The following is a 41,380-nucleotide window of genomic DNA, read 5'->3' on the forward strand; positions in this document are numbered from 1 at the left end:
CGATGCTCCCAGCGCCCCCGCCCCGTCCGCCTCGGCGCCGGCAGCTCCCAGCACACCTGCAGCACCCGCGGCACCAAGCGCACCCGCCGCCCCTGCGGCACCGGCTACGCCTGCGCCAAGTGCACCGTCTGCTCCATCAACGCCAACGCCTCCAGCTGCACCACAAGCTCCCCAAGCGCCGGCAACTCCCGCCGCACCAAGCGCACCTACCCCACCGAGTGCCCCAGCAGCACCTACACCAAAGGCACCTGCAGCGCCCGCGGCACCAAGCGCTCCAACGCCGCCTAGCGCACCCACCGCCCCTGCGGCACCGGCTGCGCCTGCGCCAAGTGCACCTTCTGCTCCGTCGGCACCGACGCCGCCTGCGGCCCCGAAGCCCCCACAGGCTGCGCCGCCAGCACCGCCGGCGGCTCCGGCACCGCCGGCGGCTCCGGCACCGCCGGCGTCGGAAAGCGCGCCACAGCCGCCTGAATCTGAGTAGGCGCGCAGGGGCATGGGTGCGTACGCTGTAGTCCATGCATTTTAATGCGGGACTCCCCACCGATGCCCTGCTGCTGGCGGCAGGCGCGACCGAAAATACACACTCCCTAGTCTCTTTCGCTTGGATCATGGCCGCGGCGCTGCTGGCGCCGCTGGTCTCTTATATGTTGGGCTACCGTCTCCCATCGGTAGCCCTCTTGCTGATTTTCGGCATGATTATTGGTCCTTCGGTGCTCGACCTAGCCGCCGAGGACGAAGGCATCGAAATGCTCAAGGAGCTCGGCGTGGGAGCGTTATTTCTCCTCGCGGGCTTTGAAATTCAAATCTCCACCCTTAAAACCAAGGAAGCCGGAACGGCCTTATCCACTTGGGCAATCTGTGCCCTCGCCTGTGGAGTGGGCGCCTACTTCCTGGTAGATAATGTGCCAGGTGCCATCGTGGTCGCCTTGGCACTGACTTCAACGGCGCTGGGCACGCTCACGCCGATGCTGAAACAGGACCGCATTCTGGGCACCAAAGTGGGCAACTCTGTGATGATTCACGGTGCCATTGGTGAGGTCGCCCCTATTACCGCAATGGCACTATTGCTGGGTACTCGTTCCACGCTGACGACGATGATCATTTTGTTGTTCTTCATCATCATCGCCGTTGCTGTCGCCATCATGCCAGCGGCTATCGCATCAACGATCCCTTGGGTGAAGACCGCCTTTATCTCTGGTGCGGGTTCAACCAACCAAACGATTCTGCGTCTTATCATCCTTATTCTGGCCATTCTTATGGCCGTTACCGCAGTCTTTGAACTCGATATTGTGCTCGGTGCCTTTGCTGCCGGCATCATCTTGAACCGCATTATCCCGGGTGAATTCCACCGCCGCCTAGAGCACCGCCTCGATGTGGTGTTTTATTCGATGCTTATTCCAGTCTTCTTTGTGGTCTCCGGCATGAGCATTAGCTGGGATACCATCGCTCATAATCCGTGGAAGGTACTGGGCATTCCAGCTCTCATCTTGGTGACCCGTGGCCTGCCCGTCTTCTTGCGCGAAAATGTTGGGCATACCGGATCTGATATTGAAACCTTCCGCGAGCGCCTCCAAGTAGGTTTGTATTCCGCTACCGGTCTGCCAATCATCGTGGCGGTAACGTCCCTGGCGGTCAATTCCGGAATCATGGAGGCCGAGAATGCCTCGATCTTCGTCTCCGGTGGAGCGCTTACCGTCGCCATCTTCCCATTCTTGGCCAGCCTGGTGGGCGGAAACCAGCAAGAAAAGAAGGACGAGAAGACCCCTGACGCTGAATCCAAGGAACTATAGGCTGCGTTCGCTGAGAGCACGTCCCTGGAAGGGCAGAATTTTCCTAGACTGGAAAACGTGAGTAATAACTTTGGTTCTTCCCCTGTCAATCGGACTCTGCGCCTGTCCGATTCCGAGCGCAACGATGCCATCAATGACCTCGCCCGCGCCGTGGGTGAAGGCCGGTTAACCATGGAGGAGTTCGAGGACCGCTCGGATGACGTCATGCGCGCCAGCACCCACCAAGACCTCGTGCCCGTCTTCCAAGACATTCCGGCGCGTGGTTCCCACGAGGTCAAGATTTATTCTCGGGGAGACGTCACCCGTGCCCATAATGCAGGCAAGAAACCGAAGTTTGCGACTGCTCTCTCCGGCTCAGTGGTGCTTGCAGTAGCAAGCCCCACGCTGATCTTCTTGAGCGCTACCATGAGCAACCCATGGCTACTGTTAGGTGGCGTCACTGCAGCCGCCCTCATTCCAATTTTATGGATCATGCTCTACGTCGCCAAGGTCGGCCCCTCCTCGTGGCATGCACCATCCGTACGCCAGATTGAGCGGCAGCAGCTGCGCGAGATTCGCGCTCTCACGGCGCATGAGCGCGCGCAGCAAAAAATGATCGAAGAAAAGATGTGGGCCGATCGCCGTATGCAAGCTGGCGAAATTACCGGCCAAGCCATGGATCTGGCCAAGCGGAAGTTCAGCGAGTGGAATAAAAAATAGTCATCGCCGGTATTCAAGCATTTTGTGTGGCTGTGAATCGTGGCACAATATTCCCATGACTTCTCCCAAACACCGCATCTTTGACCAATCCGACAAACTCAAGGGCGTCGCGTATGACATCCGCGGCGAGGTCTCTGCGGAAGCGGAACGTATGGAGCTCGATGGCCACACCATCTTGAAACTCAACACCGGTAACCCGGCCGTCTTCGGCTTCGAAGCACCCGATGTCATCATGCGTGATATGATCGCCGCCCTGCCTACTTCCCAGGGATATTCCACCTCCAAGGGAATCATTCCTGCCCGTCGATCCATCGTTACCCGCTACGAGCTGGAGGATTTCCCACCCTTCGACATCAACGATGTCTTCTTGGGCAATGGCGTCTCCGAGCTCATCAGCATGACCACCCAAGCGCTGCTTAATAACGGCGATGAGGTTCTCATCCCGGCACCGGATTATCCATTGTGGACTGCGGCTACGTCCCTGGCAGGTGGCACCCCAGTGCACTACCTGTGTGATGAGGAGGATGATTGGAATCCATCCATCGAGGACATCGAATCCAAGATTACGGATAAGACCAAAGCCATCGTTGTCATTAACCCGAATAACCCTACGGGTGCGGTCTACTCGCGCGAAGTGCTGCAGAAGATCGTCAACATCGCCCGCGAGCATAACCTGCTCATCTTGGCCGATGAGATCTATGACCGCATTCTTTATGACGGCGCACAGCACATCTCCATCGCTTCGCTAGCCCCTGACCTTCTCACCATCACGTTTAACGGCCTCTCTAAGGCCTACCGCGTGTGTGGCTACCGTGCCGGCTGGATGGTACTTACCGGCCCTAAGCACCACGCCCGTGGCTTCATCGAAGGCCTTGAGCTTCTGGCCGGAACTCGCCTGTGCCCGAACGTACCGGCGCAGCACGCTATCCAGGTGGCGCTGGGTGGCCGGCAGTCCATCTTTGAGCTCACCGGTACCGGCGGGCGTCTTTTACGCCAGCGCAATATCGCCTACGAGAAGCTCAATGAGATTCCCGGCGTTTCCGCGGTAAAACCCATGGGCTCGCTCTACCTCTTCCCGCGCCTGGATCCGAATGTGTATGAAATCCATGATGATGCCAAACTCATGCTGGATATTTTGAAGGCGGAAAAGATCCTCATGGTGCAGGGAACCGGCTTCAACTGGCCGAACCCAGATCACTTCCGCGTAGTCACGCTGCCGTGGGCATCCCAGATCGAAAACGCCATTGAGCGCCTTGGCAACTTCCTGGTGAGCTATAAGCAGTAGCTTTCTTCCCCGCCAGTTGCTAATGATAGTAATAATCCATAACAATATGGTGCATGGGAAGACATTCTGCGGCACCTAAGCCTCAGCCGACCCGAAGTTCATGGGGTCGGCTATCTACTTCGTTAGCTCACCATCCATGGCGGTTAGCCTTGCTCGGCGTGCTCGTCACAGCGCTTATAGCCACCATTGCGGGCATGGCATTGCTGTGGCCTCAGAGTCCAGCTTCCGAGCACACCTCCACCGATTTTCAGCAAACCTATGCCCTCAACCACCCACAGGTCGAGGGCACGGTCGACACGACAGATCACTCTGCTTGCCAATCGGAACTTACTGGACAGGCCTTTGATAAACCGCCGCTCATTCCTGGGTCTGAGGAAGTGCAGTGCGACCGCGCCTTAGTCGATATCACCTCCGGCGAGGACGAAGGACGCATGACCCAATTGGTCACCTACGGCAATGCCGGCGATCCGCAGCTTAAACCGGGCGACAAAATTGTTCTTTCTAAGGCAGATGACCCTTCCGGCGCTGTGTCCTATGCTTTTGCTGATTATCAGCGCACCGGAAGCCTAGCTCTGTGGGCGGTTATCGTCGCCGTCGTCATTATCGCTTTTGCGGCGTGGCATGGCGTACGCGCCCTTATCGGCTTAGCGCTCAGCCTAGGCGTGATCTTTGCATTCCTCGTCCCCGCTCTTATCGACGCCCATAATCCCCTGTGGTCCGCCCTTGTAGCCTGCTCTGCCATCATTCTGCTGGCCGTTCCTCTCGTCCATGGCATAAATTGGAAATCGGCATCGGCGGTTGGTGGTTCCCTCACCGCTCTCATTCTCGCAGCGGTGCTGGCATGGGCCACTATCGATGGTTCGCAGCTACAAGGCTACAGTTCTGAGGACAACCTGAAGCTACTTCTTTATATGCCCAACGTATCCATCGTGGGCGTGCTCTTGTGCGGCTTTGTAGTTGGCGCCTTGGGCAGCCTTGCCGACGCCGCCGTGGCCCAAGCATCTACCATCACGGAACTCCACGAGGCGACCCCTGATGCCCGCCCTACACAGCTTTTCCTCTCCGCAATGAAGGTGGGCCGCGACCATATTGCCTCCATGGTCTATACGTTGATTCTCACTTATACCGGCGCGACCTTGCCGCTGCTCATGCTGATTACCGCAGCAGAACGCCCTGCCGGCCAGATTCTGAGCAGCGATCTCGTCGCAACGGAACTGCTGCGTTCCGGAGTGGGCGCGATGGCATTGACCCTCGCGGTTCCCATCACCACAGCCATTGCGGCTTTCACGGTGCCAAAGCGTACAAAAGCTTAAGCCTAAGCAGAAGGCTGAGCCAGCATCGACGCTGCTCAGCCTTTCGTATCTAGGCAGTTGAGAACCTAGAGGGTGCGGCCCAAGGCTTCAACCTTCCAGCCTGCCTGCTGCCAATCTGCGACAGGCAGCACATTGCGGCCATCGATAATGTGCTTATTGTCCACGAGCTGGCCCGCCTGCTGCGGATCCAATTCCTTGAATTGCTTCCACTCGGTAGCCAAAATCACCAGCTCGGCCTCGCGCAGGGCGTCATCGGTGTTTGCGGCGTAATCTAGAGTGGGGAATACCTTCTTGGCGTTGTCCATACCTTCTGGGTCATAGACGGTCACTGCCGCACCAGCCAAGGACAAGGAACCAGCCACGGCAAGGGCGGGCGAATCGCGCACGTCATCGGAATTGGGCTTAAACGCACAGCCCAGCACAGTCACGCGGTGGCCAAGCAGAGAGCCATTAAAGGCTTCCTTGGCAAGGTCTACCACGCGGTCGCGGCGGCGCATGTTGATAGCGTCCACCTCGCGTAGGAAGGTCAGCGCCTGGTCGGCGCCCAGCTCGCCGGCGCGGGCCATGAACGCGCGGATGTCCTTAGGCAAGCAACCACCACCAAAGCCGAGACCGGCGCCTAGGAACTTGCGGCCGATGCGCTCGTCGAGCCCGATGGCGTCGGCAAGAGCGGTCACGTCTGCACCCGCAATCTCGCAGATTTCGGAGACGGCGTTGATAAAGGAAATCTTGGTGGCTAGGAATGCGTTAGCGGAGACTTTGACCAGCTCTGCGGTCTGCCAGTCCGTAACGATAAATGGGGTGTCTTGCGAGAGCGGCTGGGCATAGACCTCACGCGCGACCTCTTCAGCTCGACTTTCATTGTTGGTTTCACCAACGCCGAGCACGATGCGGTCTGGGGTGATGGTGTCCTTGACGGCATAGCCCTCGCGCAGGAACTCCGGGTTCCAGGCAATTTCCACGGTGGTGCCTTCTGGGGCAAGCTCATTGGCTAGCTCTTGGAGCTCCGCGGCGGTGCCGACCGGGACGGTAGATTTACCGAAGATGATGTGATCGCCCTTGAGCTTGGGCACCAGGTCCGTAATAACGGCCTTAACGTAGGTCATATCCGCTGCATAGGAACCACGGCGCTGCGGAGTACCGACGCCCAAAAAGTGCAGGTTGCCGAACGCGGCTGCTTCTTCATAGTCCGTGCTGAAATCAAGGCGGCCGGCCTCGATATTGCGCTCGAGAACCTCTGGCAACCCCGGTTCATAGAATGGAACCTGGCCCGATTTGAGAGCGGAAATCTTATTTTCATCTACGTCCACGCCTAGTACTTCATGGCCGAGCTCGGCCATGCAGGCAGCATGGGTTGCACCCAGGTATCCGGTGCCGATTACAGTCATACGCATAAGGCCCCATCTTAGAGACCTCATGTGAATGCCGGTTTAAGCCTATCGAAAATTCAGGTAAGACTTCGATGGCGTCGGGCCGCGCTGTCCCTGGTACTTCGACCCCAGCGAACCCGTGCCATAAGGGCTTTCAGCTGCTGAAGTCATCTTGAAAATCGCCAGCTGACCCACCTTCATGCCCGGCCACAGGGCAATGGGCAGGTTGGCGGTATTAGAAAGCTCGAGCGTAATGTGACCGGAAAAGCCCGGGTCAATGAAGCCCGCGGTGGAGTGGGTCAACAATCCTAGGCGGCCAAGAGAAGACTTACCCTCCAAGCGGCCAGCCAAGTTCGCAGGCAGGGTGAACTTTTCCAACGTAGCACCGAGCACGAACTCGCCTGGGTGCAGGATGAAGGACTGATCTTCTTCTACCTCCACCAAGGTGGTGAGATCCGGCATTTCCTCTTTGGGGTCAATATGCGTATACCGCGAGTTATTGAATACGCGGAAATATTTATCCAAGCGCACGTCTACCGAGGAGGGCTGGATAAGCTCGCTGTCGAAGGGCTCGATGCCCAATTCTTCGGCGTCGATGGCGGAACGGATATCACGATCTGAAAGAAGCACGGCCCCAATTCTACTCATGTCGAAGGCCAAGGTGTATAGTAGGCCGGAGCGCATCAACGCGCAGTGCCGACGTAGTTTAATGGTAGAACTGCAGCTTCCCAAGCTGCTAGCGCGGGTTCGATTCCCGTCGTCGGCTCCAATTTTCGGGGGGAATTTTCTTGCTAGTCTGTGGCGCTTAACCACTGGGCAAGTTCTTTTTGTGCCCGCTCTACCCCGCCTGGATAGTGCGCCTCTAGTTCTGCGGCGGCCGGCTTCAAGAATCTCTCCACAAGCTCGGCCATATCACGCTGAGGCACGGTGCCACGGATATTATCCAGCGGGGCACGGAACGTCACTCCAAGGTCAGTCCGGAGCTGATATCCGCGCCAATCTTCGCTGTAAACGCGCAGCTCCGCCCCGCGCAGGTTCGATTCGATAACCACATTGCCAAAGATGAGCGTTGTCAGAGTTCTCTCTTCCATGGCTCCGAGCCTACTAGCCGCAGCGGACGATGGGCTGCGGGTCGTAGACCGTGGTGGTGGTCTCGCGGGAGAGCTCTTTGCCGCCGAGGTCCTTGATGATGCGGGTATCAGACGTCGTAAAGCCTGGCGCACCAGAGGAAGGCGAGCAGTCGCTGCCTGGCACAGACATCGGCTGTGGGTCGGTATTGGCCCAGCGGCCATTGTTCACAGACTCAACGTCAACGGTCTTGGTGCCCTTCAAACGCACGGTAATCTTGCCGCCCCCGAAGTCGGTCTCAATGCGGACCGGGGTGTTGAAGGTATTGGTGAACTGCAGGTCGATGGCGCCTTCGTAAACGGTGGCCTCGCGGCCGGCGGGGTAGCGCGAAATATAGTACGAGTGCGGGGTGTGGGCGGTATCTTCCATGCCCGCAAAGTAGGCAGCGTTGTACAAGGTAGTGGCGAATTGGGAGATGCCACCGCCGACGGCGGAACCGGAGTGGCCATCAATAATGATGCCGGATTCCACATAGCCCTGAGCAGTGCCGCGCGGGCCGGTGTAGCCGTTGAGCGAGAAGGTCTCGCCCGGGTTGACCACGGCACCGTTGACCTGCTGGGCTACCAGCTCGATGTTCTTGCCCGAGGCAGCCGAGTAGCCCTCGGTGGTGAACTCACCGACGGTATCGTTGAAGGTCGCCTTCTTGGCATCTTCGGTGGTGAACTTGGCTGGGTCCGGCTTATAGGTTGCGTCCCACTCGCGGTCATCGCCGGTCACGCGCTTGTCAAAATCCTTCATGGTCGGTTCCCAGTCGATGATTTCGCCATCTTCGGACGGGGTGACCTGCTTGTCATTGCCGTTGAAGGAAATCTTGGCATTCACCCCGGGCACATCGGCGCCCTCAGAGCGCTCCGCCAACAGCTCCTGCGCGCGGTTGGTATCCACGGCGAGCTTGAGCTTGCCGTCCTTCTTTTCAATGCTGGTGAATTGGGAGATTTCCGGCTTATTCAGGGTAGCCGTGACATTATTTTTAGCCTTTAAGGTAATCGGATTATCCAGCGCCTTAGCGGCGTCGCCGGTGCGCATGGCCTCGATGGCCGCATCATTGATGGCCGGTTCTACCTCTTCTGGGTCCACGTCCACGCCCTCGGAATCGAGCCAGTTTTCTGTGACCGCGTTGTGCAAGGAGCCGGCATCCACGGTTTGGCCAAGCTTCGGGTCGGTGACCTTGAGCTCGCCGTTGTTAAGCTCCAACATGCCATCGACAGGGTCGGTGGAAAGGTTTTTCTTCACCCGCTCCAAGGCAGGCTGCAGCTGGGCTTCATCTACGTTGGTCTCTACCGGAATATCCCGGGTGGAACGGAAGAAGCTATAAAGGCGGGTGAAAGGGTTGAGGGAAGGCTCCTCAATATTGTCCACGGCCCGCTGATTGTCCAAGGCAAGGCCCGATTCGGAGGGGACGAGTTCCGTGTGGAGGTCACCGGAGGTAACGGTCACGGGCTCGGTTTCTACGCCCGCGAGCTCATCTTCGAGCTTCTCCACGGCGGCGGTGCGATCCATGGCGGAGATGTCCACGCCGTTGACGGAAACGGCGCGCGGAATCTTGTCCTGGTTTGCCGCGACATCCCAGGCATAAGCAATACCCGCGATCAGGACAAGGACGACAAATACACCGAGCGCGATGAGCCAGCCTTTAGCACCGTTTTTTCCTTCTGCCTTTTTCACGCCTTAAAGGTTAACGGTTTTAGTGGTATTTTTCCTAGTCCTGTGCGGCCTCGGGTGCAACGTCGGCCGGTGGAACGCTGACATGGCGGGCCGCGTCCTCGAGACGCTCGCGCGGCAGGCGCCCCTCGTCCACGGCACCGACAACGGCATCGATTACCGCATTGATATCGCCCTCGGTGGACCACAGGGGCATATCGGCACCGGCATTGAGGGAGGTCACGACGGCGTCGGCAAGCGGGAGCGAATCCGCAATCGCCTTCATGCCACCGATGTCATCGGTATAAATAGGGCCGTCGTACTGCAGGGTCTCGCGAGCCAAGCCATAAGCCTCCGGCAGCATAGAAGCAGGAGTCTGGCCATCGCCCAAACCGGGCACGGCGAGGTGGCCCATCATGAGCGCGGCATGCGGCGCTTGGGGAAGGGCGGTTTTAAAAGGAATGAACTCGTGTCCCTCCAGCTCTTCCAGCGGCGGGGTAACGGCCTCGGCCAGGTGGGTATCGCCAGAAGCACGGCCGTGTCCCGGGAAATGCTTGAATACGGCCTTGACCCCAGCGGAATCCAACCCGCGGGCAAAGGCGGCGCCGTATTCACCCGCCTGTGCTGGATCGGTGGAAAAGGACCGATCGCCCACCACCTCTAGGCCATTGCCATCGACGTCGAGCACCGGCGCAAAGTCCACGTTGATGCCATGAGCCTTGAGGCTCGTGCCAATCTCGTGGGCCAGCTGTTCCACCTCTTGCGGGGAACGCTCGGCTGCCATTTGTTGCGGTGCGGGATAATCGCCCAAGATCTCTGAGAAACGCTGCACCCGCCCGCCTTCAAAATCGATGGAGACTTCAAAGTCGCGGCCTACCTCTTGGCGCAGGGCATTAATATCGCGGCCCTCTTCCTGCAGCAGGTTGGGATCCGCCCAGCTGGGAATAAAGATTCCGCCCACGCCAGCATCCAGTTTGGCCTTAGCATCGTCGTAATTGGTGACCGGGGGCATCAACACAGAGGCGGCCATGGCGCGGATGTCCTGCTGCGGGGCTGCTTCCTGCGAAGTCTCTTCTTGCGTCTCTTGCGTCGCGGCCGGTGAGCTCGATGCCGCTGGGGTGGTGGAGTCCTGACTCTCGGTGTCCTCCTGAGGGGAGGTGGAGCAGGCGCCCAAGGCCGTCACGAGGGCAAGGCTGGCGAGAATGCGCGGAGTTTTCATGCCTTCCAGTGTGCAATATTCCTCGCCTTCTGTCTGAAACGGTGGGTAGACTAGCCACATGAGTAACGGCGAGACAATGCTAATTGCCTACGATGGCACCGAACGAGCCGGCCGCGCCCTCGAGCACGCGGCCCAGCTGCTGCGGCCCACCACGGTGGAAATCCTCACCGCTTGGGAACCCGTAGCCCGGCAGACCGCCCGCGCCGTCAGCCGCACTGGAATGCACCAGTCCACCGTCTCCCCGGACGGCGTCGAAGAGGATCCGGCCTACGAGGAAGCGTTGAAAATCTGCCGCCAGGGCATCGAACTAGCCGAAAGCCTGGGCTTGGCTGGCCGCGCCCACTTGGTGGAATCCGCCACCACTATTTCCTCCGCCATCATTGATGCAGCACACGAGCTGGACGTGGATGTCATCGTGACCGGCACCCGCGCCCTGACAGGTTTCCGCGCCTGGTGGACCAACTCCACCGCCGATCAGATTGTGCGCAATGCCGGCCTTCCCGTCTTTATCGTGCCGCAGGAAAACGAGGAAGACGCGGACGATGATGAGGCAGAATACTTCTAAATAGCTGCTAGTATTTTTAGCCATGGCTCTGGAAACCGATTCTTTGAACAAGCGCACCCTTGGCCCCGCCATCGGTAGCGCTGTTGTGGGCATCGCGCTCGGCGTCATCACCATCATCGGCATCGCGCAGTTCTCCGGCACTGATACCGTGCCGGAAGGCAATGCGGTTTCTGCTTCCGATGCGGTTTTGGGCGGCCCTGAGTACGGATCCCGCAACTAGGTGTGCGTACCCTCCGCGGGCGGCTTGCCCGCCCCTACCCGCTGGGGATCTTTGCCCTAGCGCTCATCCTCCTCGTGCAGCCGTGGGGGCTGACAGCTGCTGATACCAAGCATGATCTGGCCGCCAATCCGCTGCACTTTCTCCGCGGGGCACTGAGCGCCTATACGGATACCTTTACCCTGGGACAACTACAAAATCAGGCCTATGGCTATCTTTTTCCCCAAGGGCCCTTCTTCGTTTTGACCCAGCCACTGCCCGATTGGCTGGCCCAGCGCCTGTGGTGGCTGGTGGTCTTAAGCGTTGGCTTCATCGGCTTTCATAAGCTCGCCTGCAAGGTAGGCCTGCGCGGCGGGTGGGTCTGGGTGGCGGCGATGCTCTACGCGCTTTCCCCTCGCGCGCTTTCTACCCTGACCGCCATTTCTTCCGAGACCTGGCCGGTCATGCTCGCCCCCTGGGTCATCCTGCCCTTCCTCAATGCCAAGCTCACGTGGCGCGACGCCGCCGCAGCCACCATCCCCGTAGCGCTCATGGGTGCGGTCAATGCCACCGCCACCATCGCCGCCTGCACCCCGGCCGCGGTAATTGTGCTCTACCGCCGCGCATTCAAACCCGGCGCGGCCTGGCTCCTAGGGTGCCTGGCGGTATCGGCGTGGTGGATCGGCCCGCTTATCGTACTTGGCCGCTACGCCCCGCCGTTTACGGAATTCATCGAATCCGCTCGCGTGACCACGCGCTGGCTCAACCTGCCAGAAATCCTGCGCGGGACCACGAGCTGGACACCGTTTGTAGATACCGAGCGCGTGGCGGGCAATGCGCTAGCTACCGAATCCTTCTTCGTGCTGGTCACCATGGGCATCGCGGCCGTGGGCATCTACGGGCTCACCAAACTGCCGCGTGTGTGGGCAGTTGTCCTAGTGGTGGGCATCGCGGTGCTGGGCTGCCAGGCGGGGTGGTACCTCGATGCTCTCGATGGCCCGCTGGCCGCGCTGCGCAACCTGCATAAATTCGATCCGCTGGTGCGCATCCCACTGCTTTTAGGCGTCGCGCGCGCCTGCGCGCACCTGCCGCTACCGCACAGCTTGCGGCCTACCAAGAAGCAGACGGTAGGCGCGCTCACGCTACTGCTGTGCATCGCGGTCATCTCCCCGGCATGGTCGCAGCGCTTGCTGCCACTGGGGGCGTATAAGGAGGTTCCCTCCTACTGGCACGAGGCCACGGACTTTATCAATACCCATGCCGCCGATACCCGCACCCTTATCTACCCAGAGGCGTCCTTTGCCCGGCAGACCTGGGGGTGGACGCGCGATGAGCCGGCCCAGCCGCTGCTCGATGTCCCTTGGGCCGTGCGCGATGCCATTCCGCTCGTGCCACCAGAGGCCATCCGCGGGCTCGACGGCGTCATGGCCGCACTGAAGGAGGACCCAGCCACCGGCGTGCGCTCCCTTCAGCGCCTGGGCATCGGCGCGGTCATGGTGCGCCACGATCTCTTCACCGGGGAGGACGATGCCCTGGCCAGTAAATTTGGCAGCGAAGTCCACCGCTTCGGCGAGGTCGATGTCATCTTGCTCAACCACGCCGGCATGTCCTTAGGGCCCACAGACCCAGTCCGCGTGGCCGGCGGCGGGGAAGCCTTGGCGCTTCTCGACGCCCACTATGGCCCCACCACCCGCCAGCTCGTCGATCGCGACGCCGATATCGTCACCGATACCCCGACGCTCACGGACCGCAACTACGGCACCCTCGACGGCCCCATCTCCGCACCCCTGGCTGCAGACGACCCCAGCCACGTGAATAACCGCCTGCGCGATTATCCCTCCGCGGGGCCTCTTAGCCAGGTCGAGACCCACGGCGGTTCCGTGGCGGTTTCTTCCTCTGCGGCCGATGCCACGGCCTTCGGTGGCGCCCAACCGCACAAGTCCGCCACGGCCGCGGTGGATGGGGAAAATTCCACCGCGTGGTGGCCCGCGCCGGGCGATGACTCCGGGTGGATTGAGCTGCGCGGTCATTTCACCCAGCCGCGCCTAAAGCTCATGGCCACCAGCGCCACCACGGTTACGGTGCGCTCCGGCAGCGCCGCAGTAGACGTGGACTTACAGCCCTTCCGCTCACAGGAGGTACGCGTTCCCGGCGGCGATACCGAGGCCATTCGCGTGGAGCTGTCTCACCGCACCGGCATCGCGGAACTAGGGGTAGAGGGCCAGCCGGTCGAGCGCGTAGTGACCGTGCCGGATACCTCCCCCGATGTGCACCAATTCTTCTTCCAGCAGATGCTGCAAGATACCGGTGTGCTCATCCGCGACTTCACGGCGCCGCGCCCCATGCGAGTAAAGGTAGATTCCACCAAGCCCGTGCTTATCGACGCCCACCGCTACTCCCCCGGTGATTCCCTCACCCTGAGCCCCGGCACGCACCGTGTGCGCACCACTGGACCGTGGGTGAGCCTTCGCGAGGTGGGCTGGCGCCCGCCGGAGCCCTCGGAGCCCACTGGATACTCGATTAAAGCCAGCGAGGAAGACCGCCTCTTGGTCACCGGACGCGCCTTTAATAAGGGCCTGCGCGGGTATTTGGACAATGACGAGCTCACCCCGCGCGAGATCGACGCCGCCACCCAGGCTTTTGTCATTCCGGCCGGCCGTTCCGGCGACTTCCATATGTCCTTCACCGCCCAGCCGGTTTATCGCGCCACCCTCCTCTTGGGCGGCTCCTTGGGATTGCTGACGCTCGGCCTGTGCCTCCTGGCGGCCGCGCGCCGCCCGTCCCAGCCCGCCTGGCACGCACCGCGTGGGGGCGCTGCCTCAGCCGCCGTGGCACTTGGTGCACTGGCCCTTACCGGCTGGCCGGCGACAGTGGCGGCCGTGGCTGCGTGGTTGGTAGTGCGCTGGACCACCATCCCGCGCGCCTATCTCGCCCCCGGCGTAGTCGCTGCGGCCGGAGCCATCCTCGCCCGCGCGCCGTGGACGTCTGGTTCCTATGCGGGTGATTCGCTCTTGCTTAGCTGCTTGTGTGCCGCGGGCGTGGCCTGTCTTTTCGCCGCCGACCGAGGAGAAGATCCCGGCCGGGACGCTCGATGAGCGTATAGCTAGCGGCCGAAACCACCACGGTGCCCACCACAGTCACAGCCAGAATGACCCAAAAGTCCAGGGGTTTCCCGCTAAAAAGCGGCACCCCGGTAAGGGGAAAGGCCAGGCCCAAGATAGCCACATGCCACAAGAAGATGGAATAGGACCATGTACCCAGTGCCTGCATGAGTGGGCTGGTCAGCCAAGATTTCTCCCGCGGAGCTAGAGCCACCGGTACCACCACGACTGCGGCAAAGGCCGCTCCCGCCATGATCCGGCGGGAAAATTCCGCGGGTTCGGGATGGATAAGCCCCTGCGGCCCAAACCACTCGCGACTGGCAACCCACAGCACCACCGCCGCCGCAAGCCACCACGCCCAGCGCGGCCGCAGCACCCGCTGCACTCGCCGACTGATGCCGGCTTCTTCGAATTCGGCGGCCAGCATTCCCACGGCAAACCACGAGGCATACGCGGGCGGCCAGATCTGCGAGTTGACCTGGTCCTTGGCGTAATCGGCTACAAAGGGCACGAATCCCCACGCCCAGCTGAGCACTCCTGCCAAGATAATGGCGGCAATGCGCCAGCGCCGCGGCAGCGTTCCAAGCAGCCACACCAGCACAGGCAAGAAGAGATAAAAGAAGAACTCCACGCACAGCGACCACAGATGGGTAAGACCTGGGGCCAACCCGTCGACCACATAAATTTGCGTGGAAGTCAGGTTGCTCAGCAATTGGGTGAGGGTGAGTGAGTGGGCGTCGGGAAGCAGGAGCATCACCGCCACCACGCAGGCATAATAGGCCGGTAAAAGACGTGCCACGCGCGAGCGCGCATAGCCGGCTAAGCTGTGCAAGCCGCGGCGGCGCCACAAGAGGAACGCGCTGAGTGCAAAGAAAACGGCGACGAAAAAATCGAAGCGCCCGGCAAACCCCCACCCAGTTCCGGTCTGAAAAGACACGTGGGTGACAATGATTCCAAGGGAGGCGACCGCGCGTAGACCGTCTAGCTCCGGCAGATGCTGGGGTACGCTTTTCACAGATGCCTGCGGCTGCACGCTTGCTCCTAACCCCGGATCGACCTGAAACTGATTGGACATATTACTGCAATGAAACGCTACCTTTGGCCACGCTCGCCACTGGCGTGGGTTGTCATTGCCGCCGTCATTTTCTTAGTGCTGGGCACTGTGGTGCCACCGCTATATAACAATCAGACCCGGCCCCTCGCCTTCGACCAAAACATCAACACTGTCACTGCACCGTCCGCCGGCGTGTGGATGGATGCGCCCGCCTTTATCGCCGGCGCCAAGGCCACAGGCGATAGCAAGAATCCGCAGTGCCAAGAAAAGAAGGCACCCATCTGGTGCTACCTGCACCATGACCTGCTGACCATCGAGCGCAACACCACGACCGCTGAGGTGGCAGAAGACGATGCGCTCGCAAACTCTGATTCTTTATCGCGCCTGCTCGCCGGAGAGACTCCGCTCGCCCAAATCACCGAGCACTCCGTGTTGAACCGAGAATCCACCTACCCTGTGGCGGCCCCTAAGGATAAATGGGAATTCCTCCTGCCGGCAGTGGACACGGGCATGGCCCGCACAGATTTCGAACGAGATGGCATCAACTACTTTTTCCCCTCCGGAACCGAGCAGCGCTCCTATCCCTTTTTCGATCTGGCCTCGCAATCCTCCACGGCGGTGGATTTCACCACTACGAAAAAGCTAGATGGTATCCCCACCTATTCCTTCCACCACGATATTCAGCCCATTTCCCTGGCCGATATGCGCAGAAACATCACCACCGAGGCGGTCGATTCCGGTAGCGGCGAAAAGCAGCTGGCCGCTAAGGACTTCCGCATCTCTGGTCCGGCGAAGCGATTTTATGACGAAGACTCGCGCAAGCTCCTCGGCCTAGATCCCACTGACCGGGTCACGGTGGAACCTTTTTATACCGTCGGCCGCGATATCTCCGTGGAACCCACCACCGGCACCATCGTGGATCTGCGGGAAAATATCAAGATTTTCTTCGCTGCCGACGAACAGCAGGCCGGCACCATGGTGGCCAATAACGATACGGAGGATCGCTCCATCTTCGCTGCCGATATGCGCTGGTCCGATGACACTCGCGCGGAGCGCCTCGACGAGGTGCGTCCGGTCATTCGCACCATTCGTGCCTTGATGGTCGTCGGCTGGGCGGGCAAAGCCATCGGCGTCGGCTTATTGCTCTGTGCTGCCTATATGTACATGCGCCGCCACCGTGAAGGCTAAGCGTCTAGTACTCCTTGCCTGGGGCTTCATCCTCGTGGCCGCGGTGTGCTGGCCCTTCGCCCTGCCCGGCGAGTTCCTGTGGCGCGATATGGCGCTGCTTGACCATCCGGCGCTTTCCCCTTCGGCTTTCGGCGGCGGCAGTTTGCCTGCCCGCAATGCCCCGCAAGACGGCTTCTTGGCTGTAGTAGGCGGCGCGTGGGCGGCGCGGGTGCTCATTTTTGCCGCCGCCGCGTCCTCCGCGCTCACCGCGGCGCACTGGGCGCGCTCCACAGCCTCCGCGGTGAGCGCGATGGGGGTGGCGGTGGCCAATCCTTTCGTCATCGAGCGCCTCCTCCAAGGCCAGTGGTCACTTGCTGTGGCCGCGTGGCTGCTACCGGTCATCGCGTGGGCCGGAAAACAGCGCAGCTGGGTGGCGTGGCTGGCTATGTGGGGTGCTTCATTTACCCCTACGGGTGGGCTCTTTGCCGTGGTGACCGCGGCGGTGACCTGCCGCAAGCGGGTAGCACTTAGCGGCGTGGTCTTGTGCTTGCCGTGGGCCATTCCAGGCATGTTCTATCCTGCGGCGCCCGGCGATGCTGCTGCAGCGGTGGCCGCGTTTGCCCCGCGAGCGGAAGAGCACGTCGGCACTGGGGGCGCGTTGTTGCGCCTGGGCGGCATCTGGAATGCACAGGCAGCCATCGGGTTCGCGATATGCGGTGTCATCGTGGCGATCATCGCATTGCTCGGGGCGTGGCGGGTTCCCATTCGGCTGAGCATACTTGCAGCTATTGGTCTTGGCGGGGCTGTGTTTTTCTGGCTGGTTCCCGGCGCGTTGGTGTGGTTCATCGATCACGTTCCAGGGGCGGCGCTACTGCGCGATAGCGGAAAGCTGACCATGCTGGCATTGCCGCTGTATGTGGCCTCGCTGGGTGCGCTGCCGAACGTACCGGCGGCGCTAGCCACCGTGGCCGCGGCGGTGCAGCTGATTCCGGTTCCGGGGCGGCTAGCGGTGCTCGCGCCGCGGGATACGGGAGTAGATAAGCAGCTGGTGCGCGAGATTGACGGCCGGGTGGCTTTCTTTCCAGAGCGCGCCAACCTTGTAGAGGTGCCTGGCGGTGTGGCGGTAGATCCCTATTCCAAGGCGCTGGCCATGGTGGAATCGGGGGAATTAAGCGTAGACGGGACCGTGGTGGATCAGGCTTCGCCGCAGTATCGGGCGGCGCTGCGCGCGTGGGAGGCACACGATATGAAGCAGCTGGCCCGGATCGGTGTCGGCGTCGTTGTCGTAGACGGTGCTATAGCCGCGGAGACGGACGCACCACGGCCACAGGTTCCATGGGCGCTTAGCGCGTTGTGGATGGCTTGTCCGCTACTAGCCCTTGCAGCAATTCCGCGAATTGCTCGCCGGTCTTCTCCCACGAGAAGCTAGCGGCAAAATCGCGCGCGTTGGAGCCGAGGGTGCGGCGTAAGGGGGCGTCGGCAAGCAGCTGCTTGGTGGCCGCCACGAAGTCTTCCTCGCGCTCTACCAGGATGCCGGTCTTGCCATTGATGACGCTGTCACGCAGGCCAAACGTATAGCCGACGGTGGGAACCCCATGTTGGGCGGCCTCCATTACTGCCAAGCCCCACCCCTCTTTGCGGGAGGGCATAAGCAGGGCATCGGCCCGGGCGAGCAGGGCATGCTTATAGTCCTCGGTCACCTGGCCGCGGAAGCGCACGCGACTGCTGACGCCGTGTTCCTCGGCATAGGCACGCAGGTTAGCCTCCCACCAGCCAGAGCCAATGACATCCAGGACCGCGCCCGGGGTCTGCGCCACCGTATCCATGGCATGCTCAATCTGCTTATGCGGCACCAGGCGCGAGAGCGTTACCAAGTGCACGTCGGCCTCTCGTTCCAGGGAAGGCACATGGTCCGGAACCGGGTCCAGACCATTGGCAATGATGTGCGCACCCTTAATTCCCAGTGCCTCTAAATCCTCGCGGGAAGCCTCAGAAACGGTGACATAAGGAGCGCCGCGATACACACGCGGAGCCACCCGGGACTCAAGGAACCAACCGAGGCGGCCCAGGAGGGGACCTGCCACCGGCCACTGCTCGCGATGGCAATGGTGGGTAAGCAGCACCGTCGGCGCCCCAGATACCAAGCGGGCAAAGAAAGGAATGCCGTTTTGGGTATCGATTACCGCATCCACGCCGCGCAGGTCACCCAGCCCCAAACGGCCGGCCAGCATCGCGGCCCACGCGCGTGGATATACGCCAAACTTGGCGCCGCCGCGGCTGTAGCGCACGCCGTCGCGCACCTCCCGGCGCGCGGCATTCATGTGCTTGGAGGTGCGAAAAACCACCTCGTGGCCCTGCGCCCCGAGGTATTCGCCCACGCGCTCCAAGTAGCGCTCCGAGCCCCCGCCTTGCGGGTGGGTGGAATCGCGCCAGCATAGTAAAAGAATCTTCATTGTGAGGTATTAGCCTAGTGGGTTATGAGACATACCCGTGAGATGGCCACGCTGCGCCGCTCCTTGCAGCTGTTGCGTTCCTTTCGCTTTGAGCAGACGCACCCCGAGATTTTCTACGGCGGGCTAGCGGAAGATACGGCCGGACTGGTAGATAACCTCGGCCGCAACTTAGGCGTCCAGCTTCCCGGGGCGAGGGTGCTCGATGTGGGCGGCGGACCGGGCTATTTTGCGGATGCTTTTGCCCGGCGCGGCGCCCACTACGTGGGACTAGAGCCAGATGCCGGCGAAATGTCTGCGGCTGGCATCCACTTGAGCAACTCGGTGCGCGGGGACGGCACCAACCTTCCCTTTGCCGATGACTCTTTTGACGTGGTCTATTCCTCCAACGTGGCTGAGCACATCCCCAATCCTTGGGATATGGGCGAGGAGATGCTGCGCGTGACCCGCCCGGGTGGCCTGACTATCCTGAGCTATACGGTATGGCTCGGCCCCTTTGGCGGCCACGAGACCGGCCTGTGGGAGCACTATGTGGGCGGCGAGTTTGCCCGCGATCGCTACACCCGCCGCCACGGTCACCCGCCCAAGAATGTCTTTGGCACTTCGCTTTTCGACGTCCCCTGTTCCGCCGGCCTCCACTGGGCACAGCGCACCGGCGCGCTCAAACTCGCCTTCCCCCGTTACCACCCTAGCTGGGCTTGGTGGCTAACTCGCGTGCCAGGTGTGCGGGAATTCGCGGTTTCTAACCTGACGTTGGTGCTGCAAAAATAGCACCCAGCAACAGTGCTGTCGCTGGGTGCTATTGAACTTAGAGCTTAAGAGGCGTTCTCTACGCGCTCCTTTAGAGCGTGGAACTGGTCCCACACCTCAGATGGCACTCGGGAGCCTAGGAAGTTGAGGTAGCTGGCGTTATCCTGCATATCGCCTTCCCAGTCCTCCGGGTTGACGGCGAGTGCAGCGCGCACATCCTCGATATCAAAGTCGATGCCCTCGAGGTCGATATCCTCGGCGCGAGCGGTGTGACCTACGACGGTCTCCTCAGCCTCAACATTGCCCTCGATGCGGTCAATGATCCACTTGAGCACTCGAGAGTTCTCGCCGAAGCCCGGCCACAGGAAGCGACCATCGGCGCCGCGGCGGAACCAGTTAACCAGGAAGATAGACGGCATACGGTCGCCGCCCTTTTCACCCATGTCAATCCAGTGCTGCAGGTAGTCACCGGCGTTGTAGCCAATGAACGGCAGCATAGCCATCGGGTCGTGGCGCAAGGTGCCAACGCTGCCCTCTGCGGCAGCGGTCTGGCCAGAGGCCAGAAGAGCGCCGATCATGGTGCCGTGGTTCCAGTCAAAAGCCTGGGTGACCAACGGAACGGTGGTCTTGCGGCGGCCGCCGAAGAGGATGGCATCGATCTTTACGCCCTGCCAATCGTCATACTCTGGAGCGGCGCTCGGGCACTGGGAAATCGGCACGCAGTAGCGGGAGTTAGGGTGCGCAGCCTTGGTAGACGAAGACGGAATCCAGTCCTGACCGGTCCAGTCGATGAGGTGCTCTGGTGCCTCCTTGGACATCTCCTCCCACCAGACATCGCCGTCGTCGGTAAGCGCAACGTTGGTGAAAATGGTGTTACCCGGCTCCATGGTCCGCATGGCAATCGGGTTGGAGTCGTAGTTGGTGCCAGGAGCCACGCCGAAGAAGCCGTTTTCCGGATTTACGGCGTAGAGACCGTCTTCGCGCAGGTGTAGCCACGCAATGTCATCGCCGACGACCTCAGCCTTCCAGCCCGGAATGGTTGGGGTAATCATGGCCAGGTTGGTCTTGCCACATGCCGACGGGAAGGCGGCTGCAACGTGGTACTTCTTGCCTTCTGGGTTGGTCAGCTTCAAGATGAGCATGTGCTCGGCCATCCAGCCCTCTTCCTTGGCCATAACGGAAGCGATGCGCAGCGCGTAGCACTTCTTAGCCAGGATGGCGTTGCCGCCGTAGCCAGAACCGTAGGACCAGATTTCCTTAGTTTCAGGGAACTGGGTGATGTACTTGGTGTCATTGCATGGCCATGCCACGTCTTCCTCACCCGGCTCCAGCGGGGCACCCACGGAGTGCAGGGCGTGGACAAAGTTGCCGCCAGCACCAATTTTCTCCAGGGCTTCAGCACCCATACGGGTCATGATGCGCATGGAGAGCACAACATAGGCGGAGTCAGTCAGCTGCACGCCCAACTTCGGCTCCGGATCGCTAATCGGGCCCATACAGAAGGGAACCACGTACATGGTGCGACCCTTCATGGAACCACGGAAAGCTTCCGTCATCTCTTCCTTCATTGCCGCAGGGGGAGCCCAGTTATTGGTAGGGCCGGCGCCATCTTCGTGCTCGGTACAGATGAAGGTGCGGGATTCCACACGTGCGACGTCGGAAGGGTTGGAACGAGCCAAGTAGGAGTTAGGTCGCTTTTCCTCGTTCAACTTGATAAGCGTGCCTTTTTCCACCAGCTCGCCGGCCAAACGGTCAGCCTCGTCCTGGGAGCCGTCTACAAAGACCACCTGGTCCGGCTGGAAAAGCTCAACATTTTCGCTAATCCAGCCGATAAGCTTTTCATTTTTAGTCGGCAGCTCTCCGACGAGCCCTGGGATAGTGGCGGTCATTAGTAATTCTCCTGAGGGTGGGTGTGAAAAGTGGGGAAATAAATCCCCAACTGTGCCTTCCACCTCAAGATTAACGTGCTTGTCCGAATAATTTGCGTAGATTTTGTCACACCGGTTATATCCACCGCGTTTACCAGAACTTCACCAAGCGCATACGAAGGTAATGTGTTAAAAATCGCCTTTTCCACTCCCCCTTTCTGGGGGTTAATTGTCCCACTTTTCCGCCTCGAAACGATCTTCTACCACCCCCAACTGGGCCCACTGGTTATATCCGGGATGTCATCGCCACATGTATCCCTCGGCGCGGCGTATTGCTTGGCGGGGCTAAGCAGGGGAAAATAGGCCGCAATGAATAGCACAGATAATTCTCAAAACACCCGCGCTGGGGAAATGCCCCCTGGCCGCCCGCCACAAACCGACTTCAACGCCGTTTTCCACAACGAGCTTGACTACCCGCGCCTAGGCCACGTCACTTTCCGCCGCGGCACGCTGACCGAAAACCAGCATGAACTTTTTGAAAAGCGCTGGCCGGAGCTCGGACGCGTGCTGGAAGACGAGGTCATTGATCTCGCTTCCTGGTTCGGCCGCAGCGGCGCCAAGACGATCGTGGAAATCGGTTCCGGTACCGGCACCTCCACCGCTGCCATGGCACCGAAAGAAGCCGATACCAACATCATCGCCGTCGAGCTCTACAAACCAGGCCTTGCGAAGCTGCTCGGCCAGATTGAGCGTGAGGGTATCGAAAATATCCGCATGATCCGCGGCGATGGCATCGAAGTCTTGATGCGCATGTTTGAACCGGAATCCCTCGACGGACTCCGCGTCTTCTTCCCGGATCCGTGGCCAAAGGCGCGCCATCACAAGCGCCGCATTATCCAGTCGGGCACCCTCAATCTTTTTGCCTCCCGCTTAAAGAAGGGCGGCGTGCTGCACGTGGCTACTGACCACGCCGGATATGTCGAATGGATTGATGAACTAGTTGAAGTAGAACCAAGCCTGGATTACAAGGGCTGGCCATGGCCAGAGTGCCCGCAGCTGGTAGACCGTCAGGTCATCACCAAGTTTGAAGGCAAGGGCCTAGATAAAGAACACGTGATTACGGAGTATCTCTGGGAGAAGAAATAAATGAGCACCTATCTGCTTGTCTGGGATGCACCCAATATGGACATGGGCCTAGGCTCCCTGCTGGGCGGTCGGCCTACCGCCGCACACCGCCCGCGCTTCGACGCCATCGGTCGCTGGCTGGTACATCTTGCTCAAGACGTTGATGCTGAACCGCGCGCCGATGTCTTTACTAATGTGACCCCCGGCGGCGCAGATGTCATTCGCCCATGGATAGAAGCCATCCGCAACGTGGGTTTCGGTGTTTTTGCCAAGCCCAAGATCCACGAAGACGATGACGTAGATCCGGATATGCTCGACCACATCGACAATCTTCGTGCGGATCTGGCCGGTGTCATTGTCGCCTCCGCCGATGGCCAAAACTTCCAAGAGCCTTTGGAGGAGCTCATCGCCGCGGGGATTCCGGTTACGGTCCTGGGATTCCACGAGCACGCCGCTTGGGCCGTCGGCCACGCGGATATCAATTTTGTGGATCTAGAAGACATCGAGGGCGTATTCCGCGAACCGCTACCGCGCGTGAATCTGGATAACCTGCCCGAGGGTGGTGCATGGCTGCAGCCATTCCGTCCCTTGGCGGCCCTGCTTAATAACCGCTAGGAGGCTGCCCCAATGTTTGAGAAATGGGGACGTTTTTCCTATGCGTACCGCCGGCTTATCCCCGCCATCGTTGTCGCTGCCATCCTTGCGCTCTTCGTGGGCTTTGGCTTGCAGCTTGAAGACCGCATGAGCCAAGAGGGCTGGGAGGATCCCAATGCGGCGTCGACAAGCGCGGCCCAGATCGAGGAGGAAACATTCGGCCGCGATAACTCCGGCGATGTCATCTTGCTCTTCCACTCCCCCGATGAGAACTTCGACGCCGCCAAGCATCACTTGGCGCAGCTGAAAGCAGAGTATCCCGAGCAGATTGATTCGGTGACCAGCTACTTCGATACGAAGAACCCCAACCTAGTCAATGACGATCACTCCCTAGCTTTCGCCGCCATCGGTCTTAAAGGCGATGATGAGCAAACACTCAAGGATTTCCGCACCATCCAAGGCGCGCTTAAGGATACCTCCGCCCCAGTGGAAATCGCGGGCGCTACCGCAGTTGCTGATGCCCTAGATAATGGCATGTCCCACGATATCTCCCGCGCCGAAAAGGCCGCGCTTCCTTTGGTGGGCATCCTCCTGCTGGTGGTTTTTGGCTCCGTCGTTGCGGCCTGCATGCCGCTCATCGTCGGCGGCCTCTCCATCCTGGGGTCTTTGGGAATCCTGTCCATCTTGGCGGGATTTTCCCAGGTCAATGTCTTTGCTCAGGCCGTTGTCACGCTGCTGGGCCTCGGCCTAGCCATCGATTACGGTCTCTTTATGGTCTCGCGCTTCCGCGAAGAGCTGGATAAGGGTCGCTCCACCGAGGAGGCCGTTGCTACCACCACCGCGACTGCCGGCCAAACGGTGGTTTTCTCGGCAGCCATGGTCGCCGTCGCACTTTCGGGGCTCTTCCTCTTCCCGCAAGCCTTCCTGAAGTCCGTGGCTTATGGCTCCATTTCCGCCGTGGGTCTAGCAGCGCTGCTTTCGGTCACCGTCCTGCCCTCAATTTTTGGCATGCTCGGCCCCAAGATCGATACCTGGTCTGTGCGCCGCACCTCTCGGACGGCGCGCACCATCGAAGACACCTGGTGGTACAAGCTGCCGCTTTGGGCAATGCGCCATGCCCGCGGGTTGACCATCGCCGTGTGCGGCCTGCTTATCGCACTTACCCTGCCCATCATGAGTATCACCTTCGGCGGCATCAACGAGTCTTACTTACCGCCCAACCAGGAAACCCGTGTGGCGCAGGATAGGTTCAATGAGGAATTCCCTACCTTCCGCACGGAGCCGGTAAAGCTCGTCGTGGAAAATGCGTCTAACCAGCAGCTTGTCGACGTCGTCATGCAAGTCCGTGGCCTCAATGGCCTCACCGAGCCCATGGCGCCGACAACAGCCACCAAGGACGGCACGACAGTTCTTTCCGCCGGCATTAAAGACCGCGATGATTACGCGAAGATTGTCCACGAACTGGAACAAGTAAAGGCACCCGAGGGCGTGAACCTGTACGTGGGAGGCACGCCTGCCATGGAAGTGGAATCCCTTGATGCGCTCTTCCATAAGCTGCCGTGGATGGCACTCTACGTGGTGCTAGCCACGTTCCTGCTCATGGCGTTGGTCTTCGGTTCCTTCGTGCTCCCGCTCAAGGCAATCGTGATGACGCTTTTGACCTTGGGGGCAACGCTGGGCATTTTGACCCTGATGTTCGTCGCTGGCCTTGGCTCGGGCGCCCTCAACTTCACCCCTGGCCCGCTCATGAGCCCCATCTTGGTGCTTATCATCGCCATTGTTTACGGCCTGTCCACCGACTATGAGGTCTTTTTGGTCTCCCGCATGGTGGAGGCGCGACGGCACGGTTCCACCACCGATGAGGCCATTGCGGCCGGCACCGCGCATACGGGTGGGATCATCACTGCGGCGGCGCTCATCATGATTGTGGTCTGTGGCGCTTTCGGCTTCTCCGATATCGTGATGATGAAATACATCGCTTATGGCATGATTTTTGCCCTGCTTATCGATGCCACCATTGTCCGCATGCTCCTTGTCCCCGCTGTCATGCACCTGCTGCGCGAAGATAACTGGTGGGCACCTAGCTGGCTGCGCCACGCCACCACTGCTCTGACTGGTGGCGCTAGACACCGCGGCAAGACTGTTCCCTTCTCTGAGCTCAAACAACGCCTCGAAGGAGATAAATAAGTGAAGAACTGGCTGCGGCTTATCGCCTCGCTCATCGTCCTGCTTATCCTGATTTATGTCTTCCGCGATGAGTTGGACTTCCTGCGCGAAGGCTTCTCGCGGCTGTCTCATTCTGACCCGGCTGCGGTAGCACTGGTGGTCATCGCCTCAATCGTGGCAGTCCTTGCCATGGGCGAGGTTATGCGCCTGCTCATTCGCGCCGGCGGCGTACACGTACCAGCCTCAGAGACGGCCGCCCTCACGCTGGCGGCTAATGCTTGGTCTACCACGCTTCCAGCGGGCCCGGCCTTTTCCGCCATCCTCACCTTCTACGTGCAGCGCACGTGGGGTGCTTCCGTCATGCTCTGTGGGTGGTTCTTCGTGCTGTCTTCGGCCATTTCCACCATGTGGCTCGTACTCATCGGCTTGGGCGGCGTGCTCTTCCTCAATGCTGACATGGCATTGTGGTCCCTCATTGGCACCCTGGTGCTCATGCTGGCGCTTTCCGGCGGCCTTTTCTGGCTGACCAATCACCCAGACACCATCATTCGCTGGCTCAACCGCCAGAAGCTCGTTAAGGGCTCCAAGCGCGAAGCCATCGTGGACCAGGTAAAGAATCTAGAAGAGGTTCACCTCACCCGCCGCCAATTCGCTTGGGTTTCCTTTTACTCCCTAGCCAACCGCCTTATCGATATGGTCTCGCTGTGGGGCTGTGTCTGGGCCGTAACCGGCCACCTCCCTGCCCTGCATGCGGGTGAAGACACCACAACTATGGCCGGTGTGGCGCTAACGTATCTTACCGCCAAGCTGGCCGGCTCCGCCCAGGTCACGCCCGCCGGCCTGGGCACGGTAGAGGCCGGCATTATCGCCACCCTGGTTGCCACCGGTATGACCGCGGTGGATGCAACCGGCGCGGCAATCATCTATCGGCTGATTTCCTTTGCCCTTATCACCATCATTGGCTGGGTAATCTACTTCTGGCACTATGCTCGCAAGGGCATTACTTACGCCGCCTTGAATCGAAAGGAAAACGCATGAGAATCGCCCCCGTCATCGATATCATCGCCTTGATGCTCTTTGCTGTGGCCGCCCGTCTCGCCCACGGCGGACTAAATTTTTCAACCTGGGTTGATGCTTTCTGGCCATGGGCCATCGGCGCGCTCATCGGCTGGGCTATCATCCTGGCCGCCAAGGTGCAGGGCAAGTGGAAGGAAGGCGGCGTCGTCTGGCTAAGCACCATCGTGGGCGGCATGGCCCTGTGGATGCTGGTCAATGGCCGGCTACCACACTGGAGCTTCCTCATCGTGGCAACCGTTATGTCGGCACTATTCTTCTTTGGCTGGCGGCTTTTCGCCCGCAAATAAAAATAAGGAGGGTTGAACCCTCCTTATTTTTTGCTCTTTTTACTTGGAGCTTACCGGTACGCCTGCTTGATTGAGGATATCGGCTACGAAACCAATGATCTCGCTGATGAGATCCACAGCGCTAGATAGAATCATAAATAACTCCTTGACTAGGATTGGGACTTTATATTCCTATCGCTAATCCAAGCACATGACGTTACATCGGGGCAATGGTGTGCTTTTTCGGCAGATCGCTTTCCTGCTTCGTTGCCAGCTGCCGCAGCGCTTGGCGGAGCGCCAACCGGGATTGATTCGGCTGAATCATAGCGTCCAAATAGCCGCGCTCAGCCGCAACATAGGGAGCAGTCATGGTCTCATCGTAGAAGTCCATGAACATCTTCTTGGTCATCTCGCGCTGCTCAGGGGTCTCGGCGGCGTCTAGCTGCTTACCGGCGATCATCACCACGGCGGCTGCGGCACCCATAACGGCGATCTGTGCGGTTGGCCACGCCAAGTTGATATCACCGGTCAGGTTCTTCGACCCCATCACGGCATAAGCACCGCCATAGGCCTTGCGCACGATGAGCGAAACCTTGGGCACGGTGGCTTCTACCACGGCGAAAGCAAACTTGGCGCCGCGGTGGATAAGGCCGACCTTTTCTTGCTCTACGCCTGGTAGGTAGCCCGGAGTATCCACCACGAAGACCAACGGAATGTTGTAGGCATCGCAGATGCGGATAAAACGTGCGCCCTTATCGGCGGCGTCCGCATCAATGCAGCCTGCAAGGTGCATGGGATTATTGGCTACAAATCCCACCGTCTTGCCATCGATGCGCCCAAAGGCGGTGATCATATTGGGCGCAAAGTTCTCTTGAATTTCAATGATGTCCTCGTCATCGCCCAATTGGGTCAACAAATCCATCATGTCGTAGCCGGCATTGGTGTCATCCGGCATGAAGGAGTTGAGGTCTTCGTCTTCGGCCACGTCGGCGTCGGAAGGCGCGGCGAATTCCGGGGCCTCATCAAAGCACGTTAGCGGCAGGTGGTCCAAGAGATCGCGCACCATGTCGAAGGCGTCTTCCTCAGAGGGAACGACGGCCGAAACGTTGCCGTTGAGCTCCTGCTGGCGAGCTCCACCCAGCTCGGCGGAGGTAATGTCCTCGCCGGTAACCTCACGGATGACGTTCGGTCCGGTGACATACATTTCCGCTTCCTCATCCACAGCAATGACAAAGTCCGTGGTCACAGGAGCATAGACGGCGCCGCCAGCGGACTTACCCATCATGATGGAAATCTGCGGGCTGCGGCCGGACAGCGGCAGCTGGCGGCGGGCGATCTCGGAGTACATGGCCAGCGAGGTCACCGCATCCTGGATACGGGCACCACCGGAATCCTGAATGCCAATGACCGGACAGCCAATCTTGATGGCCATATCCATGACCTCGGTAACCTTCTTGCCAAAGGTCACGCCGACAGAGCCACCGTAGACGGTCTTATCGTGAGCGTAGATGCACACCGGGCGGCCGGAGATGCGGCCATAGCCGGTGACCACGCCATCAGAATAGATGGCCTCAGGGTCACCAGGGGTCTTGCCCAGAGAACCAGTCTCGACGAAGGAACCCTCATCTAGCAGTTCATTGATGCGCTGGCGAGGCGTGGTGCGTCCAGCCTCGTCGCGGCGCTTGCGCGAGCGCTCACTTCCTGGGTCCTGCGCCTTATCCAGACGCTCACGCAGATCAGCGAGTTTCTCAGCGGTTGTCTGCTTGGCCGCCACGTACCTTCTCCTCGATCCATTCGTTCATATGCTTGCCCACGATGCCGATGGCCGGCTCGTCCGGTACTGCAAGGTGATCGCCTTGCAGCTGCACAATTTCTAGATCCTTAACGATAACTCCCCAACCTCCGTCGGGGTCAATCTCAGCGTAGCGCGGCTCCAGCTCAATCGCACCGTCATGCATGCGCTCGGAGCGGAAAAGCAGAACCGGCACGGTCACATCGGCCCAGCGGTGGAAGTCAATCTTGGCCAGAATCTGGTTATCCACAAAGGAGGCACGCTGGTGCTCTAGCACGCCCGCGGCTAGGCCGTGCTCGGAGGCGTCGGTAGTAGCGAGGAACTCCGCCAACATGGTCATGAGCGCATCCCCGCCCATGGTCTCGAGCATCTCGTACGGGGGTTCAAAGTCCAGCCCGTAGGTCTTCTTGGCAAAGGCCGCGTAGCGCTCCCAGCGAGCACGGGTTTCCTCCGGGGTATCCGGGGCCGGGTGGGATGGCTGGGTGGTATCGAGCAGCGCAATAAACGCCACCTCTACCGAGTCCTGGGTGCGCTTGTGCAACTGGTAGGCCACCTCGTAGGCCAGCGCGCCGCCGAAGGACCAACCGCCGAGCACGACCTTGCGGCCACGAGCGTAATGCACGATGTCCTCGACATAGACCTTGGCTCGCTCCTCTAGCGAACCCTCGATGCGCTCGACTCCGTAGACAGCCACATCCTCGGGCAGGCGGCGGGTCAGTGGCTGGTAGACCACCGTGGTGCCACCGGCTGGGTGGAACATGAATACAGCGGGACCGTCGGCCTCGCGCAGCACGCGGATATTGCCCTCTACCTCGGTCTCTAGTCCCTCACGGACCAAGTCAGCCAGGCTCTCCAAGGACTCAGCCTCGTGGACCTGCTGGGTAGTGACTTCGATGCCTGCACGTTCGGTGAGGCGCTCGGCAATGTTGCTAGCAACCTCGTCGCTTATCTTGGGCAGTGCAGAGGTCACTCCCGCCGCGGCCTTGCCGGTAAAGGTAGCCCACGTGCCAAAGACCATGCGCTCGGAGGCATCGCGCGTGGCAACACCCACGCCCTGGCCCGGCTCATCTTCTTCTGGCGCAGGGGTGTCCTCGGAAGCAATCTCGCTGGTATCTACGTTGCCGCCGGCTACGGCCTCTTCCACCATGGCAATGACGTCCGCCAGGGAGGCGTCGCGCAGCGCCTGCACCTGCAGCGGCGGAATCTGGAAGTCATTTTCCACGCGATTCTTAATGCGCATACCCATCAGGGAATCCAGGCCCAGGTCAATGAGCGGCAGCTCTCGCGGCAGGTCAGAGACGTCATAGCCCATGGACTCAGAAACGATGAGCGCGAGACGGTCCTCCACGGTTTCCTCCGTGGGATCCCAGCGCACGGCATCGACTTCTTCCGTCGCTGCAGGCGCGCTTTCAGGCACTTCGGCCACGCCTGGAATAGGCGCCGCGCCCAAATCCAAAGCGGAGGCAAAGCCTTCCGCCACCAGCTCTGTCTGTGCACCACGAACAGCGTAGACAGCCACGGACATACCGCCGATGGACTGATTTACCACCGTGGTGACCTCGCCGTGCGGTGGCAAATCGGCATGTTCCTCGGTGGCGATGATGCGGGCTCCTGGCTTGACGGCCTCGGCCGCAGCCTCGACGATGGCCAGGGCGGATGGCGCTTGGTCCGCATTGGTGGAGAAGGCAACCTTGCCCTCGGGCAGGTTAACGCGTGCGCCCGGCAGGCCAGAAACGCCGGCCGATGGACGGGCATTGGTCCAGAAGCGCTGGCGGTTGAACTGGGTATAGGGGGCCTCTACGCGCGCGCCAGAGCCAAAGACCGCACCGAAGTCCACCGGCATGCCGGCGACATAGAGCTTGCTGAGCAAGTCGAGGAGAGACTCGGTGGGATCTACCTTGCGCTTTAGGGCATACAGCAGTTGCGCATCGGCCTTGCCTACCGCAAAGGCGGTGGACATGAGCCCCATGAGCGCAACCGGGTTTGGCGAGATTTCTACCAGCTGGTTGTGCCCAGCAGCGAAGGCTGCCTCGGTGGCATCCTGCAGGTAGACCGAGTGGCGGGTCATGCGCAGCCAGTAATCCTCATCATGCACGGTGGTTCCAGGACGATAGACCGTGCCCTTATCGACGGAGGAAAATAGCGGGGTGTGCAGCGACTTGGCTTCCATACCTGCGATGGCGGCGTGCAGCTCTCCCAGGATGGGGTCTACGGCCGAAGTGTGCCCGGCCGCCTTCACATTGAGAGCGCGGGCGAATTTGCCCTCGCCATCGAGCTTTTCCACCAAGTCCAGCACCTCTTGGCGCGGGCCGCCCACGGTGGTCATTCCTGGACCGGTGTACACGGCAGGCTCGATGTTTCCATCGAGCGCGGCAATATCCTCGGCAGAGAGCTCAACTACGGCCATGGCTCCTTGTTCGGCATCGCTTAGCGACGCCTCACCCTCACCCATCAACCGCGCGCGGTGGCAGGCGATCACCATGGCGTCCTCGGCGGAAATACCGCCCGCGGCATAGGCCGCTGCGATCTCGCCCATGGACATGCCCATCACACCGGCAGGGCGCACACCAAAGGAGGCGAGCAAGTCCGTCACTGCAATCTGGATAGCGGTAATGGCCACCTGGGCGGTCTCGGTGTCATATGTTTGCGCATCATCGTTGACAATGTCCATGATGGACCACCCGGACTCAAAGTCCACGATTTTATCTAGCTCTTCCAAGCGCGCCGTGAACTGCGGCGAGAGCGCAATCATGTCCTTGGCCATCTTGCGATGCTGGGAGCCGAAACCGGAGTACACAAATACCGGACCCGGCACCTGCGGGGAATCCGCAGCGGCAATTCCCACGGAAACCTTGCCCTCGGCCACCTGACGCAAGCGCTTGACTGCTTCCTCGGTGGAGCTAGCCACCACGACGGCGCGAGAGCGGGAGTGATTGCGGCGGGCGACGGTACGGGCGACGTCGACAAGCGCGGGCTTTTCCGCCTCAATGAAGTCCGCCAACAGGGCCGCAGCGCGTGCCCGGCGCGATGGCAAGAGGCCAGAAACCGGCAACGCGACCATTTCCGTGGAAAGCTGCGGCTCGCGCTCGGCCGGGGTACCGCGGTAATCGGTGAGCACGACGTGCGCATTGGTGCCACCAAAGCCAAAACCGGATACGCCAGCAATCTTGCGGCCGGAGTATTCGGGCCACTCGCGCGGGTCCTCGACTACCTCCAGGCGTTCTGCTTCGAAATCGATATAACGGTTCGGCGCCGAGTAATTGATATTCGCCGGAATCACATCATTGCGCATGGCCTGGATGACCTTGATAAGGCCCACCACGCCCGCAGCGGATTCGGAGTGGCCGATATTGGTCTTGGCAGATCCCAGCAAAATCGGCGCATCCGCGCCACGACCGGCGCCGAGCACCCGCCCCAAAGCAGAAGCTTCGATCGGATCACCCAGGATGGTGCCGGTGCCGTGCGCCTCGATATAGTCCACATCTTGCGGATTCACACCCGCATCCGCATAAGCTCGGCGGAGCACATCCTCCTGTGCCTCCGGATTCGGGGCGGTCAAGCCGTTAGAGTGCCCATCGGAATTGACGGCCGAGCCTTTGATGACAGCCAAGATATCGTCGCCGTCCGCCTCCGCGTCCTCCGCACGCTTGAGGACGAGGACACCAGCGGCATCGGCGCGCACGATGCCATCGGCGTCGTCAGAAAAAGCGTGAATGGCACTCGTCGGAGAGGTAACGCCCAATTCAGAAAACGCCGTCGACGCGTGGGGAGCGGCTAGGATATTTACGCCACCGGCCAGCGCCACGTCCGCGCTTCCCGTGCGCAAGTCCTTCACCGCCTGATTGACGGCTACGAGGGAGGAGGAGCAGGCCGTATCCACATTGATGGAGGGGCCACGGAAATCCAGGGCGTAGGAAATGCGATTGGCCACCACAGCAGAAGAAATGCCGGTCAGCGCATAAGGATGCATCTCGGCAGAATCGGCGGCGATGAGCATGCCATAGTCATTATTGGTCGAGCCCATGTACACACCAGTCTGCGTGCCGCGCAGCTCGTTGGCAGGAACACCAGCGTTTTCGAGCGCTTCCCACACCAGCTCCAACAGGATGCGCTGCTGGGGGTCCATATTGGCGGCTTCGAGTGGAGAGAGACCAAAGAATTCGGCGTCGAAGGAAGCAATATCCTCGATATAGCCACCATCGGTATTTTGCTGGGCGATCTTCTCGCTCATTACAGGGTCCGCCGAGTACTCGGACCAACGTCCTACCGGCAGTGGACCTGTTCCGGCGCGGGATTCGGCCAGCATGGACCAGAATTCCTGGGCATTTTTTGCACCCGGGAAGCGGCCCGAAAGACCAATAACCGCGACATCGGCTCCATGCGCTATGTGCGGAGAGTGCGCCTCAGGCTGAGGCGCTGGAGCGTTCAACAGGCGATTTGCCAGCAGTTCGATGGTTGGGTACTCGTATGCCACGGTGGCATCGAGGCGGGTACCGAGTAGATTTCCCAGTTCGCCAGATAGAACTACAGCATCCCGTGAAGAAAGACCATAGTTTTCCAGGGGCTTGGAATCTAGGATCTCTTCTGGGGAAACACCGGTGGCCTGGGCGACCCAGTCACGCAGCCATGCTCGCAGTTGCTCGATGGTCATAAAAGGTCTTTCATTACGAGAAGTTATTAAATGGCAAGAGGGTATATCGCTATATTTTGTCACTTTGTTAGCGATAAATCAGATCCCTACATAGTTCTTCTTAGCTACACGGCGCGCAATCTTGCCGGAAGAAGTACGGTTGATTTCCCCTGAGGCCTTCCACACGATGTCATCTGGCGTAATTCCATGATGTGAGGTGACGGCGGTACGGATGGCTGCGGACGCCTCTGCATCGCCGTCCGGCTGCGCATCATCGGCGCGCTCCACCAACAATACGAGAGATTCAGAATCCTTGCCTTCCACAGAGAAGGCGGCAACGGAGTCCGGTCGCACCTGGGCGGACGCTGCTTGTACGGTGCTTTCAATATCCTGCGGATAGTGATTGCGCCCAGCGATGACGATGAGGTCCTTCAGGCGGCCAGTGATATATAGCTCACCATCCACGATGGCGGCTAGGTCACCGGTTGCCATCCAGTAATCGTCTTCTGGCAGGCCGTCCTGCTGGCGCTCACCCAAGGTATTGCGGAAGGTCGCGGCGGTTTCCTCAGGCCGATTGAGGTAGCCGGTAGCCATATTGGGACCATGCACCCAGATTTCACCGATTACGCCGTCCTCGACCTCAGCGCGCGTTTCCGGGTCCACGATGGCGAGGTGCTGACGCGGCACGCACTGCCCATTGGACGCATAGGCCACAGTCGCGTCGGACTTATCCTCGATGATGGCGCGTCCCGCGGCCAGTTCGGCACGATTGAAGTGGGAGATGACTGGGCGCTTGTCGGTTTGCGGGGTAGATACAATAAGCGCCGCTTCTGCCAAACCATAGGACGGGCGCAGCACGGAACGATCCACGCTGAAGGCATTCAAGAAGGAATCCACAGCTGCCTCCGTTACCGGCTCGGAGCCGATAATGATGCCTGCTACGTGCGAGAAATCAGCGTCCTTGGCATGGCGCGCGGCGAGCTCCAGCGCAAAGTTGGGGATAGCGGAGTACGTAGCTTGCTCGCGGGCGGTCAAACGCCGGATCCAGCGGTCTGGGTGTTGGATGAAATCGCGTGGGGTCATCATCTCGAAGTCCAAGCCCAAAATGGTAACGAATACGGCCAAAATGATGCCCATATCGTGATGCATTGGCAGCCAGGAGACGATGCGAGCCGGCATCTGCAATTGCAGTGCTTGGAAGATCTGCGCAACATTAGTGATAATCGCTCGGTTGGTGAGCTCCACGCCGGCCGGGGTCCGAGTGGACCCAGACGTGTACTGCAGAAAGGCAGTGTCCTCTGCGGTTCCCCCCACAGGCGTCCAGGAGGACGCCAAAGAATCAGGAAGGGCGTCGAGGGAAATGATGCGCGGGCGCTCGCGTTGAGCGGAAAAGTACGTGCGCACTGCCGCCGCCGATACGCGGTTAGTCACCACAATGGACGGTTCGCAGTCACCAAATACGGCCCTTAGGTGGTCCGAGTGCCCCGGTTCGTTGGGGTCATAAAGCGGAATCGGCACCATGCCCGCATAAAGAGCACCCAAGAAGCCGAAGACATATTCCGGTGAATTACCAGCCAAGATGGCCACGCGGGTACCAGGCTCTGCCACCTGCTGCAGGCGCGCCGCCACCACCTTGATGCGGTTATTGACCTGTGCGCGGGTAAGCTCCCGGCAGGTTTCTTCCTCCCCGTAGATCCACTGGCGCATCACCACGCGGTCTGGGTCGGTCTCCGCTTGGAAGAGATTCTCTGCCAACTGGGCCAAGGTGAACTCGGGCGCTAGGAACTGCCCCATCTGCGCTTTCAGATCCATCGATTCTCCTTAGGTAAATGGTTTCGGTAATAAAACTATCGGAGGGTGGGGAATTGCTGTTACGCGGCGTCGATAAGCTGTCGGGCCCAGCCCACTACCCACTGGTTAGCCGTCGTGCCATCAATGACACCACTATTAGAGGCGTACTGCGCATGGACGCCATTCGCGGCAATCAAACCCTGCGCGCGCTCCAGCGCATTAGACACGTTTGGCGGGGCATCACAGACTGAATCATTGGGCGCACAAATCTGGAAGGTCCGATCCGCCAGGCTACCGAACCCATTCGGGCGCGCACCGCGCATGGACGCACCCGGAACGATGGGCTGAACCAAACCGGATACTGGCTGGAGGGCAATTTCCGCACCCACGCCGCCGACCTTGCGGCCTGGGTTTTGGCCAACGCCATTTTGGCGGCGACCATCCGCAATAAGGGCCACACCTGCAATGCTTTCCGCCGGCACTGCACCCTGGCCGCCGCCGATCTCGTCGGCAACGTCACCTGCAATGACCGCGCCCTGAGAGAAGCCACTCAGAATGAATTTGGTTGCCGGACAGCTCTCATGCACACTGCGCAACTCATCATTCATCTTGGCGGTTCCCTCATTGCGGGAATCGTCGTAGCTCATTTCATGCTGTGCATTGATGTTTTTAAACTGTGCGGTATAAGGAAGGGTCCATACCTTCACATCGTCCCCGTAGGCCTCCTGCAATGGCTTCGTAATAGACAGCATGAACGAGCGCGGATTGGCAGAAGGATTAAGGGGATCGTCGTCAGCCGCAGATTCCCACGTACCCGGGGCGGAAATGAACTCCACGCGCGGGCACCACTCGGGCTGCTGTGGCGGTGGCGCAGCCTGCTCCGTGGAATGCGGAGCTGGGGAGTCATCCGTTCCACTATTGAGGTAACGCGACGCGCCCACGCCGATAACAGCTAAAACGACGAGGACTGCGACAACGGTGATGGTTTTTCTCATGGATTAGTTGTACCAGGTGAACCTAGCAAATCCCTGTACGTGCGGAATCCGCAATCAGCTTAGAAAGCTCTTCAAAGCCCATCGTGGTGCGCTGTTGCTCAACAAGCTGGCCGGCGACCGCAGAGAGGGTGACATCATTCTCATCACAGGCTGCTTTGCCCGCGCCGAGGAGCTGATCTTCTACGCCATCAACGTTGACGCCGGCGTCTTTTAGCCTGCCTAGGTACTTGGCTTCCGATTCCGGCAGCTCGGCGGTGGGAATTTCAGAGATCTCACGCGCACCGCGGTCTTCCTGCGACTTAGAGGATGTCTCTTCCGCAGAGGTAGGGGCCTCCGACTCCCGCTCGAGGGGCGCGACCTCGGTCTCTTGCGAAGGCTCGCTATCCACCGTGGCAGAACCGCACCCCGCAAGGGTCAAGCACAGCGCCGCGCCCACTACTACTAGCTTGCGCATGACTACTTCTTCTCGGTCCGAACCTGGCCCAGAACCTCGCTGATCTTGCCGTGCTGGAATTCCTGGCTCAAGCCACCAGCGGCAATCTCGGAGTAGTCAGAGGTAGGCCAGCCGAACTCGCCCTGCTCCCAGCCAGCCTGGCCCCAGCGGTCCATAATCTTGCTCTTCAGAATGTAGTGCGCACCAGTCTTCGGCGACCAGTAGATGCTGCCCTTTTCAAAGGTCTGGAAGAAGCCGCCATTGACGGCGTTCTCTCCTGACGTCGGGAAGCCGAGCGCAGACTCCGCGCCGCCCATGTCCTTGTATTTGGCGCCGATAGCACCGTGTACTACCTGGTTGGAGCCATCCGGGTTACGGGTAAGGATTCCGTCCTGGAATTCCTGCATGTAGCCCTCACCGACCTTCTTTACCGAGCCGGTCGGGTACTTCAGGTCGCCCTTTTCGTAGCCATTCTTGCCCCAAGCCTGGAACATATCGCCGGTAATCTCCCAAGCGCCAGTCTCCGGGGACCAGTAGATGGAGCCGTGCTCAAAGTGCACGAAGCGGCCCTTGCCATCTGGCGTCTTGGACTCGCCGGTCTTCGGGAAGCCAAGCCAGGAGGTTGGTCCGCCGATTTCGGCGTAGCGAGCACCAATGCGGCCGAAGAGGGCATGCGCACCGGTGTCTGGGGACCAGTAAGCGGTGCCAGACTCGAAGTCCTGGGCCTTGCCCTTCTTAGCGACGTCGTACTCATTATTCAAGCAAGAGCCAATAACGCCGCTCTTGGTCTCCTTAGCGATGGCTCCGATTGCCTCACAGTCCGCACCGCGGTCGGCCTTGTCCATCTGCAATGCATCTGCGATGTATGGCCATGCCTGCTGCATCTCAAACTGCCAGTATTCCCAGCTGTGCACGCCGGATGGGCGGAACTTAACCACAGGGTCAATCTTGGCGCGCTTCGCATAATCAACATAGGTCTGGGTGGACATACGGGAGATGACCTCCAAGCCCATGCCAGCGAGGTTTGCCTGGCCCTTAGCCACGGAGTTGGCGTTGCCAAAGTCATCCTTGCCCGAACCTGCGGAGACATATACCTTCATGTCCTTCAGGTTTTCAATGCCCAGCTTTGGATCATGGTCGATCCAGTTTTGGGAGCCCGGCTGGCCCCACATCTTGCGGGAATCATAACCGCCGGCATCGCGCTGCGAAGCCATGATGGCTTCCGGCATGCCACGCGTAGTGGTATCGAGGTAGCCGGAGAAAGAACCCACGAAGCTAAACAGGTGCGGGTTGCGCTCAGCCAGGTTCATCGCGGCAGTACCGCCCATGGACAGGCCGGTTACCGCGCGCTTGTGGTTGGAGCGGTACTCATTGTCCAGGATCGGGATCAATTCCTTGGTCAGGAAGGTCTCCCACATATAGTGCTTACCGCGGTCTGCTTGCTCCCAGTCCGAGTAGAAGGAAGACTCGCCGCCTACCGGCATGATCAGGTTGACGTTGCGGTCGGCGTACTGGTTCAAAATATTGGTTTCAATCGTCCAGCCGGACTCATCGTCACGTGCACGCAGGCCATCCAGTGCCCATACCTCTGGGAACTTCTTTTCTGGGTGGGAGTACCAGTCACGGGCGAGCTGGATTTGCACCTTCTGCTCTTTGTCCGGCATCGCCGCAGACTTGATGTAGACCATCAAGTGGCGGTTGGTTAGGTACTCCACGCGGTTGATCTTCACGCCCTCCGGCAGGCCCTTAACATCCGGGTATTCGGTGTTCAGCGGGGTGCGGGCGGGTGGATCCTTCGGTGCGAAATGATCGGACAGGCTGGAATCGCCGCCGATTGCGGAAGAGAGATCGCCTACAGAAGATTGTGCGGTGGCGTTTGGCAGCAGGGCCAAACCCACGGCGATGGCGGTAGGTACTGCGGCCACAGCAAGGCCCTTGCGAGCCTTGCTCGGGGAAGTGCTTTTGCGCATAGGTAAACGTCCTTTGAAGATTTGCCGCGGTACCTTTCCGAGGGTTCCCCTCCCCCGGACCGATGCCTACGGCGTGAGCTGTCTATCGTGTACTCAAGTTTAAGTTGAACTTGAGACTTACGCTAGACAGACACGCCGCTACATTGCCGGGGAATTACCCGGATTATCCTGTCCGCTCACGCGGTACAGGTGCTCGTTGACGAACTCGCCTACGCCCCAGCGCGCCAACTCGCGGCCATAGCCGGAGCGATTCACGCCTCCGAATGGCAGGCCTGCTGCGGTTACCGACGCCTCGTTAACAAACGTCATGCCATCGTTGAGCTGGTTGGCTACTTCAAACGCAGCATCCAAGTCAGTGCCCCACACGGAGCTAGACAGACCGTACTCAGAGTTATTGGCAATCTCGATGGCCTCTTCGACGTCCTTGGCCTTGTACACAATCGCCACTGGGCCGAAGATCTCGTTGCAGCCTACGTCGGCGGATGGGTCGACGTCGGTAAGCAGGGCAGGCTCCATGTAGGCGCCCTCGCGATCGATCTTCTTGCCGCCTACGCGAATCTTGGCGTCGCCGTTGGCCGCGGCCTTTTCGAGGCGCTCCACAATCTCATCGCGGGCGCCGATGGAAGACAGCGGACCGATATCGGCATTCTCGTCATCATAAGTACCGACCTTCATGTCCCCGATCTTCTTTTCCAGGTACTCCACAGTGCGGTCATAGAAGTCCTCTAGAACGATAAGGCGCTTCGGTGCATTGCAGGCCTGGCCGGTGTTGTACATGCGAATCAGGTTGAACTGATCCAGTACCCACTCCAGATTTTCATCATCGATAACCAGGAATGGGTCGTTGCCGCCCAGCTCCAGCACGGACTTCTTGTAATTTTCACCAGCGGTCTTAGCAACGGCAGAGCCTGCACCCTCGGAGCCGGTCAGCGAAACACCCTTGATGCGCTTATCCGCTACAAAGGCATCCATCTGGGAACCGGAAGCATAAATGTTGATATACGCATCCTTCGGTAGACCAGCCTCTTCCAAGATGTCCTGACATGCCTGGGAAGACAGCGGACAGATGGAAGCGTGCTTGAGCACGATGGTGTTACCCAGCAGCAGGTTAGGAGCTGCGAAGCGGGCTACCTGGTAGTACGGGAAGTTCCACGGCATAATGCCCAACAATGGGCCAATCGGCTCCTTGCGTACCACGGTCTTGTGCGCGTTCTGAGCCGGCAGGTACTCATCTGCGAGCAGCTCGTGCGCATGCTCGGCATAGTAGCGATAGATATCGGCAACAATCTGCACTTCAGCCTTTGCCCAACGGGTCAGCTTGCCCATTTCACGACCGATGTGGTCTGCCAACTCATCGATGCGCTCTTCATAAAGGTCTGCAGCGCGGGACAAAACCGCGGCACGCTCCTCGATGCGAGTACTACGCCATGCATCGTAGGCCGCGGTGGAACGGTCTAGGATGTCATCGCGCTGCGAATCATCGATGCGTTCAAACTTGTATTCACTCTTGCCTGTGCTTGGATTCTCAATAGCGAACATGGTCCCTTTTTAACTTCAAAACACACTTCCCGCAATGCTTTACTTCGGGTCTTTCCAAATTTGAATGAACACGTCAGAACTATGACTGCGTTCCGCAGAGAGTGCGACCCCACCTATTGCATACCAAAGCGCCTTACCTTGGAACCAAAATGTTTACTAGGCAAAACTTTGGCAGAATACCCCTCGATTCTAGCTAGCCCGCCCGTTTCCACTCAGAAACAAAACCAATCCGGCCCAACGGCGGTGAAATATATACCTACAACTATTGCGAGCATAGGACACCCTTTTTAACATACCAGAGTCATTACCCACACATTTGAAGGAATTGCAATGGACGTACTGCTCCAAATCAATGAAATTGTTTCCGGTCCCATCAAGGATCTTCTGGTTCACATCTCGGGAGGTAGCTTCCCGGACATAAAACTGCCTAATACTTCCTTGCCAGAGGTTAGCCTCCCCGAACTGCCTCCAATGTCTTCTCCGACCTACCCAGAAGAAGTTAACCTCGAAGTAGGCGGATCCTCCTTCGGAGATCTGGGCTCCTCGGAGTTCCTCAACAATAACGGTTCCTCCGAGCTCCTGAACGGAACCGGCTCTTCGGAACTGCTCAACGGCACCGGATCGTCGGATTTCTTCAACGAAAACGGCTCTTCCGAACTGCTGAATGATTTCCAGTCCTCCGAACTGGACTTGAGCGCCCTAGGCAGTGTCCTAGGTGGCTAAATTCCACCGGCGTAATCAGCAGCCCCTTTCGAAAAATGTGATTTGCACCAAAAGCTGCTGAGACAAGTTTTCCAGTTGGGATAGAATTTTAGATTCTATCCCAACTCTTTTTGCTTTAATGAGGATTCCTACTCGCGCGCTAACGGGCAGAAGAGGATGCGGACATTTTTAGGAATATTCAGAGTAGCAGCTTGCGTCGGCGTTAGTTGATGCTTAATCTGTCGAACTCAAGCTTGATTCTTCGGTCGTTGTAGGAGCCGACATATTCATGAATCGCTTTCTCTAATTCTTCACGATGGCGCCACTTACGCCCATAGAACATCGCATTTTTCATTCGACCGAACACCCCCACACACCGAACTGTCGGGTGAGCACCCTTTCTTCGACATTGAACGAGCAAAACCGATGTCTCGGGAGGCTTGGAACCAACTATTACCTCGATAGTGACAACCCCGATCGGAACGGATCACTAATCTTGTCAGGTCCGGCTTCATCGTGCATGGTCTTCGTGCAGGCTCGTTTACCGATCCAACCCAAGAATATCGTGAGAAACGATTGACTCCAAGCTCTATTGAAGCCGCGTGAAGTGGATAGGTCCTCATTGTTTTCGTAGACAGCCACAGCATCACGTTGGAACTGTTCGGAGCACCTAGGCATGGTGGTAGATTACCTTTCTTCCCAAC

The 41,380-nt window shown here is 59.6% G+C and carries 33 protein-coding genes and 1 tRNA gene; 17 read left to right on the forward strand and 17 right to left on the reverse strand.

Features of this window, described 5'->3' with window-relative positions; genetic code table 11:
* Positions 1-495: hypothetical protein (locus MHK05_RS10325; RefSeq protein ID WP_239206581.1), on the reverse strand; the 495-nt coding region annotated here is incomplete at its 3' end.
* Between the two features lie 20 nt (positions 496-515).
* Here MHK05_RS10325 and MHK05_RS10330 point away from each other — a divergent pair.
* From MHK05_RS10330 to MHK05_RS10345, 4 genes are all read left to right on the forward strand, one after another.
* Positions 516-1,790, forward strand: a complete 1,275-nt coding sequence (locus MHK05_RS10330; RefSeq protein ID WP_239206583.1) for a cation:proton antiporter — start codon at positions 516-518, stop codon at positions 1,788-1,790.
* 96 nt (positions 1,791-1,886) lie between these two features.
* A complete protein-coding gene (locus MHK05_RS10335; RefSeq protein WP_396335054.1) occupies positions 1,887-2,489 on the forward strand; it encodes a DUF1707 SHOCT-like domain-containing protein in 603 nt (200 codons plus the stop codon).
* A 55-nt stretch (positions 2,490-2,544) separates the two neighbouring features.
* Positions 2,545-3,774, forward strand: a complete 1,230-nt coding sequence (locus tag MHK05_RS10340; protein ID WP_239206587.1) for a pyridoxal phosphate-dependent aminotransferase — start codon at positions 2,545-2,547, stop codon at positions 3,772-3,774.
* 149 nt (positions 3,775-3,923) lie between these two features.
* Positions 3,924-5,087: a YibE/F family protein gene (locus MHK05_RS10345; RefSeq protein ID WP_239206634.1), complete on the forward strand. Its 1,164-nt coding sequence runs from the start codon at positions 3,924-3,926 to the stop codon at positions 5,085-5,087.
* Positions 5,088-5,152: 65 nt separating this feature from the next.
* Here the strand turns inward: MHK05_RS10345 and MHK05_RS10350 are convergent, their stop codons facing one another.
* Complete coding sequence (locus MHK05_RS10350) at positions 5,153-6,481, reverse strand: UDP-glucose dehydrogenase family protein (RefSeq protein ID WP_239206589.1); 1,329 nt, start codon at positions 6,479-6,481, stop codon at positions 5,153-5,155.
* Between the two features lie 42 nt (positions 6,482-6,523).
* Positions 6,524-7,087 (reverse strand): dCTP deaminase, encoded by a 564-nt coding sequence (dcd, locus tag MHK05_RS10355; protein WP_034656041.1) that lies wholly within the window; start codon positions 7,085-7,087, stop codon positions 6,524-6,526.
* Positions 7,088-7,152: 65 nt separating this feature from the next.
* On the opposite strand from dcd, the gene MHK05_RS10360 reads away from it, so the two are divergent.
* A tRNA-Gly gene (locus MHK05_RS10360) sits at positions 7,153-7,226 on the forward strand.
* A 22-nt stretch (positions 7,227-7,248) separates the two neighbouring features.
* Here the strand turns inward: MHK05_RS10360 and MHK05_RS10365 are convergent.
* From MHK05_RS10365 to MHK05_RS10375, 3 genes are read right to left on the reverse strand one after another with little or no spacing between them, the layout of a single operon-like run.
* On the reverse strand, positions 7,249-7,548 hold the full coding sequence (locus tag MHK05_RS10365) for a hypothetical protein (RefSeq protein WP_239206591.1): 300 nt from the start codon (positions 7,546-7,548) through the stop codon (positions 7,249-7,251).
* 13 nt (positions 7,549-7,561) lie between these two features.
* Positions 7,562-9,250, reverse strand: a complete 1,689-nt coding sequence (locus MHK05_RS10370; protein WP_239206593.1) for a VanW family protein — start codon at positions 9,248-9,250, stop codon at positions 7,562-7,564.
* 34 nt (positions 9,251-9,284) lie between these two features.
* The gene (locus MHK05_RS10375) at positions 9,285-10,445 is read right to left on the reverse strand and encodes a glycoside hydrolase family 3 N-terminal domain-containing protein (RefSeq protein ID WP_239206594.1); all 1,161 of its coding nucleotides are present in this window, start codon (positions 10,443-10,445) and stop codon (positions 9,285-9,287) included.
* 58 nt (positions 10,446-10,503) lie between these two features.
* On the opposite strand from MHK05_RS10375, the gene MHK05_RS10380 reads away from it, so the two are divergent.
* Genes MHK05_RS10380 through MHK05_RS10390 form a run of 3 tightly spaced genes read left to right on the forward strand, consistent with a single transcriptional unit; the run spans position 10,504 to position 14,301 of the window.
* The gene (locus MHK05_RS10380) at positions 10,504-11,010 is read left to right on the forward strand and encodes a universal stress protein (protein WP_034655562.1); all 507 of its coding nucleotides are present in this window, start codon (positions 10,504-10,506) and stop codon (positions 11,008-11,010) included.
* Between the two features lie 22 nt (positions 11,011-11,032).
* Entirely contained in the window at positions 11,033-11,230 is a 198-nt protein-coding gene (locus MHK05_RS10385) for a DUF2613 domain-containing protein (protein WP_005325448.1), read from the forward strand.
* Positions 11,231-11,232: 2 nt separating this feature from the next.
* A complete protein-coding gene (locus tag MHK05_RS10390) occupies positions 11,233-14,301 on the forward strand; it encodes an alpha-(1->3)-arabinofuranosyltransferase domain-containing protein (RefSeq protein ID WP_239206596.1) in 3,069 nt (1,022 codons plus the stop codon).
* Here MHK05_RS10390 and MHK05_RS10395 read toward each other — a convergent pair.
* Positions 14,222-15,382, reverse strand: a complete 1,161-nt coding sequence (locus tag MHK05_RS10395; RefSeq protein ID WP_239206598.1) for an acyltransferase family protein — start codon at positions 15,380-15,382, stop codon at positions 14,222-14,224. The two genes, MHK05_RS10390 and MHK05_RS10395, sit on opposite strands and share 80 nt — an antisense overlap.
* 9 nt (positions 15,383-15,391) lie before the next feature.
* Here MHK05_RS10395 and MHK05_RS10400 point away from each other — a divergent pair, with 9 nt between their 5' ends.
* Both MHK05_RS10400 and MHK05_RS10405 read left to right on the forward strand, forming a co-directional pair.
* On the forward strand, positions 15,392-16,549 hold the full coding sequence (locus MHK05_RS10400; RefSeq protein ID WP_239206600.1) for a PorA family protein: 1,158 nt from the start codon (positions 15,392-15,394) through the stop codon (positions 16,547-16,549).
* The gene (locus MHK05_RS10405; protein ID WP_239206602.1) at positions 16,539-17,957 is read left to right on the forward strand and encodes an MmpA family trehalose lipid delivery protein; all 1,419 of its coding nucleotides are present in this window, start codon (positions 16,539-16,541) and stop codon (positions 17,955-17,957) included. Before MHK05_RS10400 ends, MHK05_RS10405 begins: the two co-directional genes overlap by 11 nt.
* Here the strand turns inward: MHK05_RS10405 and MHK05_RS10410 are convergent.
* The gene (locus MHK05_RS10410) at positions 17,872-18,981 is read right to left on the reverse strand and encodes a glycosyltransferase family 4 protein (RefSeq protein WP_239206604.1); all 1,110 of its coding nucleotides are present in this window, start codon (positions 18,979-18,981) and stop codon (positions 17,872-17,874) included. The genes MHK05_RS10405 and MHK05_RS10410 overlap by 86 nt on opposite strands.
* A gap of 24 nt (positions 18,982-19,005) precedes the next feature.
* Between MHK05_RS10410 and MHK05_RS10415 the strand changes: the two genes are divergently transcribed.
* On the forward strand, positions 19,006-19,749 hold the full coding sequence (locus tag MHK05_RS10415) for a class I SAM-dependent methyltransferase (protein WP_239206606.1): 744 nt from the start codon (positions 19,006-19,008) through the stop codon (positions 19,747-19,749).
* A gap of 44 nt (positions 19,750-19,793) precedes the next feature.
* Here the strand turns inward: MHK05_RS10415 and MHK05_RS10420 are convergent, their stop codons facing one another.
* Positions 19,794-21,617, reverse strand: a complete 1,824-nt coding sequence (locus tag MHK05_RS10420) for a phosphoenolpyruvate carboxykinase (GTP) (protein ID WP_239206608.1) — start codon at positions 21,615-21,617, stop codon at positions 19,794-19,796.
* A 348-nt stretch (positions 21,618-21,965) separates the two neighbouring features.
* Here MHK05_RS10420 and trmB point away from each other — a divergent pair, with 348 nt between their 5' ends.
* From trmB to MHK05_RS10445, 5 genes are read left to right on the forward strand one after another with little or no spacing between them, the layout of a single operon-like run.
* Positions 21,966-22,742 (forward strand): tRNA (guanosine(46)-N7)-methyltransferase TrmB, encoded by a 777-nt coding sequence (gene trmB / locus MHK05_RS10425; RefSeq protein WP_239206610.1) that lies wholly within the window; start codon positions 21,966-21,968, stop codon positions 22,740-22,742.
* A complete protein-coding gene (locus MHK05_RS10430) occupies positions 22,743-23,336 on the forward strand; it encodes an NYN domain-containing protein (protein WP_239206612.1) in 594 nt (197 codons plus the stop codon).
* A 12-nt stretch (positions 23,337-23,348) separates the two neighbouring features.
* Positions 23,349-25,502, forward strand: coding sequence for an MMPL family transporter (locus MHK05_RS10435; RefSeq protein ID WP_239206614.1), 2,154 nt, complete (start codon positions 23,349-23,351; stop codon positions 25,500-25,502).
* Positions 25,503-26,519, forward strand: coding sequence for a lysylphosphatidylglycerol synthase transmembrane domain-containing protein (locus MHK05_RS10440; protein WP_239206616.1), 1,017 nt, complete (start codon positions 25,503-25,505; stop codon positions 26,517-26,519).
* Positions 26,516-26,845 (forward strand): DUF3054 domain-containing protein, encoded by a 330-nt coding sequence (locus MHK05_RS10445; RefSeq protein ID WP_239206618.1) that lies wholly within the window; start codon positions 26,516-26,518, stop codon positions 26,843-26,845. Before MHK05_RS10440 ends, MHK05_RS10445 begins: the two co-directional genes overlap by 4 nt.
* A 196-nt stretch (positions 26,846-27,041) precedes the next feature.
* Here MHK05_RS10445 and MHK05_RS10450 read toward each other — a convergent pair whose 3' ends face one another.
* From MHK05_RS10450 to MHK05_RS10480, 7 genes are all read right to left on the reverse strand, one after another.
* The gene (locus tag MHK05_RS10450; RefSeq protein WP_239206620.1) at positions 27,042-28,598 is read right to left on the reverse strand and encodes an acyl-CoA carboxylase subunit beta; all 1,557 of its coding nucleotides are present in this window, start codon (positions 28,596-28,598) and stop codon (positions 27,042-27,044) included.
* On the reverse strand, positions 28,573-33,267 hold the full coding sequence (locus MHK05_RS10455) for a type I polyketide synthase (RefSeq protein WP_239206622.1): 4,695 nt from the start codon (positions 33,265-33,267) through the stop codon (positions 28,573-28,575). Before MHK05_RS10455 ends, MHK05_RS10450 begins: the two co-directional genes overlap by 26 nt.
* A 78-nt stretch (positions 33,268-33,345) precedes the next feature.
* On the reverse strand, positions 33,346-35,058 hold the full coding sequence (locus MHK05_RS10460; RefSeq protein WP_239206624.1) for a fatty acyl-AMP ligase: 1,713 nt from the start codon (positions 35,056-35,058) through the stop codon (positions 33,346-33,348).
* Positions 35,059-35,117: 59 nt separating this feature from the next.
* Entirely contained in the window at positions 35,118-36,032 is a 915-nt protein-coding gene (locus MHK05_RS10465; protein ID WP_239206626.1) for a cutinase family protein, read from the reverse strand.
* Positions 36,033-36,054: 22 nt separating this feature from the next.
* Entirely contained in the window at positions 36,055-36,486 is a 432-nt protein-coding gene (locus tag MHK05_RS10470) for a hypothetical protein (RefSeq protein ID WP_239206628.1), read from the reverse strand.
* A 2-nt stretch (positions 36,487-36,488) separates the two neighbouring features.
* Entirely contained in the window at positions 36,489-38,435 is a 1,947-nt protein-coding gene (locus MHK05_RS10475) for an alpha/beta hydrolase-fold protein (protein WP_023027781.1), read from the reverse strand.
* 138 nt (positions 38,436-38,573) lie between these two features.
* Positions 38,574-39,974: an NAD-dependent succinate-semialdehyde dehydrogenase gene (locus MHK05_RS10480; protein ID WP_239206630.1), complete on the reverse strand. Its 1,401-nt coding sequence runs from the start codon at positions 39,972-39,974 to the stop codon at positions 38,574-38,576.
* Positions 39,975-40,304: 330 nt separating this feature from the next.
* On the opposite strand from MHK05_RS10480, the gene MHK05_RS10485 reads away from it, so the two are divergent.
* Positions 40,305-40,697 carry a hypothetical protein gene (locus MHK05_RS10485; protein WP_239206632.1) on the forward strand — a complete coding sequence of 131 codons (393 nt, stop codon included), beginning with the start codon at positions 40,305-40,307 and terminating at the stop codon, positions 40,695-40,697.
* A 202-nt stretch (positions 40,698-40,899) separates the two neighbouring features.
* On the opposite strand, the gene MHK05_RS11930 is transcribed toward MHK05_RS10485, so the two are convergent.
* Positions 40,900-41,031, reverse strand: coding sequence for an IS3 family transposase (locus tag MHK05_RS11930; RefSeq protein ID WP_367403377.1), 132 nt, complete (start codon positions 41,029-41,031; stop codon positions 40,900-40,902).
* Positions 41,032-41,380 lie beyond the last annotated feature (349 nt).

Origin of the sequence: Corynebacterium nasorum (assembly GCF_022347325.1) — a bacterium.
GTDB classification, from domain to species: domain Bacteria; phylum Actinomycetota; class Actinomycetes; order Mycobacteriales; family Mycobacteriaceae; genus Corynebacterium; species Corynebacterium kefirresidentii.

What these genes read in the sequence shown, in the direction of transcription:
- MHK05_RS10385 (WP_005325448.1), top strand. Translation starts at nt 11,033, where the DNA reads ATGGCTCTGGAAACCGATTCTTTGAACAAGCGCACCCTTGGCCCCGCC.
- MHK05_RS10375 (WP_239206594.1), bottom strand. Translation starts at nt 10,445, where the DNA reads ATGAAAACTCCGCGCATTCTCGCCAGCCTTGCCCTCGTGACGGCCTTG.
- MHK05_RS10365 (WP_239206591.1), bottom strand. Translation starts at nt 7,548, where the DNA reads ATGGAAGAGAGAACTCTGACAACGCTCATCTTTGGCAATGTGGTTATC.
- MHK05_RS10395 (WP_239206598.1), bottom strand. Translation starts at nt 15,382, where the DNA reads ATGTCCAATCAGTTTCAGGTCGATCCGGGGTTAGGAGCAAGCGTGCAG.
- MHK05_RS10475 (WP_023027781.1), bottom strand. Translation starts at nt 38,435, where the DNA reads ATGCGCAAAAGCACTTCCCCGAGCAAGGCTCGCAAGGGCCTTGCTGTG.
- MHK05_RS10415 (WP_239206606.1), top strand. Translation starts at nt 19,006, where the DNA reads ATGAGACATACCCGTGAGATGGCCACGCTGCGCCGCTCCTTGCAGCTG.
- MHK05_RS10470 (WP_239206628.1), bottom strand. Translation starts at nt 36,486, where the DNA reads ATGCGCAAGCTAGTAGTAGTGGGCGCGGCGCTGTGCTTGACCCTTGCG.
- MHK05_RS10485 (WP_239206632.1), top strand. Translation starts at nt 40,305, where the DNA reads ATGGACGTACTGCTCCAAATCAATGAAATTGTTTCCGGTCCCATCAAG.
- MHK05_RS10460 (WP_239206624.1), bottom strand. Translation starts at nt 35,058, where the DNA reads ATGGATCTGAAAGCGCAGATGGGGCAGTTCCTAGCGCCCGAGTTCACC.
- MHK05_RS10455 (WP_239206622.1), bottom strand. Translation starts at nt 33,267, where the DNA reads ATGACCATCGAGCAACTGCGAGCATGGCTGCGTGACTGGGTCGCCCAG.
- MHK05_RS10400 (WP_239206600.1), top strand. Translation starts at nt 15,392, where the DNA reads ATGAAACGCTACCTTTGGCCACGCTCGCCACTGGCGTGGGTTGTCATT.
- MHK05_RS10380 (WP_034655562.1), top strand. Translation starts at nt 10,504, where the DNA reads ATGAGTAACGGCGAGACAATGCTAATTGCCTACGATGGCACCGAACGA.
- MHK05_RS10445 (WP_239206618.1), top strand. Translation starts at nt 26,516, where the DNA reads ATGAGAATCGCCCCCGTCATCGATATCATCGCCTTGATGCTCTTTGCT.
- MHK05_RS10430 (WP_239206612.1), top strand. Translation starts at nt 22,743, where the DNA reads ATGAGCACCTATCTGCTTGTCTGGGATGCACCCAATATGGACATGGGC.
- MHK05_RS10340 (WP_239206587.1), top strand. Translation starts at nt 2,545, where the DNA reads ATGACTTCTCCCAAACACCGCATCTTTGACCAATCCGACAAACTCAAG.
- MHK05_RS10410 (WP_239206604.1), bottom strand. Translation starts at nt 18,981, where the DNA reads ATGAAGATTCTTTTACTATGCTGGCGCGATTCCACCCACCCGCAAGGC.
- trmB (WP_239206610.1), top strand. Translation starts at nt 21,966, where the DNA reads ATGAATAGCACAGATAATTCTCAAAACACCCGCGCTGGGGAAATGCCC.
- MHK05_RS10330 (WP_239206583.1), top strand. Translation starts at nt 516, where the DNA reads ATGCATTTTAATGCGGGACTCCCCACCGATGCCCTGCTGCTGGCGGCA.
- MHK05_RS10420 (WP_239206608.1), bottom strand. Translation starts at nt 21,617, where the DNA reads ATGACCGCCACTATCCCAGGGCTCGTCGGAGAGCTGCCGACTAAAAAT.
- MHK05_RS10480 (WP_239206630.1), bottom strand. Translation starts at nt 39,974, where the DNA reads ATGTTCGCTATTGAGAATCCAAGCACAGGCAAGAGTGAATACAAGTTT.
- MHK05_RS10435 (WP_239206614.1), top strand. Translation starts at nt 23,349, where the DNA reads ATGTTTGAGAAATGGGGACGTTTTTCCTATGCGTACCGCCGGCTTATC.
- MHK05_RS11930 (WP_367403377.1), bottom strand. Translation starts at nt 41,031, where the DNA reads ATGAAAAATGCGATGTTCTATGGGCGTAAGTGGCGCCATCGTGAAGAA.
- MHK05_RS10350 (WP_239206589.1), bottom strand. Translation starts at nt 6,481, where the DNA reads ATGCGTATGACTGTAATCGGCACCGGATACCTGGGTGCAACCCATGCT.
- MHK05_RS10465 (WP_239206626.1), bottom strand. Translation starts at nt 36,032, where the DNA reads ATGAGAAAAACCATCACCGTTGTCGCAGTCCTCGTCGTTTTAGCTGTT.